A 57671-nucleotide genomic window follows, 5' to 3' on the forward strand; every position below is an offset into this window, starting at 1 on the left:
ACTTCACCTCGTTGACCGAGAAGGGCTCGCGCTGCTGTCCGCTGGCGGCGAAGGTCGCATACGCGCCGGCCATGCGGATCGCGCTGGGCGAGGACGTACCGATGGAGAACGACGGCACATTCGAGTCGGCCATGTTGTTGTCGTCCTTGAGCCCCGCGGCTATGGCTATGTCCTTCACCTTGTCGGTGCCGACATCCATGCCGAGCTGCACGTACGGGGAGTTGGCGGACCACTGCATCGCCTCACGAAGGGTGATGTTGCCCTTCGACTCATGGCCGTCGTTGGCCTGCAGCCACTCTTTTCCGTTCTCGTCGGTCCAGATCTGGCCGTTGTACTTCTTGATCTTCAGCCTGTCGTTGGCGTTGTAGACACTCAGCGGCGAGACCTGTTCACGCTGCGACACGTCCTGGTCCGGTCCGAGCGAGGGGTCGCGCTTGCCGTACTCCATCGCCGCCGCGAGCACGAACGGCTTGAAGGTCGACCCGACCTGCGCGCCTGTGGGGTCGGCGTTGTTGGTGTAGTGCTTGGTCGCGTCCTGGCCGCCGTAGATCGCCACGATGGCGCCGGTCTTGGGATCCACCGACCCGCCGCCGAACTGGACATGGGTGTCCGTCTGCGGGCGCTTCTTCGGATCGATCTTGTCGTCGTAGACCTTCTGGACCGCGGCGTCGAGCTCCTTGACCTTCTTCTTGTTGAAGGTGGTGTGAATCTCGTAGCCGCCCTGGGCGAGCTTCTCCGCCGTGACGCCCTTGTCGTTGTTGTTGAGGAAGTACGACTTGGCGAGGTCGACCAGATAGCCGGTCTGACCGCCCAGCTGGGCGTTCTTCTTCGGCGGGACGGGCATCGGGAACTCGGTGTACTTGGCGCGCTTCTCGGGCGAAAGGCGCTTGTCCTTCACCTCTTCGTCGAGGATCCACTTCCACCGCTTCTTGGCCCGTTCGGTGTTCTTCGCCTCGGTGGCCTGCGTGGCATCGATCTCGGGGGCGCCCGCCGGGTCGTAGTAGGTGGCCCCCTTGAGCAGCGTGGCCAGGAACGCGCACTGGCTGGCGTCCAGTTCGGTGGCGTCCTTGTTGTAGTACGTGCGGGCCGCCGCCTGGATCCCCGACGCACCCCGCCCGTAGTACGAGATGTTGAGGTAGTCGGTGATGACGACCTTCTTGTCCATCTTGTTGGCGACCTTGAGCGTGATGAAGAGTTCCTGGAACTTCCGGCTCAGGGTCTGGTCCTGGGACAGGTAGGAGTTCTTCACGTACTGCTGGGTGATCGTCGATCCGCCCTGGGTCTGTCCGCCCGACGCCATGTTGTACAGGGCGCGGGCGATACCCATGGGGTCGATGCCCCTGTCGTGGTCGAACGACTTGTTCTCGGCCGAGATGACCGCGTTCCGCATGGCTTCGGGGATCTGCTCGTACCCGACGATCTGACGGTTGACCTCACCGCCCGTGGCGACCATCTGCGTGCCGTCGTCCCAGAAATAGACGTTGTTCTGCGCTTTCGCGGTGTCCTTCACCTGGGGCGTGGTGACCATCGCGTACGCGAGGCCGGCCAGGCCCATCAGCAGGCCGAGGAAGCCGACGCAGAGGCTGGAGACGAGCTTCCACGACGGCACCCAGCGCCGCGCGCCGTACTTCCCGGCACGCGGGTAGTCGATGAAGCGCTTCTTGACAGGGCGCTGACCGCCGCGGCCGCGCCCCCGGCCCGGCCCCTCGTGTCCGTCGCCGCCGCTGCCTCCGCGTCGGCGGCCACCACCGCCACCACCGCCACCGCCGCCCCCGCGGCCGCCGCCTCGCTGGGCGGCCCGTCTGGCCGCTGCACGCCCGCCGTACGGGCTTTCCCCGTCCTGCGAATCGGCCGGTGATTCAGAAGTTACTCCGCGTGACGGAGCGGCGCGGCGTCCTGAGGACTGCTGGGCGGCTCGTCTGGCCGCTGCACGCCCACCACCTTGCGGTTGCGGCGTTTTGCGACGGTGCTCGCTCATGGAACGACTACTCCTCGGGCAGGCGAGAGCGCCTGGAAGCGGCAGTTGAGATCCGGTCCCCCCGAATGACGGACCAGCCCTGCGACAGGCTCATCCGCAGCGCATCCGGCTGGCCCGCGAAGACTGACGCGCGCGGCCGTCTCACGGTTCCCGGTGGTCTGCATGCCGCACAGACTACGCACGGTCAAAACCCTCCTAGGGCCGAACTTCACCCCAAACAACGCAAGTCGGTGCCTACGAATTCACGATGTGACGCCGTTCACGATGACCCCCCTTGTCGCAACGCGGCGACCGATCTATCGTCGTGATGTATCGAGTCGATACATCAGTTCGGTACATCAGCTCGGCACAGGGCTCCGCAAGGGCACTCGGACAGGAAGGAGGCGAAGGTGAGCAGACGCTCCGGCATCCTCGAATTCGCCGTCCTCGGTCTGCTCCGCGAATCCCCGATGCACGGGTACGAGCTGCGCAAGCGCCTCAACACTTCGCTGGGCATCTTCCGCGCCTTCAGCTACGGCACCCTCTACCCCTGCCTCAAGACGCTGGTCGCCAACGGCTGGTTGATCGAGGAACCGGGAACCACTCCGGCCGCCCTTCCACCCGCCGCCGGCCGTGCGGTCGCCCCCGCGTCCTCACTCGCCGGGCGCCGCGCCAAGATCGTCTACCGGCTGACGGCGGAAGGTAAGGAGCGCTTCGAGGAGCTGCTTTCGCACACCGGCCCCGACTCCTGGGAGGACGAGCACTTCGCAGCCCGTTTCGCCTTCTTCGGGCAGACGGAGCACGAAGTGCGGATGCGGGTGCTGGAAGGCCGACGGAGCCGGCTGGAGGAGCGCCTGGAGAAGATGCGGGCCTCTCTGGCCCGCACCCGCGAGCGCCTCGACGACTACACACTTGAGCTGCAGCGACACGGCATGGAGTCCGTGGAGCGCGAAGTGCGCTGGCTGAACGAGCTCATCGAGAGCGAGCGGTCGGGACGGGATCAGCGACGATCCTCGCCCGGGAGCGAAGCTCAGCAGAACACAGCAGGAGCGACGGACGGCCTGCCCCGGCATCGGGGGGACACCCCGCCGGATCCGTCCGACGACACCTCAAAGTGAGGTCCCCGCAGATCCGCGGGGCTTCATCGGGAACATCCATTACACACAGGGAGCAACCGGAATGGGTTCGGTTCGCGTAGCCATCGTCGGCGTGGGCAACTGCGCCGCCTCGCTGGTCCAGGGCGTCGAGTTCTACAAGGACGCCGATCCGGCCGGCAAGGTGCCCGGTCTGATGCACGTCCAGTTCGGCGACTACCACGTGCGGGACGTCGAGTTCGTCGCCGCCTTCGACGTCGACGCGAAGAAGGTCGGCCTCGACCTCGCGGACGCCATCGGCGCGAGCGAGAACAACACCATCAAGATCGCCGACGTTCCCAGCACCGGCGTGACCGTCCAGCGCGGCCACACCCACGACGGCCTGGGCAAGTACTACCGCGAGACCATCGAGGAGTCGGCCGAGGCCCCGGTCGACATCGTCGAGATCCTCAAGGACCGCAAGGTCGATGTCCTCGTCTGCTACCTGCCCGTCGGGTCCGAGGTCGCTGCGAAGTTCTACGCGCAGTGCGCCATCGACGCCAAGGTCGCGTTCGTCAACGCTCTCCCGGTCTTCATCGCCGGCACCAAGGAGTGGGCGGACAAGTTCACCGAGGCCGGTGTCCCGATCGTCGGCGACGACATCAAGTCGCAGGTCGGCGCCACCATCACCCACCGCGTGATGGCGAAGCTCTTCGAGGACCGGGGCGTCGTCCTGGACCGCACGATGCAGCTGAACGTCGGCGGCAACATGGACTTCAAGAACATGCTCGAGCGTGAGCGCCTGGAGTCCAAGAAGATCTCCAAGACGCAGGCCGTCACCTCCCAGATCCGCGACCGCGAGCTCGGTGAGGACAACGTCCACATCGGTCCGTCGGACTACGTGGCCTGGCTGGACGACCGCAAGTGGGCCTACGTGCGCCTTGAGGGCCGCGCCTTCGGTGACGTTCCACTGAACCTGGAGTACAAGCTGGAGGTCTGGGACTCCCCGAACTCCGCCGGTGTCATCATCGACGCCGTCCGCGCCGCGAAGATCGCCAAGGACCGCGGCATCGGCGGCCCGATCCTCTCCGCGTCCTCGTACTTCATGAAGTCCCCGCCGGTTCAGTACTTCGACGACGAGGCCCGCGAGAACGTCGAGAAGTTCATCAAGGGCGAGGTCGCCAACTGACGCGACCGGACACGGCATGTCGACGCGGTTCGGTACTGAGCGGCAACGCTCTTTCCCTTCCGCACCGTTGAGGGTCCCCGGGTTCATCCGCCCGGGGACCCTCAACGTATGTGACTCTTGATCACATGCCCGTCGTCGGTGATCTGCGCGTACTGCTGCGCCTTCGGAACTTCCGTCGCCTGCTCGCCGTGCGACTTCTCTCCCAGTCCGCCGACGGCGTCTACCAGGTCGCGCTGGCGGCGCACGTCGTCTTCTCCCCGGAGAAGCAGGCATCGGCAGGGGCCATCGCCTCCGCCATGGCCGTGCTCCTGCTGCCGTACTCGCTCATCGGCCCCTTCGCCGGCGTCCTGCTGGACCGCTGGCCTCGCCGTCAGGTCTTTCTGTACGGCAATCTGCTGCGTGCCGCACTCGCCTGCTGCACCGCATTCCTGATTCTGGGTTCCGCACCCGATTGGCTCTTCTACGTCTCGGCGCTGTGCGTCACCGCGGTCAACCGCTTCGTGCTGGCCGGGCTCTCGGCCGCCCTGCCGCGTGTCGTCGACAAGGACCGGCTGGTGCTGGCCAACTCGCTCTCACCGACCGCGGGCACACTCGCCGCCACGGCCGGCGGCGGCCTCGCCTTCGTCGTACGGCTGGTGCTCGCCGACTCCGACGCGGCGGTGGTGCTGCTGGGCGCGGCGCTCTACCTCGCTTCGGCACTGGCCTCCCTGAGCCTCGCCACAGGGCTCCTCGGACCGGACCGGGACGGACGCCGCATCCGGCTCCGGAAGGCTCTGGCCATCACGGCACGCGGACTCGCCGACGGGCTGCGCCATCTGGCGGAGCGGAAGCAGGCCACCCGCGCGCTGGCCGCCATGACCGTGATCCGCTTCTGCTACGGGGCGCTGACCGTGATGGTGCTGATGCTGTGCCGGTACGCCTGGTCCGACAGCGAATCCGAGGGCCTGGCCCTCCTCGGGCTGGCGGTGGGCATATCCGGTGCGGGATTCTTCGCCGCGGCCGTGATGACACCGTGGGCGGTGGGACGGCTCGGGCGGTTCCGCTGGATGGCCGTGTGCGCGGCGGCGGCCGCCGTCCTCGAACCCGCGCTGGGGCTGTGGTTCGTCCCCGCGCCGATACTCGTCGCGGCGTTCGTCCTCGGACTCGTCACCCAGGGGGCGAAGATCGCGACCGACACAGTGGTGCAGACCTCGGTGGACGACGCCTTCCGCGGCCGGGCCTTCTCCCTCTACGACGTGCTGTTCAACGTCGCGTTCGTGGGCGCTGCCGCGGTCTCCGCCCTGATGCTGCCTCCTGATGGGCGGTCGTTCGTGGTGGTGATCGGGGTGGCGGTGCTCTATGCGGCCGTCGCCGCACCGCTGTTCCGGTGGGGCCGCGCCGAAAGGGCGATCTGACATGTGCGCGAGGGGGGCTGTTTCACGTGAAACAGCCCCCCTCGCCGCAACGGGGGCGGTCATGTTTCACGTGAAACATGACCGCCCCCGTTCCCGGTGCGCGCCGATCGAGCCTTCAGCGGTCTCAGTTCTGCGCGGCCCACCACTTCTTGAGCTTCTCGACCGCCACGTCATGCCCCATCGGCCCATGCTCCAGTCGCAGCTCCAGAAGGAACGCGTAGGCCTTGCCGATCACCGGCCCCGGGCCGACACCCAGGGTCTTCATGATCTCGTTGCCGTCCAGGTCGGGCCGGATGGCATCCAGCTCCTCCTGCTCCTGCAGCTGCGCGATGCGCTCCTCGAGCCCGTCATAGGTCCGCGAGAGGGCGGCGGCCTTGCGCTTGTTCCGCGTGGTGCAGTCCGAGCGGGTCAGCTTGTGCAGCCGCTCCAGCAGCGGGCCCGCATCACGCACATACCGGCGCACTGCGGAGTCGGTCCACTCGCCTTCGCCGTAACCATGGAAGCGCAGATGAAGCTCCACGAGCTTCGAGACGTCCTTGACCATGTCGTTGGAGTACTTGAGCGCGGCCATCCGCTTCTTGGTCATCTTGGCGCCCACCACCTCGTGGTGATGGAACGAGACGCGCCCGTCCTTCTCGAAACGCCGCGTCCTCGGCTTGCCGATGTCATGGAGGAGAGCGGCAAGACGCAGAACCAGATCGGGGCCGTCCTCCTCCAAGTCGATCGCCTGCTCAAGGACGGTCAGCGAGTGCTCGTAGACATCCTTGTGACGGTGATGCTCGTCACTTTCCAGACGCAGGGCCGGGAGCTCCGGCAGCACCTGCTGCGCCAGACCCGTGTCGACGAGCAGCGCCAGACCCCTGCGGGGGTTGGCGGAGAGCAGCAGTTTGTTGAGCTCCTCCCTGACCCGCTCAGCGGAGACGATCTCGATGCGCGCGGCCATTTCCGTCATCGCCGCGACCACATCGGGAGCGACGTCGAAGTCCAGCTGAGCGGCGAAGCGAGCGGCACGCAGCATGCGCAGCGGATCGTCGGAGAAGGATTCCTCAGGTGTGCCGGGGGTGCGCAGCACCCGCTGGGCCAGGTCCTCAAGGCCGCCGTGGGGGTCGACGAAGTCTTTCCGAGGAAGCGCGACGGCCATCGCGTTGACCGTGAAGTCACGACGGACGAGGTCTTCCTCGATGGATTCGCCGTAGGACACCTCGGGCTTGCGCGAGGTCCTGTCGTACGCCTCCGACCGGTATGTGGTGACTTCGATCTGGTAGCCGTCCTTCTGGACACCCACGGTGCCGAAGGCGATCCCGACCTCCCACACCGAGTCGGCCCACGGCCTGACGATCTTCAGTACGGCCTCGGGGCGGGCGTCGGTCGTGAAGTCCAGGTCGTTCCCGAGCCTGCCGAGCAGCGCGTCCCGGACCGAGCCGCCGACCAGAGCGAGACTGAATCCGGCATCCTGGAAACGGCGGGCGAGATCGTCGGCGACCGGTGACACCCGCAGCAGTTCGCTGACTGCACGGTGCTGCACCTGGGTCAGGGCACGGGAGCTGTCTTCATTGGCGTTCGACACAACTGAAAAGGGTACGTGCCCGGACCGGCCCGGTCGTCCTGGTTTCGTCCCGTCCTGCGAGACTCTTCCGATCATGTAGCGGACTCCCCAGCACTTGATGCCCGCGCACATCGTTACCATGCGGGGACGCAGCAACCGACAACCATCGACACCAGCTGACGACGACGAGGGACGGGTAGGCGCGTGGCCGAGGCGGCACACATTCAGGGGATCGGTCCCTCTCCTGCCCGCCGGTGGCTGCGGCGCACAGCCGCCCTGATCATCGGGACACCGCTCGTCGCAACTCTGCTGGCCGGGCCGACCGCGTCCGCCGCGCAGGCCGGCGGGACGGCCAAGGCCCCCGCCGCCTCCGAAACGGTCGACGTGTCCCTGAACACCGTCTCACCGAGCGCACCGGTCAAGGGGGACACACTGACCGTCTCCGGCACCGTGACCAACCGGGGCAAGGAGACGATCACACAGGCGGAGGTCGACCTGCGGGTGGGCCCGAGGCTCTACGGCAGAACGGCGGTCGACACCGCCGCCAAGCGCACCGGGTACATCCCCGGCAGCGACCCCGCCCCGCTCGGCGGCAAGTACACGGTCAAACTCGCGAAGCTCCCGACCGGGATCAGCCAGGACTTCACGCTGTCCGTCCCGGTCGGCAAGCTGGGGCTCGGCGACGACGGCGTCTACCAGCTCGGGGTCTCACTGTCGGGGCAGACCTCCCGCGCCCGTTACGACCAGGTGCTGGGGATCCAGCGCACCTTCCTGCCCTGGCAGGAGGAGCAGCGCGACTCCAGGACGAAGGTCACCTACCTCTGGCCACTCATCGCATCGCCCCACGTCACCGCCGAAACCGGCTCCGACGATCAGCAGACACCCGTGTTCGCGGACGACGACCTGGCCGCCGAGCTCGCCCCAGGAGGGCGCCTCGAACAGCTGGTCTCGCTGGGCAGCCAGCTGCCCGTGACGTGGGTCATCGACCCGGATCTGCTGGCCAGCGTCGACGCGATGGCACGGAGCTACCGCGTGAAATCCGGCGACACCACGGTCGCCGGGACGAACCAGGCCGTCGCCAAGGAGTGGCTCACCTCGCTGGAGGCCGCGGTATCCGACGGCAAGGTCGTCGCGCTGCCGTTCGCCGACCCCGATCTGGCGTCCCTCGCCCACCGCGGCAAGAACGTGTCGGGCACCCTCAGCCACCTCCAGACCGCCACGGATGTGGCCGGGACGACGGTGCAGACCATCCTGCATGTGAAGCCGTCGACCGACTTCGCCTGGCCCGTAGACGGGGCGGTCGACCCGTCGATCGTCGACGTCGCCACTTCGGCCGGCGCGCACAACGTGATCGCTCGCAGCGACAGCCTCCAGGAGACCGACAGGCTGCCGTACACGCCGACCTCGGCCCGTCCCATCGGCGGCGGCACCACCGCCGTGGTCGCCGACGCCCGGCTCTCCACGGCCTTCCAGGGCGATATGTCGAAGGCGGGGAAATCCACCCTGGCCGTACAGAAGTTCCTCGCACTGACCCTCGCCCTGGCCGATCAGGACACGGACGAGGAGCGGAGCATCGTCGTCGCGCCGCAGCGTATGCCGACGGTCGCCCAGGCCCAGTCGATGGCCCACGCCCTGCACGCCCTCGACGACGAACGCTGGACCCAGCCCCTCGGGCTCGTGGACGCGGCCGAGGCGAAGCCCGACGCGGACGCGACGACCAGCGTCCCCGGGTCCTCCCAGTACCCGAAGAAGCTCCGCAGCCAGGAGCTCCCCACCCAGGCCTTCCAGGACATCAAGTCCACCCAGGCCTCGCTCAACAACTTCCAGGTCATCCTCACCCACCCCGAGCGGGTGGTGACCCCCTTCGGCAATGCGGTCAACCGGTCCATGTCGACGTCGTGGCGTGGCAGGCCGCTGGAGGCTCAGCAGTACCGGGACTCGGTACGCACCTATCTGCAGGGCCTCATCAACGAGGTCCAGCTCATCTCGAAGTCGGACGTCACCCTGTCCGGCCGCAGCGCCACGATCCCCGTGACCGTGCAGAACAGGCTGTTGCAGGGCGTGGACCACCTGGTCCTCCGGCTGAAGTCGGAGAACGCGACCCGGCTCAAGCTGAACGACGGCGGAGCCGTGGCGGAACAGCCGATCCGTATCGCCGGCGGCCACAGCCAGTCCGTGAAGTTCGACGCCGCGGCCAACGTCAACGGCCAGGTCCAGATGACCGCACAGCTCTACACCGAGGACGGCACTCCCTACGGCGGGGAGATGACCTTCACCGTGAAGGTCTCCGAGCTCACCCCGACCGTGCTGCTGGTGATCGCCGGCGGGCTGCTGCTCCTGGTCCTCGCAGGCATCAGGATGTACACCCAGCGCAAGCGGGCCAACGCCGACGGCACGAACGGGGGCGACGGCAGCGATCCCGAGCAGCCGAGTGACCCGACACCGGACACCGGTCCGGAAAGCGGGGCGCCGTCGGGCCCGGGTGAGAAAGTGGAACGTTGAGCGATGTCTGTCGTGGCCGGTCGGCCGGGGACGATGAGGTGGGGTTTCGATGAACGCGCCGTACGACGGTGACCGCGGTCGGGGTGCGGGCGGAGCCGGGTCTTCCGGTGGCCCCCCGGTCCCTCCCGGACCGGACCAGTTTCCGCCGACGCCCGATCCGTACCTTCAGTCCGCGTACGACTACGACCCCTACCGGGCTCAGGATCTGTCCGTCCAGGACCCGGTGACCGAGGCGCTGTACGACCGCGCCGCGCACCCGCCGCCGCCCCCCGGCACCTACCAGCAGCCCCAGCCGCTCTACCAACAGCCGCCCGCGGCGCAGTACGCACCCGACCCGCGCGTCTGGGCCCAGACCCCACCGCCCGAGCCCGACGGTCCGTCGCGGCACCTGCCGTACGGCGACAACCCGGCGACCACCCAGTTCGTCGGGGTCGACGATCTTGTCAGCCAGGCGTCCGACGACCGTGAGCAGCCGGACGCCTTCGCGCACCTGTTCCGGGACCAGGAGGGCCCGGCGGGTCCCTCGCCCGTCCCGGCCGCCCCCGAGCCCGCCCCGGCGCCCACCCCGCCCAAGTCCGGTGGACGCGCCTCCGGCGTGCTGAAGTCCAGCGCATTGATGGCGGCCGGCACGCTGGTGTCCCGGCTCACCGGATTCGTCCGCACGCTTGTGATGACCGCCGCGCTCGGTGCGGCACTGCTCGGCGACAGCTTCACCATCGCGTACACGCTGCCGACGATGATCTACATCCTCACCGTCGGTGGCGGGCTGAACTCGGTCTTCGTTCCCCAGCTCGTCCGTTCCATGAAGGACGACGAGGACGGCGGCGAGGCCTACGCCAACCGGCTGCTGACCCTCGTGATGGTCGCGCTCGGAGTGATCGTCACGATCGCCGTCTTCGCCGCGCCGTGGCTGATCCACATGATGTCGCCGACGATCGCCAGGGACACGGCCGCCAACAGCGTCGCGGTGACGTTCGCCCGGTACTGCCTGCCGACCATCTTCTTCATGGGCGTGCATGTCGTGATGGGCCAGATCCTCAATGCCCGCGGCAGGTTCGGCGCGATGATGTGGACCCCGGTCCTCAACAACATCGTCATGATCTTCACGTTCGGCATGTTCATCTGGGTCTACGGCACCTCCGCCGAATCCCAGATGGGGGTCCAGACGATCCCGCCGGAGGGCGTGCGGCTCCTCGGCATCGGCACACTGCTCGGTCTGGTCGTCCAGGCCCTGGCCATGGTCCCGTATCTGCGGGAGGCCGGTTTCCGCTTCCGTCCGCGCTTCGACTGGAAGGGGCACGGGCTCGGCAAGACGGTCAAGCTGGCCAAGTGGACCGTCCTGTTCGTGCTGGCCAATCAGGCAGGCGTGCTCGTCGTCACCCAGCTCGCGACGTCGGCCGGCAAGCTGTCCGGCAAGGACGGCGCCGGTTTCCTCGCGTACTCCAACGCCCAGCTCATCTGGGGCATGCCGCAGGCGATCATCACCGTGTCGGTCATGGCCGCCCTGCTGCCCCGCATCTCCCGCGCCGCCCACGACGACGACCCGGGCGCCGTACGCGACGACATCTCTCAGGGGCTGCGGAACTCGGCTGTGGCGATCGTGCCGGTGGCCTTCATGTTCCTCGCCCTCGGCCTGCCGATGTGCACCCTGCTGTACGCCTCCGCGGGCACCGAAGCGGCCCGGTCCATGGGCTTCATCCTCATGGCCTTCGGTCTCGGTCTGATCCCGTATTCCGTGCAGTACGTGGTGCTGCGAGGCTTCTACGCCTACGAGGACACCCGCACGCCCTTCTACAACACGGTCATCGTCGCCGCGGTCAACGCGGCCGCCTCGATCCTCTGCTACATGATCCTGCCGGCCCAATGGGCCGTGGTCGGCATGGCTGCCTCGTACGGACTCGCCTACGCCGTCGGCGTGGGCATCGCCTGGCGACGGCTCCGCAACCGGCTGGGCGGCGATCTGGACGGCTCCCACGTCGTGCGCACCTATGCCCGTCTGTGCCTGGCCGCCATCCCGGCGGCGGCGCTCGGCGGTGGCGTCGGCTTCGCTGTTCTCATGGGACTCGGCGAAGGCGCCTTCGGGTCACTCGTCGCGCTGATCTGCGGTGGCGCCGTTCTGCTGGGAGTCTTCTTCCTCGCTGCCAAGCGGATGCGAATCGAAGAGATCAACGGCATGGTCGGCATGGTCCGAGGACGGCTCGGGCGCTGAGGAACACAGCCGCACAACCATCACCGCCCCTTGCGTGTCGTGCATAGCGCCGGAGTGTGGGCACAATTGGCATGACTGTGCAGAGCTGGCTGGCATCGCGCAACGGATGGGGAGGCAGGAACGACGGTGGCGGAACGTAGCACGGCTGCCGTCGACGTGGCCGACAACAGCGGTGATGAACCGCTGGCCGCCAAGGCGGACGAGGCCACGACCGACGGGACAGCGGAAGCTCAGGACACAACGGGCACAGATCAGCAGGAAACGGACGGTGAGCACATCAGCTCCGAGACCGCCCTGCCGAGCCCCGATCTGCACAGCGGACACAAACTTGCCAGACGCTACCGACTCGAAGAGTGCGTCACCCGTCTGGACGGGTTCAGCAGCTGGCGTGCGGTCGATGAGAAGCTGCGCCGCGCGGTAGGCGTGCATCTGCTTCCCGCAGACCACCCCCGAGCCCGCTCGGTGCTGGCCGCGGCCCGCTCCTCCGCACTGCTCGGCGACCCGCGCTTCGTGCAGGTACTCGACGCGGTGGAGGAGAACGACCTTGTCTACGTCGTCCATGAATGGCTCCCCGACGCCACTGAGCTCACCTCTCTGCTGGCCGCAGGACCGATGGACGCACACGACGCGTACCAGCTCGTCGGCCAGGTCTCCCAGGCCATGGCGGCCGCACACCGCGAGGGGCTCGCACATCTGAGGCTGACCCCGGGCGCGGTGCTGCGAAGCTCGACCGGGCAGTACCGGATCCGCGGCCTCGCGGTGAACGCGGCGCTGCGGGGTATCACCTCCGACAGCCCGCAGCGCGCGGACACCGAGGCGATCGGCGCCCTGCTCTACGCCGCGCTGACCCAGCGCTGGCCGTACGAGGCCGACGCCTACGGCCTGTCCGGGCTGCCCAAGGGAGTGGGGCTGATCGCCCCCGACCAGGTGCGGGCCGGTGTCCACCGCGGCCTGTCCGAGATCGCCATGCGCGCACTCGCCAACGACGGCGCCACTGCCTCCCGGCAGGAGCAGCCGTGCACCACCCCGGACGAGCTGGCCAAGGCCGTTGCCGCGATGCCCCGCATCCGTCCTCCGGAGCCCACCTTCACGGCGCCCCCGGACTACCAGCGCACGACCTACCAGCAAGGCACCTACGGGCGCCCTCCCGCGGTCCCCGGTGTCACCACGCAGCCCGTGATCGCCGTGCCGCCGGCCCCGCTCCAGAGCCGCACCGGCAAGGTCCTCAAGTGGGCGGTGTCCGCACTGCTCATCGCCGCGCTGGGCCTCGGCAGCTGGCAGCTCGCCGAGACGCTCCTCGACCACGGCAACGACTCGGGGAGCGACGACACCACGCAGACGACCCCGAAGAACGAGGACAACAAGGCTCCGGCCCCGCTCAAGCCGCTGCGGATAGCCGCTGCGACGGAGTTCATGCCCAGCGGTTCGGGGATGAAGCCGGAGGACGCACCGAAGGCCGTCGACGGCGATGCGAGTACCGCCTGGATCACGTATCGCTACCGGGGCTACGCCAACTTCGGCAACATCCCGGACCGCCGGGACGGCAGCGGCATAATCGTCGATCTGGGCAGCGTTCAGGACGTCAACGGCATCAAGGTCGAGATGTTCCGCAGTGGGCAGAAGGCCGAAGTGCTCGCGGCCGACGCGAACGCCACCGCCCCGTCGTCGCTCTCGGACTTCTCTCACCGCCTCACCAAGCTCGGAATGGTGGGGGGCGAACTGAAGGAGTCCCTCGCCAAGCCCGTACGGACCCGCTACGTGCTGATCCACATCACGGAGTTGCCGTCGGACGGGACGTCCGACGGCTACCGCGGCGGAATCTCGGAGATCTCAGTACTCGGCGGCTGATGCGAAAGGCCGGTGGGGAGCCCCCACCGGCCTTTCGCATGCCGGCCGCCGACCGGGACGATCCTCTACGGTGCGGCTGCCGCCCACTGCCCCTGCTCACTCGAATCGTGATAGACAGACGCACCTTGACGCAGAGAGGGAGGGAGGGGGAGGTGGCCGCCGAGCCGTCGGAACCACTCAGCGACTCAGACCTCCTCGCTCGCCATGTGGCTGGTGAACCCGACGCCTTCGGCGAGCTCGTACGACGCCACCGCGACCGGCTGTGGGCCGTGGCCCTGCGGACCCTGGGCGACCGCGAGGAAGCCGCCGACGCCGTCCAGGACGCGCTGGTCTCCGCCTTCCGAGCCGCCCACACCTTCCGCGGCCAGTCCGCCGTCACCACCTGGCTGCACCGCATCACCGTCAATGCCTGCCTCGACCGGGTCCGCAAGGCAGCCACCCGCAAGACCTCGCCGGTCGATGACACCGAACGGTTCGACCAGCTCCTCGAACCGCACGAGTCCGCGGAAGCCCCGGCGGAGCGCCGGGACCTGCACCGCGAGCTCCTGGCGGCACTCGCCACTCTCCCCGCCGAGCAGCGTGCCGCCCTGGTCCTCGTGGACATGCAGGGATACCCCGTGGCCGAAGCAGCTCGCATCCTCGACGTTCCGACAGGCACCGTGAAGAGCCGCTGCGCGCGGGGCAGGGCTCGGCTGGCCCCTCTGCTCACTCACCTCCGCAGTGAGGGCGCAGGAGCCGAGGAATCCGATGGGGGAAGGAACCGGACGCCTCGCGCATCCGTCCCACCCGCGTCGGGGCCGAGGAACGCCGGTACAAGCGATCCTGCTGCAGTGAAGGGCGGAGGTGGACGCGCATGACATCAACGACCGACACGAACCGGCACCCGGACGTCTCGGAGATCTCCGATCTCACGGAGGAGCTGCTCCCGCCGTCACGTGCGGCAGAGGTACGCGGCCATGTGGACGGCTGTGAACTCTGCGGCGATGTCCACGCCTCACTCATGGAGATCCGCGAGCTGCTCGGCACCGTGCCCGTGCCCCAGCACATGCCCGACGATGTCGCGGACCGCCTTGACGCCGCGCTTGCCGCCGAGGCTCTCAGCACCGCCGCGCCTGTCGGCACGTCGCATGTTTCACGTGAAACAGAACCTTCTGTGGCGCAGAAGCCGGAAACGGAGCTCGGTCTCCCGGACCGCCCTGCCGGACGCCCCCGGGTCACCACCACCGGTCCCGGCCGCCGGCCGGCCCGTCGCCGCCGCACAGCCGTGCTCGGCACCGCGCTCGGGGCAGCCGTGGTCGGTGTGGGCGTCTTCATGCTGCAGAACGTCCAGCCGTCCCAGGAGGATGCCGGCCTCAAGGCTGCGGACCGGGGCTCCAGCTCCGCGGCGAAGGGTGCAGGAACCTTCTCGGCCTCCAGACTCGAAGACCGGGTCCAGATGCTCCTCCTGGGCTCGGGCACGGAGCCGTCGAGTCCGAAGGGCACCGTCACCGAGAAAAAGGCACCGCCGTCCGTCGGCATTCAGTCGACGCCCAAGAGCGACGCTCCCGGGGCCGAGTCGCCTCGAAAGCCGTTGCGCACACCCGTCGTGTCCGTTCCGCTCTGCGTGGAGCAGGGCATTGGGCGGAAGACCGCGGCCCTCGCCGTGGAGGAAGGCACCTACGAGGGCGCGGATGCCTTCCTCGTCGTCCTGCCGCACCCCTCCGACGCGACCCGCGTCCAGGCATATGTCGTCGACGCGGCCTGCGTTCGGGAAAAGCCCGGCGCCAAGGGGAAGCTGCTACTCACCCGCGCCTACGCACGCCCCTGAAAATCGCGCCGGACGCGGCCCCGGCACGTCGGGAATGCATCCCCCGTAGGATCCGTTGGGTGGGGTGAGAGTCGTTGAGTCGGCCCCAGTAGGCGTGGACAGTAGGCAGTCTGCAGAGACGAGGAAGAAACCCGTGAGCGACGTCCGTAATGTGATCATCATCGGCTCCGGCCCCGCGGGCTACACCGCAGCCCTTTACACCGCACGCGCCTCACTGAAGCCGCTGGTGTTCGAGGGCGCCGTCACGGCCGGCGGTGCGCTGATGAACACCACCGACGTGGAGAACTTCCCGGGCTTCCAGGACGGGATCATGGGCCCCGAGCTCATGGACAACATGCGCGCCCAGGCCGAACGCTTCGGCGCCGAGCTCGTCCCCGACGATGTCGTCTCCGTGGATCTCACCGGCGACATCAAGACGGTCACCGACACAGCCGGCACGGTGCACCGCGCCAAGGCCGTCATCGTGACGACCGGCTCGCAGCACCGCAAGCTCGGCCTGCCCAACGAGGACGCCCTCTCCGGTCGCGGCGTCTCCTGGTGCGCGACCTGTGACGGCTTCTTCTTCAAGGACCAGGACATCGCAGTAGTCGGTGGCGGCGACACCGCGATGGAGGAGGCAACCTTCCTCTCCCGCTTCGCCAAGTCCGTCACCATCGTCCACCGCCGTGACTCGCTGCGTGCCTCCAAGGCCATGCAGGACCGCGCCTTCGCCGACCCGAAGATCAAGTTCGCCTGGGACAGCGAGGTCGCCGGAGTGCACGGCGAGCAGAAGCTGTCCGGGCTGACCCTCCGGAACACCAAGACCGGCGAGACGTCCGAGCTCGCGGTGACCGGCCTGTTCATCGCGGTGGGCCACGACCCGCGCACCGAGCTCTTCAAGGGCCAGCTCGAACTCGACGACGAGGGCTACCTCAAGGTCGACGCTCCCTCGACGCGCACCAACCTGACCGGTGTCTTCGGCGCCGGCGATGTCGTCGACCACACCTACCGGCAGGCCATCACAGCTGCCGGCACGGGCTGCTCGGCCGCTCTCGACGCCGAGCGCTTCCTCGCTGCGCTCGCCGACGACGAGAAGGCCGCCGCGGCCACCGTCTGATCCCCACCCCCACACCCCAAGAAGTTAAGGAGGCCGCCGTGGCCGGCGACCTGAAGAAAGTGACCGACGACTCCTTCGACGAGGTCGTCCTGAAGAGCGAGAAGCCTGTGCTGGTGGACTTCTGGGCCGCCTGGTGCGGTCCGTGCCGCCAGATCGCGCCCTCCCTGGAGGCCATCGCCGCCGAGCACGGCGACGAGATCGAGGTCGTCAAGCTCAACATCGACGAGAACCCGGCCACGGCCGCCAAGTACGGCGTCATGTCCATCCCGACCCTGAACGTCTACAAGGACGGCGAGGTCGCCAAGACCATCGTGGGCGCCAAGCCGAAGGCCGCGCTCCTCCGGGATCTCGAAGGCTTCATCAGCGCGTAGGACCATGGTCCGTTGTTTCACGTGAAACGGGTCCATCCCCTCGGGGGATGGACCCGTTTCGCATAGCCTCTGGGCCCTGGAGTCACAGGGGCCGCAACGCCGGCTCCTTCTGAACGGCACCCAGCAACCGGTCCAGCGCAAGCTCGACGTCCTCCTTCCAGGAGAGCGTCGTCCGCAGTTCCAGTCTCAGCCGCGGATGGACGGGATGCGGCCGTACGGTCTTGAATCCCACCGCAAGAAGGTGATCCGCGGGAAGCACGCAGGCAGGCTCCTTCCACCGGGCATCGCCGAAAGCCTCGATCGCCTTGAATCCCCGACGCAGCAGGTCCTTGGCGACGGTCTGCACCATGACCCGGCCCAGCCCCTGCCCCTGGTACCCCGGCATGATCCAGGCAGTCGTCAACTGCACGGCATCGGGGGAGACGGGACTGGTGGGAAAAGCCGTCGAGCGCGGCACATAGGCCGGTGGTGCATAGAGAACGAAGCCCACCGGTACATCGTCGACGTAGACGACGCGGCCGCACGAACCCCACTCCAACAGAACGGCCGAGATCCATGCCTCTTTTTCCAGCCCGGGGGTTCCTGCCTTGATGGCGGCCTCTCCGCTGACCGGATCAAGCTCCCAGAAGACACACGAGCGGCAGCGCTTCGGGAGATCGGAAAGGTTGTCCAGGGTGAGTGGTACGAGCCGGCGCCCCATGAAGGCTGTTCCTCGCTTCCTTCGCCTGCCGCATCGCGTGCGGCAGTCAAGTGCACTCCGTTCCAGGAGCAGACCGCCGGCAAACCCTCCGGCAGCAGCCCCCACAAGCCCAGTCCCACTGTCGCCAGTCGGCTGCGGCTCACCGATCGCACAGCCCTCCCTCACCGAAGTGGCTCACAACGGATGCGCCATACCAGAACGCATCGTATCCACCCAGGGATAAAGCCGACACCGAGAGAGAGCAAAGGGCGGGCCGTGTTCCGGCATCCATCGGAACACGGCCCGCCCTACAGCTCATCCGGCAGACGTCAGCCCTCGTCGCCCTCAGCAGGATCCTCAGACGGTGCCTGGTCCAGCACGCGCCCCTCGCCCGGTGCCAGACTGCCGAGAATGCGGTCAAGATCCTCCATCGATGCAAACTCGACGACGATCTTTCCCTTCTTCTGTCCGAGGTCGACCTTCACCCTGGTCTCGAAACGGTCCGAGAGCCGGGAAGCGAGATCGGACAACGCCGGCGACACCCGCCCGCCGGCCCGCGGCCCCTTGGCCTTGCCAGGGTTCGTGGGCCTGGACCCCATGAGGGTCACGATCTCCTCGACCGCACGCACCGAAAGCCCTTCGGCCACAATGCGGTGCGCCAGCCTGTCCTGCTCCTCCGAGTCGTCCACGGACAACAGTGCCCGCGCATGACCGGCCGACAGCACCCCGGCCGCGACCCTGCGCTGCACAGGAGGCGAAAGCCTCAGCAGGCGCAAGGTGTTGGACACCTGTGGGCGGGAACGCCCGATCCGGTCGGCCAACTGGTCATGCGTGCACTTGAAGTCCTTGAGCAGCTGGTCGTACGCGGCCGCCTCCTCCAACGGATTCAGCTGAGCCCGGTGAAGGTTCTCCAGGAGTGCGTCCAGAAGCAACTTCTCGTCGTCCGTGGCCCGGACGATCGCCGGGATCCGCTCCAGACCCGCCTCACGGCACGCCCTCCAGCGCCGCTCACCCATGATGAGCTCGTAGCGCTCCGGCCCCGTCTTCCGCACGACCACGGGCTGGAGAAGACCGACCTCGTTGATGGAGGTCACCAACTCGGCAAGCGCGTCCTCGTCGAACACCTCACGGGGCTGACGCGGATTGGGCGTGATGGAGCCGAGAGGAACCTCGGCGAAGTACGCCCCGGTGGCTCCCACCGACGCTGCTGCCGCCTCCGGCTCCGAAACCGGCGCACTCGGCTCCGGCACAACCGGAGCGGACGCGAGACCGGCCACCTTCGCAGCGGCCACCCCACGGTCTGCCGTCATCACAGAACCCGCCCCGGAAGAGACCGAGCCCACCCCCGGGGACGGCACCTGCTTCTCCTGCGGAGCGGCGGGGATCAGGGCACCTAGCCCACGCCCCAACCCTCTTCGACGCTCACTCACTGAATCCCCTCCGAAATGCTCTGCTGGCTGTTCCCGCTGCCCGTGTGGGCATGCTGGGCCTCGTACTGCACCCCAACACCTCTCAGCGCGATCTCACGCGCCGCTTCGAGGTACGACAGCGACCCACTCGAACCCGGGTCGTAGGTCAGCACGGTCTGCCCGTAGCTCGGTGCCTCCGAAATTCGCACCGACCGCGGAATGTTCGTCCGCAGCACCTCCTTACCGAAGTGGCTGCGCACCTCCTCCGCGACCTGCGAAGCGAGTCTGGTCCTGCCGTCGTACATGGTGAGCAGAATCGTCGACACGTGGAGGTCGGGGTTGAGATGCCCCCGCACCAGGTCCACATTGCGCAGCAGCTGCCCCAGCCCCTCCAGCGCGTAGTACTCGCACTGAATAGGGATCAGGACCTCGGCACCGGCGACCAGAGCATTGACCGTCAGCAGACCGAGCGAAGGCGGGCAGTCGATCAGGATGTAGTCCAACGGCTGCTCATACGCCTGGATCGCCCGCTGCAGCCGGCTCTCCCGCGCCACCAGCGACACCAGCTCGATCTCCGCACCGGCGAGATCGATGGTGGCGGGGGCACAGAAGAGACCTTCGACATCCGGAACAGGCTGGACCACCTCGGAGAGCGGCCTGCCCTCCACCAGGACGTCATAGATGGAGGGGACTTCGGCATGGTGATCGATGCCCAGAGCCGTAGAGGCGTTCCCCTGCGGGTCGAGGTCGACCACCAGCACACGTGCACCGTGAAGCGCGAGCGAGGCGGCAAGGTTGACCGTCGTGGTCGTCTTGCCCACCCCACCCTTCTGATTGGCCACCACCATGACGCGCGTCCGGTGAGGACGGGGCAGGCCCTCGCCGGCGCGGCCGAGGGCCTCAACCGCCAGCTGGGCCGCACGACCGATGGGTGTGTCATCCATCGGCGGCGGTGTTTCACGTGAAACACCCTCCCCCGCCGATTCGGTTCGGGGACCGGGGACCGGATCGGTCATCGGTCCCGCGATGTTGGCGTCGGACCGCAAGGATTCACTCTCCTCGACTTCAGGCTCGCAATGAACAGAGCCTGCCATGCTTTCGGGGTCGTGAACCAGCGAGGCCCGCTCTTCTGTGGATGAATCCACTTCTGTGGACAACTCCGTAGCCCCAACGGGGCTGCGATGCCGCGGCGCGGCAGCCACACGACCGCGGCTGATGATCCCATGCAGCAGAGAGCGACGTTTCACGTGAAACACGATGCCCCCGCAGCGTAGCTACGGGGGCACGACACTCCGCACGGGGCACGTATGACTGCTGCCGGGATCACCACCGAAAGACAGCACCAACCGCAGGCAACGGCCGATTCCACAGCGTGATCGGACGTGTCAGCGACGGCGCCTCGTGCGACTCGTCCTCGCAGCCTTGGCCCTCTTTGCGGCGAACCTCACACCGCCCGGACTCTCTCCGACCACCACACGCACCACCGTGGACATCGGATCGACAATGCCCTCTCCGACATGCAGCACCTCGGTCTCCACCACACCGAGCTTACTCAAGGCCGCCCGCGCACCGACGATCTCCTCCTCGGCGGTGTCCCCCTTGAGCGCCAGCATCTCTCCATACGGACGCAACAGCGGAACGCCCCAGCCCGCCAGCCGGTCGAGCGGAGCCACAGCCCGGGCCGTAACGACGTGAACCGGCTGAAGCGTCCCCAGGACCTCCTCGGCCCGGCCCCGCACGACCGTCACATGGTCCAGCCCCAACAGCTCGACGACCTCCTGAAGGAAATTCGTCCGCCGGAGCAGGGGCTCCAACAAAGTGATCTTGAGATCCGGACGCACCAGCGCCAGCGGAATACCCGGAAGGCCCGCGCCGGAGCCCACATCACAGACCGAGACGCCCTCGGGCACCACCTCGGAGAGCACCGCGCAGTTCAGCAGATGCCGCTCCCACAGCCGCGGCACCTCACGCGGACCGATCAGCCCCCGCTTCACACCGGCATCCGCCAGCAGTTCCGCGTACCGGACAGCCTCCGGGAAGAACTCGCCGAAAACCGCCCGCGCCCCTTCGGGCGCCTGGGGAAGCTCTACTTCCGCCGTCACGGGAACCGTCCTTCCATACCGCACTGTGCGTGGCTGACTATCAGGCTGACAAAGATCGGCCCCGCCTGCGAACAGACGGGGCCGACAGAACAAGGGTCCGGTCAGGCCGGGAGAACGACGACGAAGCGCTGCGGCTCCTCGCCCTCTGACTCGCTGCGCAGACCAGCGGCCGCGACCGCATCGTGCACAACCTTGCGTTCGAACGGCGTCATCGGGTCCAGCTTCACCGGCTCACCAGTGCTCTTGACCTCGTTCGCGGCCTTGGCACCCAGCTCGGCCAGCTCGGCCCGCTTCTTGGCCCGGAACCCCGCGATATCCAGCATCAGACGGCTGCGGTCACCGGTCTCCCGGTGCACAGCAAGCCGCGTCAGCTCCTGGAGCGCCTCCAGCACCTCACCGTCGCGGCCCACGAGCTTCTGCAGATCACGCGCCGAGTCACTGATGATCGAAACTGCGGCCCGGTCCGCCTCGACATCCATGTCGATGTCACCGTCGAGGTCGGCGATGTCGAGCAGGCCCTCAAGGTAGTCCGCTGCGATCTCGCCTTCCTGCTCAAGGCGGGTCAAGGTGTCGCTGCCCTCAGCGGCCGTGGAGGTGGTGCCTTCCGTCACGGATGGACTCCTTCTTACTTCTTGGACGGGTGCTTGGGCCGCTGCGGACCCTTGCGCTGTCCGGACTTGGCTTGGCGTGAGGAGCCGGACGCGGGCTTGCCCGCCGGCTTGAGCTTTTCGTCCTGCGTTGCGTCCTGCTTGTGCAGGGATGCCTTGGAACCCGACTCGGTGGAATCGGCGTCCTTGGCCCCCGCCTGCTGTACAGCGCCGGTCTGACGCTGAGCCTTGGTCTGGCGCTTGGGCTGCTGACGCCGCTGCGCGGCTCCGCCCTCGGCCTCGGTGACAGCGGCCTCGCCCTTGATCACCATGCCGTCCTCCTGGGCGGCGAGGCCCAGCTTGGCCAGCCCGGTGATGAACTTCCGCTCGATGTCATTGCGGTCCGGGCCCTTGGACACGATCCGCTTGACCATATTGCGCCGGGTCCTGCCGCGGACCTCGCCGTGCGCGGTGACGCTCTTCAGCAGACGTGCCAGGTACTGGTCCTGCGCCTTGCTGCCCGGGGTCGGGTTCTGGTTGATCACGTACATCTGCTGACCCATGGTCCAGACGTTGGTGGTCAGCCAGTAGACAAGGACACCGACGGGGAAGTTGATGCCCATGACGGCGAAGATCACCGGGAAGATGTACATCAGCATCTTCTGCTGCTGCATGTACGGCGTCTTGACCGTCAGGTCGACGTTCTTCGTCATCAGCTGGCGCTGGGTGAAGAACTGCGACGCCGACATCATCACGATCATGACCGCGGTGACGATCCGGACGTCGGTCAGAGAAGCACCGAGAGCGCTGACCTCAGCCGGGCTGTTCATGAACTTGGCGGCGAGCGGGGCACCGAAGATGTGCGCCTGACGGGCGCTGTCGAGCAGCGACTGGTCGATGACGCCGATCTTCTTGTTCGAGGCAATGGCCGACAGCACGTGGTACAGGGCGAAGAAGAACGGTGACTGCGCCAGGATGGGAAGGCACGAGGAGAGCGGGTTGGTACCCGTCTCCTTGTACAGCTTCATCATCTCTTCGGACTGACGCTGCTTGTCGCTCTTGTAGCGCTCCTGGATCGCCTTCATCTTCGGCTGGAGCACCTGCATGTTGCGGGTCGACTTGATCTGCTTGACGAAAAGCGGGATCAGGCAGATCCGGATCAGCACCACCAGGGACACGATGGACAGGCCCCAGGCCCAGCCCGTGTTGTCTCCGAAGATCGCCCCGTACAACGAGTGGAACTGGACGATGACCCATGAGACGGGCCAGGTGATAAAGCTGAACAGACTGGCAATCGTGTCCACTAATCAGGCTCCTTGAGCATTGGGCGAAGTCTCTGCGGCCTGACTCGGGGCTTCGGAATCCGATCCCCGGACAGGCGCATCAGCGGCGGAGTCCCCGCCCTTGCCACCGCGCATGGCATTACGCAGGAGTTCATGCCAACGCGGACGTTTGCGTGGTGGAACATGGTCCACGCCACCGGGTGACCACGGATTGCACCTCAGGATGCGCCAAGCCGTCAGCGCGGTTCCCTTGATCGCTCCGTGCCGGTCGATCGCCGTATATCCGTAGTGGGAACACGACGGGTAGTAACGGCAGACAGGCCCGAGAAGTGGGCTGATCGTCCACTGATAGAGCTTGATGAGAGCCAGCAGCGGGTACTTCATCGCGCGCCCCCTCCCAGCAGCCGCTGCAGAGCGGCGTCCAGGTCTCGGGCCAGCTGTTCATGGTCGGCGTCGCCCGCTCCGGGCAACGCTCGTACGACAACCAGGCTACCGGGGGGCAGCAGGGCAAGCCGTTCGCGGACCAAATGGCGAAGCCTGCGCTTCACCGCTGTGCGTACGACCGCTCCACCCACGGCTTTGCTGACAACGAAACCCGCACGCGGCGGGGGAGCATTCTCCCCAGTCACGTGCGGGTCCGTTGCACCGCTGCGTAGATGAACGACGAGTAGCGGGCGGCCGGCCCGGCGTCCTCGACGTACTGCGGTCGCGAAGTCCTCGCGCCGCCTCAGCCGATTCTCGGTAGGCAGCACGTCATGACCTGTAAGCGATCAGGCGGACAGGTTGGCGCGACCCTTGCCACGGCGGGACGCGAGAATCGCGCGGCCGGCACGGGTGCGCATCCGCAGCCGGAAGCCGTGGGTCTTCGCGCGACGACGGTTGTTCGGCTGGAAGGTGCGCTTGCTCACTCGGGGGCTCCAGAAATGACTCGTGTGTTGGCGGGACATCGCCTGGCTGTCACCGTGCGCCCACGAGAGACTCGCGTAAACGCTCTAGTGCACCGCTTCACAATCACAGATCGTGATCTTTGCCCATCGGAGGCAGGCGGCAGCAGCCATCGACAACTCGACCTGGCCACGGTACGCGCGGCCACGCCATCCGGTCAAACCAGCCCTACCGCACCCCCCGCTGTGCACAGGCTGTGGACAACAACTTGAACCACGCGGGTCGGCCTGACTACCGTGGCTGAACTCCGGCTCTTTTTCTTCCTGCCTGCCGGTCCTCACCCATCCCGAACCATCCCGTCCCGAGAACCACACATTCGTGGGACCAGCGAGAGAGCGTGCCTTGTGGCTGACGTACCTGCCGATCTTGCCGCAGTGTGGCCACGCGTGCTGGAGCAACTCCTCGGCGAGGGCCAGCAGGGCATCGAGCCGAAGGACAAGCAGTGGATCGAGCGCTGCCAGCCCCTCGCACTGGTCGCCGACACTGCGCTGCTGGCCGTCCCCAATGAATGGGGCAAGCGCGTACTGGAAGGCCGGCTCGCGCCGCTCATCAGCGAGACACTGAGCCGCGAATGCGGCCGCCCGATCCGCATCGCGATCACCGTCGACGACTCCGCGGGCGAACCTCCGAGCCCGCCCGCCCCCCCGATGCACCAGTCCCCGCAACCCCCGCAGCACCGCTATCAGGGACCGCAGCACGACGAGCGCCAGCACAACGACGCGTACGACGGATACGGGCACCGGCCCTCGGACGACGGCATGCCGACCGCCCGGCCCGCCTACCCCGACTACCAGCAGCAGCGCCCCGACCCCGGTGCGTGGCCGCGCACCCAGGAGGACCTCTCCTGGCAGCAGCCCCGGCTCGGCGGATTCCAGGACCGCGACACCTCCGCGGAGCAGTGGCGCGAGCCGTACGCCGGCGGGCGTCCCCAGCAGCCGCAGCACGACTACCGGCCGCAGCCGCCCGAGCGCCAGAGTTACGAGCAGCAGCGCCCCGAGCGCCACGACATGCAGGATTCGCAGGCCCAGCACCGGCCCGGTGGTGCCGGCACCGGGCGGCCCGGCGGCGCCTCCGGGCCGATGGGCGCACAGCCCGCCCCCACGCCCGGCCCCGGCGAGCCGGCGGCCCGGCTGAATCCGAAGTACCTCTTCGACACCTTCGTCATCGGTGCCTCCAACCGTTTCGCGCACGCCGCGGCGGTCGCGGTCGCCGAAGCACCCGCCAAGGCGTACAACCCCCTCTTCATCTACGGGGAGTCCGGACTCGGCAAGACCCACCTGCTGCACGCCATCGGGCACTACGCGCGCAGCCTCTACCCGGGCACCCGGGTGCGGTACGTGAGCTCCGAGGAGTTCACCAACGAGTTCATCAACTCGATCCGCGACGGCAAGGGCGACACCTTCCGCAAGCGCTACCGCGACGTGGACATCCTGCTGGTCGACGACATCCAGTTCCTGGCGAGCAAGGAGTCGACGCAGGAGGAGTTCTTCCACACCTTCAATACGCTCCACAACGCCAACAAGCAGATCGTGCTGTCCTCGGACCGGCCGCCCAAGCAGCTGGTGACTCTGGAGGACCGGCTGCGGAACCGCTTCGAGTGGGGTCTGACCACCGATGTGCAGCCGCCGGAGCTGGAGACGCGGATCGCGATCCTCCGCAAGAAGGCGGTCCAGGAGCAGCTCAACGCCCCGCCGGAGGTGCTGGAGTTCATCGCCTCCCGTATCTCCCGGAACATCAGGGAGCTGGAAGGGGCGCTGATCCGGGTCACGGCCTTCGCGAGCCTCAACCGCCAGCCGGTGGACCTCGGGCTGACCGAGCATGTGCTGAAGGACCTGATCCCGGGAGGCGAGGACTCGGCTCCCGAGATCACGGCGACGGCCATCATGGCGGCGACCGCGGACTACTTCGGGCTGACGGTGGACGATCTCTGCGGAACCTCGCGCAGCCGCGTCCTGGTGACGGCCCGCCAGATCGCCATGTACCTCTGCCGGGAGCTGACCGATCTCTCACTGCCCAAGATCGGGGCGCAGTTCGGCGGCCGCGACCATACGACGGTGATGCACGCGGACCGGAAGATCCGCGCGCTGATGGCGGAGCGGCGCTCCATCTACAACCAGGTCACCGAGCTCACCAACCGCATCAAGAACGGCTGACGGGACGCCCCGACGGGGCGCCCACGCTCTGTACCGCGCCGGAAGGGCGCCCGAGGAACCTCCACCGGAGACCTCGGGCGCCCTTCTTCGTTCCCCCAGGCCCCTTCGTTCCCCCAGGCCCCTTGGGTGCCGCGAAATCCGTTCCGGTTCCCGCCCTGGGCCGCTGAAAGACGCTCCGAGATCCGTCCGGGGCCGCCGAAAGACGCCCCGGCTTCCGGTCCCCCAACGGCCGGAGCCCGCTCCGGAACACGCTCAGTGCCCCCTCCGAGGCCCGCTCCGCAACCTGCTCCGCGCCCCTCCGGAGCCCGCTCCGGAGCCCTGGCGACCCCTCCGAGAACCGCTCCGACGCTCCCGGAGCCCGCTCCGGCGGCCCTCAGGGGCCCGTTCCGACGTCGCTCCGGAGTCCGTCTTCGGCCTGCGGAGCGGTCGCGGTGTTCGAATACCTGCCGCTGGCCGTCCGTTCTCCACAGATCTGGGGAGATTTTCCCCTCCACAGCCTGGGGATTGGGAAGTTGTCCATATTGCTTCCACAGGGGCGACTGCCGATACTCCATCAGGCCAGGTCAAGGGCCTGGGGATTTGTGGTCAACAATGATCCACAGCCTGTGGATAAAATATTCGTCCACAGGCGGCCGATGATGTTGTCCACCGACGGCCCACAGCCTGGGCCGTGTTGTCCCCAGCTTCCTCGTGCTTCTCCACACCTCTGTCCACTGTTCGGCAACGCGACGCCGCCTTTCACTGCGCCGAGTGAAAGGCGTCACACCGAGAGGGTCGGTTGAGCTGTGGGGAACCCGGGTAAAGCTGGGGACAGCCCTGGGGAGAAACCCCCCTGTCCTGTGTATCGGGTGTGCAGAACTTTCGTGTGTCCACAGAAGCGCCGGGTTGTCCACCGGCGCCACCCACAGGGTCGGTGGACAAAAAACGAGGCCTGACCTGCGAAAACGACGTTATCCACGGTTTCCACAGGCCCTACTACTACTGCCACCTAGAGTTAGCCCGGAATCCGCTTCGAAGTGGGGCCTGTGCACAACTCGGCGCCGGAGCCCTCCGAGCCTCTTGTCGCGACTTGACCCCGAGCAGCACCGAGTGTCGGTGCCGTACGTCAGACTGGACCCCGGCGTCCTCCCCCTGTCATCGGTGGGAGACCCGATCAGACGACGAAGGCCAGCAGGGCGAGCGAGCAACAGCAGGAGGCGGTTCCGGTGAAGATCCGGGTGGAGCGCGATGTACTCGCGGAGGCTGTGGCCTGGGTGGCCCGTAGCCTCCCGGCCCGTCCGCCGGCGCCCGTTCTTGCGGGCCTTCTGCTGAAGGCTGAGGACGGCGCCCTCAGCTTCTCCAGCTTCGACTACGAGGTCTCGGCCCGGGTCTCGGTGGACGCGGAGGTCGAGGAGGACGGCACGGTGCTGGTCTCCGGCCGTCTGCTCGCCGACATCTGCCGCGCCCTCCCCAACCGTCCGGTGGAGATTTCCACAGACGGTGTACGGGCGACCGTGGTCTGCGGCTCCTCGCGGTTCACACTCCACACCCTTCCTGTGGAGGAGTACCCGGCACTGCCGGAGATGCCGACCGCGACCGGCACGGTCCCCGGTGAGGTCTTCGCCTCGGCCGCCGCCCAGGTCGCCATCGCCGCAGGCCGTGACGACACGCTGCCGGTCCTGACCGGTGTCCGCATCGAGATCGAGGGCGAGACCGTCACCCTCGCCTCCACCGACCGCTACCGCTTCGCGGTCCGCGAGTTCCTCTGGAAGCCGGAGAACCCGGATGCCTCGGCCGTCGCCCTGGTGCCCGCCAAGACCCTGCTGGACACCGCCAAGGCCCTGACCAGTGGTGACACGGTGACGCTGGCGCTGTCCGGATCGGGTGCCGGTGAGGGGCTGATCGGTTTCGAGGGCGCGGGCCGACGTACGACCACGCGACTGCTCGAAGGCGATCTGCCGAAGTACCGCACGCTGTTCCCCACCGAGTTCAACTCGGTGGCCGTCATCGAGACAGCTCCGTTCGTCGAGGCCGTCAAGCGTGTGGCCCTCGTCGCCGAGCGCAACACTCCGGTGCGGCTCAGCTTCGAGCAGGGTGTGCTGATCCTGGAGGCGGGTTCCAGCGACGACGCACAGGCTGTGGAGCGGGTCGACGCGGTGCTGGAGGGCGACGACATCTCGATCGCCTTCAACCCGACCTTCCTGCTGGACGGCCTGAGCGCGATCGACTCCCCGGTCGCCCAGCTGTCCTTCACAACGTCCACCAAGCCCGCGCTGCTCAGCGGTCGTCCGGCCGTGGATGCCGAGGCGGACGAGGCGTACAAGTACCTGATCATGCCGGTCCGCCTCTCCGGCTGACCGGCCCTTCGGTCCCGCGTCGGCAGCTCCCGACGGGCACGCTCGGCGCCGAGCATGCCCGTCGGTCTGTCCCCGGCCGGGCGTAGGCTCGGCCTTGGGTACGAATCGGCACAACGCTTAAGGAATCTCTGATGGAGCTCGGTCTCGTCGGCCTCGGCAAGATGGGCGGCAACATGCGCGAGCGCATCCGCCGCGCAGGCCACACCGTCATCGGTTACGACCGCAATCCGGATGTCTCCGATGTCCACAGCCTCGAAGAGCTCGTGGGCAAGCTGAAGGGACCCCGGGTCGTCTGGGTGATGGTGCCGGCCGGTGCCCCGACCCAGGCCACCATCGACGAGCTGGCCGGGCTGCTGTCGCCCGGCGACATCGTCGTGGACGGCGGGAATTCCCGCTGGACGGATGACGAGAAGCACGCGGTCGAGCTGGGCATCAAGGGCATCGGCTTCGTGGACTGCGGCGTCTCCGGCGGTGTCTGGGGCCTGGAGAACGGCTACGCGCTGATGTACGGCGGCGACGCCGAGAACGTGGCGAAGGTCCAGCCGGTCTTCGACGCGCTGAAGCCCGAGGGCGACTTCGGTTCGGTCCACGCGGGCAAGGTCGGTGCCGGCCACTTCGCGAAGATGGTCCACAACGGCATCGAGTACGCCATGATGCAGGCCTACGCCGAGGGCTGGGAGCTCTTGGAGAAGGTCGACTCCGTCACCGATGTGCGCGAGGTCTTCCGCTCCTGGCAGGAGGGCACGGTCATCCGTTCCTGGCTGCTCGACCTGGCGGTCAACGCGCTCGACGACGACGAGCACCTCGACAAGCTCCGCGGCTTCGCCGCCGACTCCGGCGAGGGCCGCTGGACGGTGGAGGCCGCGATCGACAACGCGGTGCCGCTGCCCGCGATCACGGCGTCGCTCTTCGCGCGTTTCGCCTCGCGGCAGGACGACTCCCCGCAGATGAAGATGATCGCCGCACTGCGCAACCAGTTCGGTGGCCACGCGGTCGAGAACAAGAAGTAGAACGAGAAGTAACCGCGACGAGGAGCGGGCCGGGCCGGGGCGTCCGACCCGCACCACGGAGCAGGAAGCCGGGAAGGTCGGCGCACACCCATGCACGTCACGCATCTCTCGCTGGCCGACTTCCGCTCGTACGCCCGGGTCGAGGTACCTCTCGACCCGGGCGTCACCGCTTTTGTGGGGGCCAACGGCCAGGGCAAGACGAATCTGGTGGAGGCCGTCGGCTATCTCGCGACGCTCGGCAGCCACCGGGTCTCCTCGGATGCGCCGCTGGTGCGGATGGGTGCGGACCGTGCTGTCGTCCGGGCCGCTGTCACGCAGGGCGAGCGTTCGCAGCTGGTCGAGCTGGAGCTCAATCCGGGCAGGGCGAATCGGGCCCGGATCAATAGGTCGTCGCAGGTCAGACCGCGCGACGTGCTGGGGATCGTGCGTACGGTGCTGTTCGCGCCGGAGGATCTGGCGCTGGTCAAGGGGGATCCGGGAGAGCGTCGGCGTTTCCTCGACGAGCTGATCACGGCGCGTTCACCGCGGATGGCGGGGGTGCGTTCGGACTACGAGCGGGTGCTGAAGCAGCGCAACACCCTGCTGAAGTCGGCGGCGATGGCGCGTAGGCACGGCGGCCGGTCGATGGATCTGTCCACACTCGATGTGTGGGACCAGCATCTGGGCCGGGTCGGTGCGGAGCTGCTGGCGCAGCGGCTGGATCTGATCGCCGCGTTGCAGCCGCTGGCCGACAAGGCGTACGGGGACGTGGCGCCGGGTGGTGGTCCGGTGGCGTTGGAGTACCGGAGTTCGGTCGGCGCGGGTGTGGGTGCGGCACACGGCCGTGAGGAGCTGTACGAGCAGCTGATCGCGGCTCTGGCGGATGTCCGCAAGCAGGAGATCGAGCGGGGGGTGACGCTGGTCGGTCCGCACCGTGACGATCTGCTGCTGGGGCTGCGGGGCATGCCGGCCAAGGGGTACGCGAGCCATGGTGAGTCCTGGTCGTACGCGTTGGCGCTGCGGCTGGCTTCGTACGATCTGCTGCGCAGCGAGGGCAATGAGCCGGTGCTGGTGCTGGACGATGTCTTCGCGGAGCTGGATGCGCGTCGTCGTGAGCGGTTGGCGGAGTTGGTGGCTCCGGGTGAGCAGGTGCTGGTGACGGCGGCGGTGGGCGACGATGTCCCGGGGGTTCTGGCGGGGGCTCGGTACGCGGTGTCCGCGGGTGAGGTGGAGCGGCTGTGAGTGGCCGTGGTGAGGTGTCCGGGGTTTCCGGGGAGTCGGCTCAGGGGTCTTCGGGGGAAGGGAACCGGCCGGAGCCGTCGGGTGTGGACCTGGCGAGGGTGGCGTTGCGTGCGGCGAAGGAGCAGGCGCGTGCGCGTGGTGCTGCGGCGCAGCAGAAGAAGCAGGCCAGGCGGGGTGGTGGGCTGCGTTCGGGGGCGCGGGCGGACGGGCGGGATCCGTTGCCGCTGGGTGCTGCGATCAATCGTCTGATCACTGAGCGTGGTTGGGAGACGCCTGCCGCGGTGGGTGGGGTGATGGGGCGTTGGCCGCAGATCGTGGGTGAGGATCTGGCGAATCACTGTGTTCCGCTGCGGTACGACGAGGATCCGGACGAGCGGGTACTGACGGTGCAGTGCGATTCGACGGCGTGGGCGACGCAGTTGCGGTTGCTGGCGCCTCAGCTGGTGGCCCGGCTGAATGCGGATCTGGGGCACGGCACGGTGAGGTTGATCAAGGTGTTGGGGCCGGGGGGGCCGCAGCGCAGATTCGGTCCGCTGCGGGCGCCGGGGAGCACCGGGCCTGGCGATACGTATGGCTGACGCTCCTGAGCTGGGCTTTTTCTCTTCTTGAGCGGCTGGGGCCGGGTTTTGGACGGGGTCGGGGCTCCGTGCTGTCTTCTTGACGGCGCTGTCCGTCGCATCCGTGTTGCGCGGATATGTGGTGGTTGCAACCGGGCGGGTGGATTGGGGCGTCCCTCACGGTAGCGAGAGGTTGACAGGTCGAAGCGCTCAATGCCGGTGTGAGCCCCTTGGGGGCCCTTCCTGAATATGGGGAGTCGTCAGGCGCTCATCCAGGGCGGCACATGCGTACTCAGGTACCGGCAAACCCCCATTCATGTCGGCGCTACCGGTAGACTGGTGAACAATCCCGCATCCTTGCGGGAGTCGTCGATACAAGCCGAACGACGCAGCCGCTCCCGACTGACCGGAGAACGGCCTGTGCTGTGCCAGAAAGGGCGCTTCGTGGCCGATTCCGGCAACCCCAACGAGAACATTCCGTCCACACCCGGTGAGAGCGGCGAGGTGATCGCCTCGGGCGGGGCACTCGTCTCCGGCGAGGCACCCGCTTCGGGCGAGACAGCCGCTTCGGGCGAGGTCACGGCCTCGTACGACGCCAGCGCGATCACCGTCCTCGAGGGTCTGGACGCGGTCCGCAAGCGACCTGGCATGTACATCGGCTCGACCGGTGAGCGAGGCCTTCACCACCTCGTACAAGAGGTTGTCGACAACTCGGTCGACGAGGCGATGGCCGGGCACGCGGACACGATCGACGTCACGATCCTCGCCGACGGCGCGGTCCGTGTGATCGACAACGGCCGGGGTATCCCGGTCGGCATCGTGCCGTCGGAGAAGAAGCCGGCGGTCGAGGTCGTGCTGACGGTCCTGCACGCCGGCGGTAAGTTCGGCGGCGGCGGTTATGCCGTCTCCGGTGGTCTGCACGGTGTCGGTGTCTCCGTGGTGAACGCGCTGTCGTCGCGTCTCTCCGTCGAGGTCCGGACGGACGGATACCGCTGGACCCAGGACTACAAGCTCGGTGTGCCCACCGCTCCGCTGGCCCGCAACGAGGCCACCGACGAGACGGGGACGTCCGTCACCTTCTGGGCCGACGGGGACATCTTCGAGACGACCGAGTACTCCTTCGAGACCCTGTCGCGCCGCTTCCAGGAGATGGCGTTCCTCAACAAGGGCCTGACGATCAAGCTCACCGACGAGCGCGAGTCGGCCAAGGCGACGCTGGGCGCGGATGTCGCCGAGGTGGCCGAGGCCGCCGAGGAGCAGCAGGTCCGCACGGTGACGTACCACTACGAGGGCGGCATCGTCGACTTCGTGAAGTACCTCAACTCCCGCAAGGGCGACGTCATTCACGAGTCGGTGATCGACATCGAGGCCGAGGACAAGGAGCGCCTCCTCTCGGCCGAGATCGCCATGCAGTGGAACACGCAGTACAGCGAGGGTGTGTACTCCTTCGCGAATACGATCCACACGCATGAGGGCGGCACGCACGAGGAAGGTTTCCGTGCGGCGCTGACGACGCTGGTCAACAAGTACGCGCGGGACAAGAAGCTGCTGCGCGAGAAGGACGACAACCTCACCGGTGACGACATCCGTGAGGGTCTGACGGCGATCATCTCGGTGAAGCTGGGCGAGCCGCAGTTCGAGGGGCAGACGAAGACCAAGCTGGGCAACACGGAGGCGAAGACCTTCGTCCAGAAGGTGGTCCACGAGCACCTCACGGACTGGTTCGACCGCAATCCGAACGAGGCGGCCGACATCATCCGCAAGGGCATCGCGGCGGCCACGGCCCGCGTCGCGGCCCGCAAGGCGCGTGATCTGACCCGTCGCAAGGGGCTCCTGGAGAGCGCCTCGCTGCCGGGCAAGCTGAGCGACTGCCAGTCCAACGACCCGACGAAGTGCGAGATCTTCATCGTCGAGGGTGACTCCGCCGGTGGTTCGGCGAAGTCCGGCCGCAACCCGATGTACCAGGCGATCCTGCCGATCCGCGGCAAGATCCTGAATGTCGAGAAGGCCCGGGTCGACAAGATCCTGCAGAACACCGAGGTCCAGGCGTTGATCTCGGCCTTCGGTACCGGGGTCCACGAGGACTTCGACATCGAGAAGCTCCGCTATCACAAGATCATCTTGATGGCGGACGCCGATGTCGACGGCCAGCACATCAACACCCTGCTGCTGACGTTCCTCTTCCGCTTCATGCGTCCGCTGGTCGAGGCCGGGCACGTGTACCTCTCCCGCCCGCCGCTCTTCAAGATCAAGTGGGGCCGGGACGACTTCGAGTACGCGTACTCGGACCGGGAGCGCGACGCCCTGGTCGAGCTGGGCAAGCAGAACGGCAAGCGGATCAAGGACGACTCGATCCAGCGCTTCAAGGGCCTCGGCGAGATGAACGCCGAGGAGCTGCGCGTCACCACGATGGACATCGACCACCGTGTCCTCGGCCAGGTCACGCTGGACGACGCGGCGCAGGCCGACGACCTCTTCTCGGTGCTCATGGGCGAGGACGTCGAGGCGCGGCGCTCGTTCATCCAGCGCAACGCCAAGGACGTCCGCTTCCTCGACATCTGAGTCGGCCGTACCAGCAAGCCGCCGCTCGAAAGGACTTTGACCAGCAATGGCCGACGAGAACACCCCTGTGACACCTGAAGAGGAGCCCGCCGCCGGTGTGGGCATGCGTGTCGAGCCCGTGGGGCTCGAAACGGAGATGCAGCGCTCCTACCTCGACTACGCGATGTCCGTGATCGTCTCGCGTGCGCTGCCGGACGTACGGGACGGTCTCAAGCCCGTCCACCGCCGGGTGCTGTACGCGATGTACGACGGCGGCTACCGGCCCGAGAAGGGCTTCTACAAGTGCGCCCGTGTCGTCGGTGACGTCATGGGTACGTACCACCCGCACGGTGACTCGTCGATCTACGACGCGCTGGTGCGACTGGCGCAGCCGTGGTCGATGCGGATGCCGCTGGTGGACTCCAACGGCAACTTCGGTTCTCCGGGCAACGACCCGGCCGCCGCCATGCGGTACACCGAGTGCAAGATGATGCCGCTGTCCATGGAGATGGTCCGGGACATCGACGAGGAGACCGTCGACTTCCAGGACAACTACGACGGCCGCAACCAGGAGCCGACGGTTCTGCCGGCGCGTTTCCCGAACCTGCTGGTCAACGGCTCGGCGGGGATCGCGGTCGGTATGGCGACCAACATTCCGCCGCACAACCTGCGCGAGGTCGCGGACGGTGCGCAGTGGTACCTGGAGCACCCGGAGGCCTCGCAGGAGGAGCTCCTGGAGGCGCTGATCGAGCGGATCAAGGGCCCGGACTTCCCAACGGGTGCGCTCGTCGTGGGCCGCAAGGGCATCGAGGAGGCGTACCGCACCGGCCGTGGCTCGATCACGATGCGTGCGGTCGTCGCGGTCGAGGAGATCCAGAACCGGCAGTGCCTGGTCGTGACGGAGCTGCCGTACCAGACCAACCCGGACAACCTGGCGCAGAAGATCGCCGACCTGGTGAAGGACGGCAAGATCGGCGGGATCGCGGACGTCCGTGACGAGACGTCGTCGCGTACGGGGCAGCGTCTGGTCGTCGTGCTGAAGCGGGACGCGGTCGCCAAGGTCGTGCTGAACAACCTGTACAAGCACACCGATCTGCAGACCAACTTCGGCGCCAACATGCTGGCGCTCGTCGACGGTGTGCCGCGCACCCTGTCGATCGACGCGTTCATCCGCCACTGGGTGACGCATCAGATCGAGGTCATCGTCCGGCGTACGAAGTTCCGTCTGCGCAAGGCGGAGGAGCGGGCGCACATTCTGCGTGGTCTCCTCAAGGCGCTCAACGCGATCGACGAGGTCATCGCCCTCATCCGGCGCAGCCAGACGGTCGAGGTGGCGCGTGAGGGCCTGATGGGCCTGCTGGAGATCGACGAGATCCAGGCGAACGCGATCCTGGAGATGCAGCTGCGCCGGCTGGCCGCGCTGGAGCACCAGAAGATCACGGCCGAGCACGACGAACTCCAGGCGAAGATCAACGAGTACAACGCGATCCTGGTGTCGCCGGAGCGGCAGCGGCAGATCGTCAGCGAGGAACTGGCCGCGATCGTCGAGAAGTTCGGCGACGACCGGCGTTCCAAGCTGGTGCCCTTCGACGGTGACATGTCCATCGAGGACCTGATCGCCGAGGAGGACATCGTCGTCACGATCTCGCGCGGCGGCTATGTGAAGCGTACGAAGACGGACGACTACCGCTCGCAGAAGCGCGGCGGCAAGGGCGTGCGTGGCACGAAGCTGAAGGAGGACGACATCGTCGACCACTTCTTCGTGTCGACGACGCACCACTGGCTGCTGTTCTTCACGAACAAGGGCCGGGTGTACCGGGCGAAGGCGTACGAGCTGCCGGACGCCGGCCGTGACGCCCGCGGTCAGCATGTCGCCAACCTGCTGGCCTTCCAGCCGGACGAGCGGATCGCGCAGATCCTGGCCATCCGCGACTACGAGGCCGCGCCGTATCTGATCCTGGCCACGAAGGGCGGTCTCGTGAAGAAGACCGCGCTGAAGGACTACGACTCGCCTCGTTCCGGTGGGGTCATCGCCATCAACCTCCGGGAGACGGCGGACGGTGCCGACGGCACGGCCGACGAGCTGATCGGTGCGGAGCTGGTGTCGGCCGAGGACGACCTGCTGCTCATCAGCAAGAAGGCCCAGTCGATCAGGTTCACCGCGACGGACGATGCGCTGCGCCCGATGGGCCGTGCCACTTCGGGTGTCAAGGGCATGAGTTTCCGCGAAGGCGACGAACTGCTCTCGATGAATGTTGTCCGGCCGGGTACGTTCGTGTTCACTGCCACCGACGGTGGGTACGCGAAGCGGACTCCCGTCGACGAGTACCGCGTTCAGGGTCGTGGCGGCCTGGGCATCAAGGCTGCGAAGATCGTGGAGGACCGGGGTTCGCTGGTCGGTGCGCTGGTGGTCGAGGAGACGGATGAGATCCTCGCCATCACGCTCGGCGGTGGTGTGATTCGTACGCGAGTCAATGAAGTCAGGGAGACGGGCCGTGACACCATGGGCGTCCAACTGATCAATCTGGGCAAGCGCGATGCCGTCGTCGGCATCGCCCGCAACGCCGAAGCCGGTCGTGAGGCCGAAGAGGTCGAGGGGTCCGATGACGCCGAGACCGCGACGGCGGAGGCTGCCGAGAGCCCAGTCGAGGGCAATGCCGAGGGTATGTCGCCTTCGGCAGGGGAGCACGAGGAGTAGAGCGTGAGTGGAGCCACGGGCGCCGGTTCGGCCGCTTCCGGAGCAGGAGCGAACGGTGCCCGTGGCCCTGCCACGGACTCCCAAGGGGGCACTGTGACGGACACCCGGGGGCCACAGCCCCAGTACGAGGGTTACGCGACCGGGCCGTTGCCCGGTGAGCGCGAGCCCGCAGCGGGGCAGGCGAGCGGGCCGTACCACCCGCCGCAGGCATACCCCTCGCCCGCGGGCGGGACCCAGGGCGGCCGGCCGGACGGCACGCAGGGTGGTGCACAGGGCGCCGGCGCCGCGCAGGCGGCCCGGCGGCCGCGGACAGGGGCGCGGACGACTCCGCGTACCCGCAAGGCGCGGCTGCGGGTGGCCAAGGCCGACCCGTGGTCGGTGATGAAGGTGAGCTTCCTGCTCTCCATCGCGCTCGGCATCTGCACGGTGGTGGCGGCGGCGGTGCTGTGGATGGTGATGGACGCGATGGGCGTCTTCACCACCGTCGGCGGCACGATCAGCGAGGCCACCGGCTCGAACGACAGCAACGGCTTCGATGTCCAGTCGTTCCTGTCGCTTCCGCGGGTCCTCATCTTCACCTCGGTCATCGCGGTGATCGACGTGGTGCTGGCGACCGCGCTGGCGACGCTGGGCTCCTTCATCTACAACCTCTCGGCGGGCTTCGTGGGCGGCATCGAGCTCACGCTGGCCGAGGACGAGTAGGGCTCGGAGTATCGATTTTGGGACTGGCCCCGACGTGCGCTAATCTTCAGAAGTCAGCGCAGAGCGCGGCGGGGCTATAGCTCAGTTGGTTAGAGCGCATCCCTGATAAGGATGAGGCCACAGGTTCAAATCCTGTTAGCCCCACAGTGACAACAGAAGGCCCGGTTCCTCTTCGGAGGCACCGGGCCTTCTGCGTGGGGTCGTTGCGACGTGTTCTTCGTGTGGGGGCGGGTAGTTCGGGCCGGGTCGGGGCCGGGTTCCGGTTGGGCCTGGTCCTGCGTGCGGTTCCGTGCAGGGGCGCGTGTGTCGGACCGGGGGCCTCTGCCGCCCTCCTCTGCCCTCCCCTCTGTCGTCCGCCTCCGTGGTCTTCGCGGCTGTCCTCCTCCACCTGCCCTCTGCCCTCGTACCGGGCCCTCGCACCGCGCCCCTCGTGCCGGAAGGGGGCAGGGCGGGGCTGGAGCGCACGGAGAAGCCCCCGTCCGGTGTGAACCGGCCCGGGGGCTCTGTACGTCAGTTGCGCGGCTCTCACGGCGGGAGGAGGGACGCGTCCCCCGCCGGGGCTCCGTGGGTGGCGCGGGCGGTGCTCCTGGTTTCCGTGGCGTCCGTCGTGTCTGCGGACAGATGCCGGGTGGCGGGTGAGGAGCCGTGCGCCTCGGCGTGGATGCGCTGCTTCATCGTGGGCGGCAGTGCCCGGTCACGCGGAAGGGTCCACCGCACCGACGGGGTGGTCGCGGTTGCCGCGGTCGCACCCGTGTGCTCCTGGTTCGTGGTGGCCGCCTCCGGGGCGCTCGGCTCCGTGGCCGCCGCGGGGGTGCTCATGAGCCCCAGGGCGGCGAGGAGTGCGAAGAAGGCGGTGACGAAGGTGGTCCAGATGTTCCTGGCCTTGAAGGTGCGCATGGCCCCTCGCTTTCGGGTGATCCGGTTTGCTTACCTTTCTGATGATGTGGATGTGGCCCGTGAATTCGTGGACCGACGCCGCAGATCCGCCGATCTTCAGATGAACACCACTCGTCTGGTGCAACCGGGCTTGACGGGCTTGCGCGGGACGATCGGTGCGGGCGCGGCGCCCGGTCGGAGCGATTCCCGGGTGGCCGCTTTTCCCTGGCGCCAGTTGGGCCGCAGGTAGGTCACCGATCGATATCGGCCGGTGTGTATAGTCGGGCGGCAGAAGTCCCCTACGTCAAGGAAAGACGAGGTCGCGCGGTGAAGAAGCTTCTCCTGGTCGCACTGGCCGCCATCGGCGGGCTCCTCGTGTACCGCCAGATCCAGGCGGATCGCGCCGAGCAGGATCTGTGGACGGAGGCGACTGACTCCGTGCCCGCAGGTTCGGGTGTGTGAGACAGAACAGCCTGATTGCGGGCCCCGGTCGCTGAGCGGCCGGGGCTTCGTGCTGTTGCGGGACCGTGACGTCCGCACCCTTGAGTTCACCTAAGCAAATCAATAGGTTGCGAGAGCAAAAGGTCCGGGTTCTCGGCCGGGGGTACGCGTGGCGGCGCAGGACCGAGGCCGCCGTACTGCGGCAGGGGCGGAAGGCCGCTGAGATCGCGTCGGCAAGGCCGCCGGGATCGCGGAGAACGCGCGGGCCGGCGTGGTGCCGCGGGAGCCGGCGCTCGATGACGGGCCGGCCGGCCCCGGGTTGGCCGGCCCGGAGCACCGTGCCGCCCGCCATGGCCAAGAAGGCGGACAAGAAGGGTAATCCGAGCAGCGTCGCAGACAGCGGTGGTACGGGCGGGGCAGGATGGACCGGCATTGCGGCCGCTGCCGGGGCGGGCGCTGTGGTGGTCGTGATCGCGGGGCTCGTGTTCGTGCGCGGGCGTCGCAGGCGCGCCACACAGATGACGAGGGGAAGCGCGTGATGAGGCAGCGCAACAGGGGCCGGGTGGCGCTGGCCGCCGTCGCGGCGATGTGCGCGGCGGTGGCGCTGCCGGGACAGGCGTACGCGGCCGGGGAGGATGCCGCGTACACCTTCGATCCCGGGGCGAAGAAGGTCAGCGGCGCGGAGGTCAGCACCGAGGCGTCGGCGCTCTCGTCCGGATCGGTCTACAAGAGCTCGATCAAGCGCGGCGAGAAGCTCTACTACCGCCTGAACCTCGACGCGAAGACGAATGCGTACGTCTCGGCGGTGGCCGTGCCCGGGGACGGCGGCCAGGTCGCCTACGGGGACGGCATCACGGTCAGCATCAGGGACAGCGCGGACCTGCAGTGCAGTTCGGAGGACGCCCGGTTCGAGTCGGCGGAATACCCGCGTCCGATCGCGGCGTACGCCTACCGGATCACCGGGAAGGACAGCAGCACCTGTCAGGAAGCCGGAACGTACAACGTCCTGATCGAGCGGGAGAGCAAGGCCACGTCCTCGTCCGGCGCATGGGACCTGGAGCTGCGCTACGAGTCGGAACCGCAGCTGAAATCAGCCGGTTCGATGCCGAACGAGGCGCCGGAGAACTGGCCGTCGGCCTCCCCGGTGCCACTCACCGCCGCTCCGCAGAAGCGGTCGGGCGGCACCAGCTACTACGACGCGACCAGCCTGGAAACCGGCGAGTGGCACGACGACATCGCGCCGGGGCAGACCCGCTTCTACCGGGTGCCGGTGGACTGGGGCCAGCAGATCTTCGCCACCGCCGATCTGAGCAACAACAACGCCTCCGACGAATTCATCGGCAGCGCGCTCGCGGTGTCCCTCGACAATCCGGCCCATGGCCATGTCGACGACGCGACGCCGCTGTCGTACTCCGGCAAGCCCGCGTCCGTATCGCTGGATCCGCTGCCTCCGGTGGCGTACGAGAACCGCTACGACTCCACCAGCAGCGTCAGTGCCATGCGGTTCGCCGGCTGGTACTACCTGTCGGTGACGCTCAGCCCGAAGGTCGCGAAATCGTACGGCGACAAGGCCATTCCGCTGAACCTCAGGATCAAGGTCGAGGGGACGGCGCGGAAGTCGCCGTACGCGGGGGGCGCCGGGATCTTCTCGGTCACGCAGGACGACAGGGACATGGCCAAGAGCGGCAAGAGCGACCCCGAGGCGGCCAGGAGCGCCACCATGAGGACGGTCGGCGTGGCCGGGATAAGCGCGGGTGCGGTGCTGGTGCTCGGGCTCGGCGTGTGGACGCTGCTGGCACGGCGCCGCGCGGTGACCACCCCGGCGGGTCCGGCGAGTCCGGCAGCGTTGGCGGGGCAGGCAGCCCCGCCTGGTGCGAACGGTCCCGCCGCCGGGGGCCCGGCCGGGGGCGGGCAACCGCCCTATGGCGGCCCGCCGCAGACCTGGTAGCGGGCCGGAACCGCTGCGCGTACGGCGGCGGTTCCGGCCGGCGTGCTCAGCTCTGGGTCAGCGCCCAGACACCCACGGCGAAACAGATCAGCGCCACCAGCAGGACCGGGACCGCCACCTTCAGGGGCGGTCCCGGACGCTTCCGCGGTGCGTGCGCGGGAGGTGCGTATCCGGTGGCGGGATCCTGCGGCTGCCCGGTGGTGTAGGCGCGGGTGAGAGCCGGCTCGTGGTGCCCCCCGGCCGTGGGAGCCTGCGAAGGATCCGGTGCGGGCGTGGCGAACGGGGCGGACGTGTATGCCGGGGGCGGAGTGGGAGGCGTGGCAGTCTCCGCCTGCTGGAGCTGCGGCGCGGGCTGCTGCGGGGGCGGCGGGAGGTGGAAGCTGCCCGTTTCCGACATCGGGACCGGCGGCTGGGCGTAGGGCTGCTGCACGGGCTGCGGGGCCGCCTGGACCTGCTGTGCGGGCGGTACGGGCGGTGTGGGCTGCGCGTCCTGCGCGGCCGCTCTGGGGGGCGTGATCGGTCCGTCGGGCCCGAAGCCGGCGGGTAGCGGCCCGAGTTGGTCGAACACCTCCACCGGCTCGTCGTCGATGCCGGGCTCGGGCAGCATGTCGACCGCGGCCGTCAGCGCCTTGCGCGCACCCGTGGCCGTACGGAACCTGGCCTGGGGATCCGGCTGCAGCAGCCCCGCGAGGACCTGCCACAGCGGCTCGGGAATCCCCTCCGGGGCGCCGGGAGTTCCGTACGTGGCGAAGTGCTCGACGATCGCCTGCGCGTCCGGCTTCTTCCCCTGGAGCAGATACAGCGACACGAGACCGACCGCGAACAGGTCCGCGGGGAAATCGGGTTCCGCGCCCATCATCTGCTCCGGCGCGAAGTAACCCGGCGTTCCCACCACGTAGTTGGTCTCGGTGAGACGCGGCTCGCCCTTGCGCATGGAGATACCGAAGTCGGACAGCCGCAGATGCGGCCGTCCGGTGCCGGTGGCCTCCATCAGGATGTTGGCGGGTTTGATGTCCCGGTGGACGACACCCTCCGCATGCACCGTCGACAGCCCGGACAGCAGCTGGTCGAGCAGTGTGCAGACGAAACGAGGAGGCAACGGCCCGTAGTCGCCGATGACATGGGCCAGCGAACCGCCGCTCACCAGGTCCATGGTGAACAGGACCTTGTCGTCGTCCGCGGCCCAGCTGGCCGGGGCCAGCACATGCGGATGCTCGATCCGCAGCGCCTGCTCGCGGACGAAGCGCAGCAGCGTGTGTGCGTCGCTCTGCTGGAGGACCTTGGCCGCCACATAGCGGCGGCGCCGGTGGTCCCAGGCGCGCCATACGGCGCCGACCCCACCACGCCCGATCGGATCGATCAGTTCGTACCGACCGGCGAAGACCTCACCCATTGCGCTGCGCCCGCTCCCAGTTCCTGTTTCGGCTCGTGCCCGGCTCTCGGGGGTAGTGCCCTAGGACATGTCGGACAGGTCCTAGCTCTGGTGTCCCTCGTAGTGCGCCACCGCGTCCGCGGTACGTCCTGCGCCGTACACCTTGAGGAACTCTGCCAGCTCGGGGTGGGTCGGGGCGAGGGAGTCGGCGGCATCGATGATGTCACCGGCGGCCGCGACCGACCGCAGCAGCGACTGGATCTCACGCACCACGCGCCGGACCGTCGGGGCGCCGCCGGTGTGGGAGGTCTGGCCGGTTCCGGTGAGGACGGAGCCGCCCTGGGACTTCTTGATCTCTTCCATGCGGTTGGTGGCCTCTCCCGCGCTGGCACTGCCGTCGGCGACCTGACCGGCCAGTTCCTGGAGCGCCTGGACGCGCTGGACGACCGCGGGGTTTCCGATCTTGGCCCGCTGGCCGCTCATCAACTGGGAGAGCATGGGGGCGGACAGCCCGAGGACCGCAGCGAGCCGGGCCTGGTTCAGACCGAGATCATCGATCAACCGGCGAAAGAGCGCCCCCAGAGGTTCTCCGTACCAACTGCGCTGAAGCTCCCTGGCTCTTGCTGTTGCCTCTTGCTGAGCGGCATCCATGGCGTCTCCCCATCGCTGCGACTTCGCTGCTGCGAACCTCGTCGAGCATCTTACGGAGAGTGGTCGCCGACCGGGAGTCCCCATCTTTTTGCAAGATTCCGGGGGGTACCCGGTACTCTGGTCTGCGGCGGTCGCCGAGACGTTGAAACGTCCGGTGCTGTCCGTCTTTTCGGGGCCTTAGCTCAGTTGGTAGAGCGCTGCCTTTGCAAGGCAGATGTCAGGAGTTCGAATCTCCTAGGCTCCACTTGTCAAATGCCCTCTGACCTGCGGAAACGTGGTTTCAGGGGGCATTTTCTGTGCCCATCAACAGGCACCTCAGTGCCCACCGGGCGTGGGGGAGCCCTTGTGCCCCAAGGAGTTTCCTCGTTCTTGTCTCCCCTGTGGACCTCCTAGGCTCAGCCGGGCTCGTCGGGTGGGGGTGAACCGATCCGGGTTCGGTAGAGGCTTCAGATTGCGGCCTTGACCTGTGGTTCTCGTGTGTTTTGGTCCTGGGTGGTTTTGCGCAGATCTGGGCCCGCGAACTGGACGAGGGCCGCTGCTGGCGCTCCGAGCGGACCATGTATCGGATTTTGGCCGCCGCCGGGCAAGGCGGGGAACGCCGCCGCCAGGCCACCCACCCGCCCAAGACTGTGCCGCACCTGGTGGCGACCGCCCCGTGTCAGGTGCTGACCCGGGATATCACCAAGCTGTGCGGCCCGGGCAAGGGCGTGTGGTACCACCTCTACGGGATCACCGACATCTTCAGCCGCTACATCTGCGGCTGGGCTGTCGAACGTGCTGAATCTGCCGACCGGGCCGGGGAGTTGATCCGCGAGGGCATCGTGCGCAACGGCGTCGTCCCCGAGACCGTGCGTGCCGACCGCAGTACCTCGATGACCAGCAAGAAGGTTTCCCAGCTGCTGCTCGACCTCGGGGTTACCCGGTCGCACTCGCGGCCAAAGGTGAGCAACGGCAACCCCTGCAGCGAGGCGAACTTCAAAACGATCAAGTAATGCGGCGAGCACCCCCGACTCGCTCGACTCCCTCGCCCAGGCCCGCGGCACCGCAGACCCGGTCCGCGAGCAGCACGCCGTCACCCCGAACGCTTCGCCCGCCGCTCTGTGCCGCCCGCGACACCCGAACAGGCTTGGACAAACAAACCGAAACCAAAAAAAGAACCCGTATAGCAGTCTAAATACCGGCAAATAGTTTTATTTGACTTGGCAACTTCCGTGGCGGGGGCATTCCAGTCACTTGCGGCTTCCGACCCGGACAATGCGGGACTTAAAGGCGCTTCACGATGTGAACTTTTTTTGCACAAACTTTCACAACATCTGGCAAGTGCGTGACCGGATTCTGGACAAGATCTCGAATCTGCGACCTCGGAACCCTGTGTGCGGCATACAGTCATTCCGACGCCGGGAACAGACCGGTGTTCAGCCCTTCTCAGAGGCTTTCTGCATGGTTAGGGGAGGAATTCTGAGCGTAAGAGAGCCGCAACCATAGGTGCCGTGCTGGCCAGTGCGACCCTGCTGCTCGGCGCAACACCCGCTTCGGCCGGTGAGGTCGGTGCCCTGGCTCTGTCCTGCAAGACCAGCGCCGGCAGCACGGGTGGCTGGGCCGAGTGCACCGGCTCCGGCAAGTGGCGCGCCAAGGCCGTGTGCGACTTCGAGTCGGACAAGTACGCGGACTGTGTCGACCAGAAGAGTGGCACGGTCCGGGTCTATGTGCCGGACTGCACCTTCAACATCGAGAAGGTTGTCGTCGAGCTCCTCTGACGCTGCCTGAGTGACTGCGCTGGGGCGTAGTGCAAGTACGCCCCAGCGCTAACTCTAGGATCACACATGCCATTGATCGAAGTGAATGCCCTCCACCAGGGGTACAGGCGTAAACCAGTCGTTCGTGGGCTCAACCTCGAACTCGATGTCGGTGCCTTCGGCCTTCTTGGCCCCAACGGCGCGGGGAAGAGTACGCTACTGCGGACTCTGGCCACAATGGACCGGCCTACCTCGGGGAGCATTCGCGTGTTCGGCCATGAGGTCACCACGGCGAAGCAGCTCCGGGCAGTCCGGCGTGAAATCGGGTTTCTTCCGCAGAGTTTCGCCTACCCCGCAGACTTCACAGTGACCGACTTCGTGAGGCATTGTGCCTGGTTGCGCGAGATCCCCCGGAATCGTATTCCGAAAGAGGCTGCGGAAGCGATCGAGCGGGTAGAGCTTGGCGACCAGGCCGGCACAGCGCTACGGAGACTGTCCGGTGGCATGTTGCGTCGAGCGGGCATCGCCCAAGCGATCGCCGGACGGCCACGACTGGTAATCCTCGACGAGCCGACTACGGGGCTTGACCCGCACCAGAGAGTCAGGTTCAGGGAGCTCATCCGGGACTTGGCTCAGGAGAGCTGCGTCCTGCTCAGCACCCACCTTGTCGAAGATGTTGCCCACACCTGCTCACAGATCGGCGTTCTGTACGAGGGCACTCTGCGCTTCGTAGGTGCGCCCGCCGAATTGGAAGGATTGGCTACCGCCGACGCTCCTGGGGACACTGCATTGGAAAAGGGCTATGCATCGGCTCTGAGCGGCCCAGCTTCACAGGGGGCCAGTACGCCATGACCGGGCTCTCTGTTGAACTCCGCCGCACTCCCATGCGTTGGGCGGCGTTGCCTTTGCTCATCGCGGCCGCTGCCATGGTCTTTTTCGTCGGTGGGGACTGGCGGGGCTCCTGGCCGGAGACCTCCGCCGCAGCCACCCGCGCGGCGATCCCTCTGATGGTGGCCGCCGTCGGTTTGGCGGCGCACCGGGCCTCCCAGCTCCGCCGCAGCGGCTCAGACGTACTTCTCGCTGCGCGCCCCCTGCATCAGGTGGAACTGACACGTCTGACCGCTGATGCCGTGTGGCTTAGCTCTGTGTATCTCCTCTGTACTGCATTCACCTGGATTGCCACAGTTGGGGCACCGGGTCGCCCCTGGCCGGAGTATGCCCTTTTTGGGGTCTCTGGAGTGGTATTCGCGCTGGCACTTGGATACTTCATCGGGCAACTGCTGCCCAGCCGTTTCACCGGCGCGATTGCGGCTGTCGGGGGGTTCATGCTCTTCAGCCTCGTGTTCAGCTCGCAGTCCTCCCCGCTCGCCAATGTCGTCTTCTACCACTCCATCGATGTGCGCCTGTCGGCCACGCATCTGGCATGGCGGCTCGCGGTCACGGTGTTGGCTGTTGCCGCTATGTGCACCGTGAGCTCGCTTATGAGCCGGGACCGGGCCATGAAAGGGGCGGCGAGTGCCAGTGGGGTCTTCTCAGTTGTCACGCTGATCTGCATCGCTGCTATGCCCGGCAACGGCAGTGACCTCCTGGAGGCCCGTCAGGTGGAGGAACCTGTGTGCGCACCAGGTGGGGGAAGCAGTGTGTGCGTGTGGCCCGAACACGCGAAACGACTTCCTGATGCCGTCGATGAGGCGGAGAGAGTAGCTGCGGCTGCGAAGGGTGTTCTGCCCGCCCCGAAGCGCTACGCGGAGCAGGGGTTGGAGCGGAACGGCTCTGGTGGCTTCACACTGGACCATGGTCAGAAAGACCTTCTGCACACCGCTCTTCTGGAGCTGACATCCCCGCACAAGGTCTGGTGCGAAGGTGAATCAGAAGCCGGGACGGAACGAAAGATGTACGCAGGACTGCAACTGGAAGCGTGGCTGGAGGCACGAGCCGTGGGCTCCCGCAGGTTGCCCGCGTACGAGTACTCGGGGGACACGGGGTGGCAGTCCGACGTCCGGCGCGTCCTGAGCCTGCCAAGCGCTGATCAAGTAGCTCCGGCGAAGCAGTGGGCTCGTGAGATGCAGGCGCCATGCTGACCGGCGATCGCGGATTCTCGCCGCTGAACACCTACTTCCGGTCGCACCGAAGCGCGCGCACCCTGGCCTTCATGGTGGGGTGCACTGCGGCGCTCACATGGTGGGGCGGTCAGGCTGTCCTCTTTCCGAACGTGAGCGGGGACCGGCCCATCCCCGCATCTGGCGCTGCGTTCATGCCGCTGCTGCTGGCGATTGGAGTGCTCGTTTCGACCATCGACGGCATGGCCGACTTCTCCCAGGCCGCGGCCCTGCCCCGCCGTCGTGTGCTTGCGTCTCACCTGACTGTCGCGTTCGGAATCGCCGTGCTCTTGGCGTGTGTCGCACTCATCCTGTCCGGCGATCTGGAGGCCTTCCCGCTAGCCTTCAGGAACATGCTGGGTTTCACCGGGTTGGCAGCTTTCTCCGCTGCTCTGTTGGGTTTCAGGCTCTCCTGGCTGCTTCCCGTCGTGCAGACAGTCCCAGCATTCCTTCTGGGCGCACCAGGGGCCAAGGGAACTAGGGCACAGTGGTGGGAATGGCCGCGGGCCGGCACCGAGAACGGAACCGCGTGGGTGGTGGCGGTGGGGCTGATGACACTAGGAATGTTGCTTGTGCTCCTGCGAGCTGACCGCAGAAACTGACGTGCTCTGAGTTGAACGGTGGACCACCGCAGCACGGAGGTCTGTTCCCGGTCCTCCCGTACAGCTGGCTGCGGCTGGTCGTCGGAGATCAGGACGCCATCGCAGCTTTCACACAGTGGCTCGCAAAACGTCCTTTGCAGGGGCAGACCGCAGGGTGGTCGACCTCACCGAGCCGGGCACGCTCCAACCGCTTCGCGAGCCAACCAAGTGGTGGTCAGACTCCGTCAATTGCCCTACGGCCCTGCCGCGCAGGTTGATGAGCAAGCTGAGTGCGTGCGCGGAGTTTCCACGGGATGACGTGCGGCGTTTGCCTGATAGCGATGCTTCGATTTGCGCAAAGCAGGGAATTTCTCCCCGAAGGCCCGGGATTTGCAAGGGACTTGAGTGTCAGGAAGTTACTATTGCAACCGAGGGTTGGAGTGTGCCCACCAGTGGGCACATCGAACTGGGGTGGAAGGATCGAGCGGAATGGAGCCGGACGGAAACGGGTGGGAAAGCCCGGTTCTTTCGCAAAGGATTGCCAAAGTTGCAGGTAGATGCGGTCCTCGATTCGGGTTCGAATCTCCTAGGCTCCACGTACCAAATGCCATCCGACCTGCGGAAACGTAGCGGCGGAGGGCATTTTTCGTCTCAGCGGGGGCGGGGTACGCGCGGTGAGCGTTCCGGCTGCTGAGCAGGACGAGCGCGCCGATCGACGCCGGGGACGGTTGCGCCGGGGGCGGGCCGGCCAGTGACCGCCAGGCGGCGGTCCGCGTGCTCCCGCCCGTCCACCTGCGAGTTCTCCCGCTCGATCGGCAACCTCCTGGGCCAGGCCGATCTCTACCGCTGGTGTTTCTCCGGCTCCAGACCGGTCGCGAAGGACACGCTCGATACGGGGGCGGAGCAGTCCCCGCGGTTTTGCGGGGCGGGTGTGCGAGCGGATTCCGGGAGGGCGCCGTCATCTGGGGCCGAAGCTCTCCCCCGCGATGAGCAGGCGGTACCCGTAGTCCACGCTTTCCTTGTCGAGCAGGTCGGCATGGCGGCGCCGCCATGCACCGGAGTCGAGGTCGGCGCGGAGTTTCTCCATCGCCGGTTCAACGACGGAGGGCGGAAGCTGCGCGAAGGTGGAGCTGGCCTGCCGGACGGCCGGATCGAGGTAGAGCTCGGGCCTGCGCCAGTAGGCGATCTGGAAGCCGTCGGTGAAGTCGTGCGGGATGGGGAAGGGCAGCACCGTATGCGCGTCGAGCGCCTCGGCGACCTCGGACAGAGGGGTGAAGCGGGCGTTCTCCAGCTCACGGATCTCCGGCAGGTACTCCTGGAGCAGCCACAGCTCCGGCCGGTGGACCGGATCCCAGGTGAACACCACCTGACCGCGCGAGACGCGGCGCAGTTCCCTCAGCCCGCGGCGCACATCCGGCCAGTGGTGGACGGTCATGACCGCCATCGCCGCGTCGAAGGAGCCGTCCGGGAACGGCAGGCGCTCGGCGCAGCCCTTCACCTTCCTGAGCCTCGGGTGCTGGTCGAGCATGACGTGCGAGGGGTCGACCGCGGTGACGTCGGCGCCCTCGGGCTCGTACGAACCGGCGCCGGCCCCGACGTTGACGACGGTGCGCGCGCCTGCCAAGGCCTGGCCGATCAGGGAGTGCAGTCGGGGATCGGGGCGGCGGACGAGCCGGTAGCCGGTCCCGATGCGGTCGTAGGTCGCCGGCCCGGAGCCGGTTCCGATGCGGTCGTAGGTTGCCGGCCGGGAGCCGGTGGCAGCGGATTCCATGCGGCCAAGACCAGCAGGTCGACCGGTCGGCGGCCATAGATTTAGTCTGGGCCGAATGTTGTCGTTCCATCTCGGAATGCGGGACCTGGCCGCGGTCCGGTTCGCCGGCTCACCGCTCCAGGAGACGGTCCTGAGCCTGTGGGCCTGGCACAACCCCATCCGACACGCGGTGCATCAAGCCTTCCTACGCCAATCCGCACCCCTGCTGGACCAGTTGGACTGGCCCCTCCTCCAGGCGCTCGTCGGTCCCCGCCGCCTGCTCCCCGATTTCCTCACCCCCCACCCGCCGGTGCCGGAACCCGACATCGACGACGAGTTCCGAGCGCTGCGCGCCACCGCACCCGAGCGCGTGACCCGTGAACTGCGCCAAGCGGCCGACGGCCGGCCAGTGCACCCGCTGCTGGACCAGGCCCACCACGACCCGCACGCCCTGCTGCACCGCATCGCCGACGCCCTGCACGCCTACTGGGTTCTCGTGGTCGCCCCCCACTGGCCGCGTATCCATGCCGTCCTGCGCGCCGACGTTCTCCACCGCGCACGCCGACTGACCGACGACGGGGCCGCAGCCTTGTTCCGCGGCATCGATCCCGGCCTGCAATGGAGCGACGGCACCCTCGTCATGGACGCCTGGCCCGGGGAACACCACGACATCGACGTCGACGGCCGCGGGGTGACCTTCACCCCTTCTCTCTTCTGCGACCACGCAGTCACCCTCGTCGACCCGGCCCTCCCACCCCGGATCTGGTACCCGGCCCGCGGCCGCGGCACCGTGTGGCACACCAGCGACACCACCCCACCCAGCGCCCTGACCGACCTCCTCGGCCGCACACGCGCACGCGTACTCCTCCACCTCGACGAACCACGCAGCACGACCGACCTCGCCCGCCGCCTCGCACTCAGTCCGGGCACCGTCAGCCAACACCTGGGCGTCCTCAACCGCGCCGGCCTGGTCAGCAGGGCCCGCTGCGGACACACGGTCCTGTATCTGCGCAGCCGACTGGGCGATCAACTGGTCGCCCAGCGGCGGGTCCGCCGACAGGGCCGCCCACAGCCGCATCCCGTGGGTGAAAGTCCGCTTCGCCGACAGAACCGCAGGTGAAGAGGGTCTCGGTGTCGGGTTTGAATCCCCTGGGCGCCACATAAGAAAGGCAGAACGGGCGTCGGAAGACCTCAAGGTCCTCCGACGCCCGCTCCGTCGTGCGGGGACTGCTCAGCGGCGGTCGTCGAGATCGGTGCCGTCCACACCCTCGGGACCGTCCGTCCCCTTGTTCTCCGCATCGGCCTGCTTGGCCTGGACCTCCGGGTCGAGCGAAGTCGGACCGCTGCCGTCGACAGAGCTCAGCGGTGCGCGGTCGGACACCTCCGTGGGAGCGGGAGGCTCGACCAGCCAGTCCGGGTTGGCCTGCCTGTCCCACCACCTCCAGGCGGCGTAGGCGCCGCCCGCCACGACGCCGACCACGGCGAACACCTTGAAGAACCGGCCGGCCCTCGCCCGCCGCTCGTGCTTCCTGGCCAGCTGCCTGATCTCCTTCGCGGTGACCTGCCCGCGGAGCGCGGCCAAAGCGGCGGCGCTGCGGGCCGAGGCCTCCTCGGCGACGGGCTGGGCGACCGCCATCGCGTGCTCGACGCGCGGCACTGTGTAGTCAGCGGCGGTACGGGCGGCCCGGCGGGTGCGGTGTGCGGCGCGCTGGGCCACCTCGTCGACCTTGGGCGGCACATGGGCACGGGCCAGTTCGATACGTGGGGCGAGACGCGCGTCGTACTGGACGCGGGCCTGCTGGGCTGCCTTCGACACCTTGGGCGCGAGCCGCGTGCGGGCTTCGCACGCGAGATGTGCGGCCTGGTCCTTGGCCGAGCCGGCATAGGGCGCCACCACTTCCGCGGCGTGCTGCACGCTGTCCTTGGCCGAGTCGGTTGCGGCGCGCACGCTGTCGATGCGGGTCACGGGAATCCTCCTCCTTGGTGGCGGGTAGGTACTCCGCCTTTCCACCCATTTCGAGATCATGCCTGCCCTGGGCCTGTATGGCATGCGGGGCAGGCATCCGGGTCATTCAGGTCATGTCTGACGCTTTCAGGCAATGCGGTGCAAGGGGAGCTTGCCGACGACAATGCCACGGTTCGGTTCAGCCCGCGCCGGTTGGTCACGCACTTGGCCGCATTTGTTCCTGCGGGGAGCGGCAAGGACGCGGTTTCGGGGAAGCCGCAGGCGAACGGGGCGGAGGCGACGCCGTCGCACCGGGCGCCCGATCGGGCAAGAAGGTGAGTGGAGCGCGTTCGGGGTGGCGGCCGGGCGCCGGAGCGGAAGCTCCGTGCGAGGATCGGTGGAACGTCAGCGCAGACCTGACGCCATCCCTCGCGGACGTGGCGTCACCGAAGACTCACCGAAGACTCACGGAAGGCAGATCGTGGCTGAGCAGCTTTACGCCACCTTGAAGACCAATCAGGGCGACATCGAGATCCGGCTTCTGCCGAACCACGCACCCAAGACGGTCAAGAACTTCGTCGAGCTCGCCAAGGGCGAGCGTGAGTGGACGCATCCCGAGACCGGCAAGAAGTCCACGGACCGGCTGTACGACGGCACCGTCTTCCACCGCGTCATCGGCGGCTTCATGATCCAGGGCGGCGACCCGCTGGGCAACGGCACCGGCGGCCCGGGATACGAGTTCGGTGACGAGTTCCACCCCGACCTCAGCTTCAACAAGCCGTACCTGCTGGCCATGGCCAACGCCGGTCCGGGCACCAACGGATCGCAGTTCTTCGTGACCGTCTCGCCGACCGCCTGGCTGACCGGCAAGCACACCATCTTCGGCGAGGTCGTCGACCCCGCCAGCCAGAAGGTCGTGGACGCCATCGCGGCCACCCAGACCAACGCCCGTACCGACCGTCCGCTGCAGGACGTCGTGATCGAATCGGTCGTCATCGAGAACCGATGACAACCGGTGGTCATCGGATGATCACTCGCTGATCGTCCTCCCGGGAACCAACCGCCCTGCTCGTCCGTACTTGTTACATAGCGGACGAGCAGGGCGGCGTTGTGCGCCCTGCCGCTACGACAAGGACCGAGGGGACCGGGAAGCCATGGGACCGATGGACCAGCAGCCGCCGGAAGAGCAGGACCGGTCCGCCGCCGCGGACGGCTCGATGGGCTGCTACCGCCACCCCGGCCGCGGGACGCACATCCGCTGTGTCCGCTGCGACCGCCCGATCTGCCCCGAGTGCATGGTCAACGCCTCGGTCGGCTTCCAGTGTCCGGACTGCGTCCGCCAGGGATCCGGTACGGGACACGGCCCGGCCGCCAATCAGCCGCGGACCGTCGCCGGCGGCAGCATCGCGGCCGACCCCCGCCTCGTCACCAAGATCCTCCTCGGCATCAACGTCGCCGTGTACATCGCCGTGCTGGCGAAGGGCGAGCTGGTCAACGAGCTGCTGCTGCTCGGCCGCGCCACGACCCACTTCGGCGGTCCGCTGGAAGGCGTCGCCGAAGGACAGTGGTACCGGCTGGTCACGTCGATGTTCCTGCACCAGGAGATGTGGCACATCGTCTTCAACATGCTGGGGCTGTGGTGGCTCGGCGGACCGCTGGAAGCCGCGCTCGGCCGCGCCCGCTACCTCACGCTCTACATGCTCTCCGGCCTGGCGGGCGGCGCTCTCACCTACTGGCTCTCCGCGCCCGTACAGGGCTCGCTCGGTGCCTCCGGAGCGATCTTCGGTCTGCTGGGCGCCACCGCCGTGCTCATGCGTCGGCTCAACTACGACATGCGCCCGGTCTTCGTGCTGCTCGCGGTGAACCTGGTCATCACCTTCAACCCCTGGGGCGGAATCGCCTGGCAGGCGCATGTCGGCGGCCTGATCGCGGGCACGCTGATCGCGATCGCCATGGTGCACGCACCCCGCGAGCGGCGCGCACTCGTGCAGTACGGCACCTGTGCGCTGGTCCTGGTGGCTGTGGTCGCCATCGTCGTCGCCAGAACAGCCGCGCTCACCTGAGAACGCCTGGACCGCCGAACGCCTACTTGAGAACAGCCTCCGCTTACCTGGGACCAGTACCGGGGGCCAGCCTCCGGTTGCCCGGCCACACCTGTGGCACCTGCCCCGGTTGCCCGGCCACACCTGTGGGACCTGCCCCGCTTGCCTGGGATCCGCCCCCGTTGCCTGGAACCAGCCACCGGTCACTGAGCGGACACCACACCTCCGCGGGCCCGGTTCTCCCAGGGGGCTCCCTCAGCCGCCTGTCCACAGCGTCAGTTGTCCACAGCACGTGTCGGATCTTGTGCATTCTGTGGGAACAGCTGTGCCCCTTGTCGCTGAGCTGGGTTTTTCCAGCAGGGACAAGGGGCGTGCCATCCCTCGACGAGGGAGACTGCAGTCACATCGGCGTCAACAGTCAGGGAGTTATCCACAGATCGTCTGACCTTTTCCCCTGCCTGTGGATAACGCTGTGGGTAACTCGGGGCAAGGGTTGCGGGACCGGGCCCCGCTGTGGGGTCAGGTGTCCTGCGGCACTACTTCCACTGCGTGGAGACGCCGAAGCCGCCGGCGATGAAGCCGAAGCCGACGACGATGTTCCAGTTCCCCAGTGAATCGATCGGCAGATCGCCGTCGGTCACATAGAAAACGACGATCCAGGCCAGACCGATGAGGAAGAGCGCCAGCATCACCGGCGCCACCCAGCTACGGCTGGTCAGCTTTATGTTGGTTGCCTGCTTCGCCGGAGGGGGCGTGAAGTCGGCCTTCTTGCGGATACGTGACTTCGGCACGAGGAACTCTCCTGTCGATGCGCTGCGTGACCGCGCAGGGAACTGTGGCTGGCGCCGGGGCGGGGCGCGAGGGGGAATGCTGCCTCCCCCAGGCGTCCGTTAGCGTAGTGCTTCCGTGGCGCCGAAGGAGATAAGGGTACGTTGAGCAATTCTGCCGACTCCCCCCAAGGACCGGTCCGGCGCACCTTCCGGCATCCGGTCCGGGTGCTCACCGCTGCCGTCTTCGCCCTTGCCGGACTCATCTTCGTCACCAGCGCCAACACGGCCAAGGGCACCAACATCCGCACCGACTCCTCGCTGCTGAAGCTCTCCGACCTCATCCAGCAGCGCAGCGGCAAGAACGCTCAGTTGGACGAGACCAACGCGTCGGCACGCGAGGACATCGACACGCTCGTACGCCGCGACGACGGCAGCACCGAGGCGGAGGACGCCCGGCTCAAGGGGCTGGAGCGGGCCGCGGGCACCACAAAGCTCTCCGGCCGGTCCGTGTCCGTCACTCTCGACGACGCCCCGCCCAACGCCACCGCCAACCCCGGCTACCCCGACCCGCAACCCAACGACCTGGTCATCCACCAGCAGGACCTGCAGGCGGTGGTCAACGCCCTCTGGCAGGGCGGAGCCCAGGGCATCCAGGTCATGGACCAGCGGCTGATCTCCACGAGCGCGGTGCGCTGCGTCGGCAACACCCTGATCCTCCAGGGCCGGGTCTACTCCCCGCCGTACAAGATCACCGCGGTCGGCGACCCGGCCGGCCTCAAGCGGGCACTCGACAACTCCCCGGCGATCAACAACTACCTGCTGTACGTGAAGGCCTATGGTCTCGGCTGGAAAGTCGACGAGCACGAGGCGGTGACTCTTCCCGGCTATTCGGGCACAGTGGACCTCCACTATGCGGAGCCGGTGAAGTAGCGAGCGTCTGTGGGGAGGCCGACAGGGTGTCGGTGCGACTGATCGTGAGGACGTTCAGCGAACTCTGCATCACCGTCGGCGCCCTGATCGTGCTCTTCGTGGCGTACGTGCTGTTCTGGACCGGGGTGAAGGCCGCAGGCGCGACCGAGGGGCAGATCGACACCCTGCGCGACCAGTGGGCGCGGGGCACGGTGTCCGCCCCGGCACCGGAGACGTCCCCGACGCCGCCGCCCGCCCCCGCGGCGTACCGGGACGGAAAGCCGTTCGCGATGCTGTACATCCCCCGCTTCGGCAAGGGCTGGGAATGGCCCGTCCTGGAGAACACCGAGGTCAGGACCTTGCAGAAAGGGCTCGGCCACTACAGGGGGACCGCCCGCCTCGGCGCGACGGGCAACTTCGCGGTGGCCGGACACCGCCGCACGTACGGCGACCCGTTCAAGGACTTCCCGAAGCTGCGCCCGGGCGACGCGGTACTGCTGAGGGACGGGACGACGTGGTTCACGTACCGCATCGACAAGAAGCCCTACCGGACGGTACCGAGCGACGTCGGGGTCATCGACCCCGTACCCCGCACGTCGGGCTTCGACGGGCCGGGCCGCTATCTGACGCTGACCACGTGCGACCCCGAATGGGGCAGCAGCCACCGGCTGATCGCCTGGGCGCACCTCGATGCGACCCAGCCTGTGACCGACGGCAGGCCGGCAGCTTTCCACAGCTGACCCACGCTCCTGCCCCGGCCCTTTAGTCTGGTCCCGTACCGAATGGAGGGGACAGCATGTACGGCTGGATCTGGCGGCATCTGCCGGGCAACGCATGGGTGCGTGCGCTCATCTCGCTCGTGCTGGTGCTGGCTGTCGTCTACGCGCTTTTCCAGTACGTCTTCCCCTGGGCGGAGCCGCTGCTTCCGTTCGGCGACGTGACGGTCGACGGCTCGACCGGGACGGGGGCCGGACAGTGAGCGCCCGCATCCTCGTCGTGGACAACTACGACAGCTTCGTCTTCAACCTCGTCCAGTACCTCTACCAGCTCGGCGCCGAGTGCGAAGTGCTGCGCAACGACGAGGTGACCACGGCGCACGCCCAGGACGGCTTCGACGGGGTCCTCCTGTCACCCGGTCCCGGCACCCCGGAGCAGGCGGGAGTCTGCGTCGACATGGTCCGCCACTGCGCGGACACAGGCGTCCCGGTCTTCGGTGTCTGCCTCGGGATGCAGTCGATGGCGGTGGCGTACGGCGGTGTGGTGGACCGCGCCCCGGAGCTGCTGCACGGCAAGACCTCGCTGGTGACCCATGAGGGCACCGGGGTCTTCACCGGCCTGCCGTCCCCCTTCACCGCGACCCGCTACCACTCGCTCGCCGCCGAACCCGACACGGTTCCGTTGGAGCTGGAGGTGACGGCGCGCACCGCCGACGGCATCATCATGGGGCTGCGGCACCGCGAACTGGCGGTGGAGGGCGTGCAGTTCCATCCGGAGTCGGTGCTGACCGAGCACGGCCACCTGATGCTGGCCAACTGGCTGGCCCAGTGCGGCGACACAGCGGCCGTCGCGCGGTCGGCGGGGCTCGCGCCGGTGGTGGGCAAGGCCGTCGCGTGACCGCACTCCGCCCCGAACACGACGCCGGACAGGACGGCCCGTACGAGCAAGAAGCGTCCGAGGCCACAGGCGCGTTCGAGGCGGCGGTCGACCGGCTGGCGGATCCGCTGAACGATCCCCTGCCGGGGCAGCATGCCTCGCCGTGGTTCCGGTCCGGCAACCTCCCGTCGGAGGAGCCGAAGGAGCCGGGCGCGGGGCAGGGGCGAGGGCGGGGGCTGCACCGGGCACCGGATCCCGGGACGCGGGAACCGCAGGCGCGGACGCCGGCACAGGAGCCTGGGCAGGCGCCGGGACCGGCGCCGCAGGGGGCACAGGGGGCGGCGGGGACCCCACGGGAGTGGTACGACCCCGAGGGGTTCGAACGCGACTGGTACGGGCAGCAGACGCCCGCGCCGACGCCACGGGCACGGTCCGTGCCCGTTCCCCTCCCCGTGGACGACCAGACGGTCGGGCTGCGGACAGCAAACACCCGCCGCCCGGTCGACCAGGCGGTGCCGAACCGGCAGCCGAATCCCGGGCCGGAGCGGGGGCCGGGACAGGTGTCGGAGCCGGTGCCGGCGAGCGATGCGGAGAGCCTCGCGGATCCGAGGGCGGAGCCAGGACCGGATGCGGGACGGGGCCAGGACCGGGAGCCCGAGAAGGCCGATCCCGAACCGCCCACCGGAGGCCGCGCCGAGCGCCGACGCGCGGCGAAGGGACGCGGCCGCCGACGTACCGGAACACGGCCGGAGGCCACGGCATCGGCTGCGAAGCCGATGTCGCGCGTCGAGGCCCGGCGCGCGGCGCGCGCGGCCAAGGACAGCCCGGCCGTTGTCGCCAGCCGGGTCGTCGGAGAGCTGTTCATCACGCTCGGTGTGCTGATGCTGCTGTTCGTCACCTACCAGCTGTGGTGGACGAATGTGCGCGCCGACCAGTACGCCGGCAAGGAGACGCACAAGATCCAGGACGACTGGGCGAAGGGCGACCGCAACCCGGGAGTGTTCGAGGCAGGGCAAGGCTTCGCCATCATCCACATCCCGAAACTGGACGTCGTCGCTCCGGTCGCCGAGGGCATCAGCAAGGAGAAGGTCCTCGACCGGGGCATGGTCGGCCACTACAGCGAGGGCACGCTGCGCACCGCGATGCCCTCCGCCAAGCAGGGCAACTTCGCGCTGGCAGGCCACCGCAACACGCACGGCGAACCATTCCGCTACATCAACAGGCTGCGCCCCGGTGACCTGATCGTGGTCGAGACGCAGGATGCCTACTACACGTACGAGGCGACGAAGACCCTTCCGCAGACTTCGCCGTCGAATGTCTCGGTGATCGGTGCGGTGCCGCCGGGTTCGGGATTCACCGGGCCGGGCCGGTACATCACGCTGACGACCTGTACGCCGGAATTCACGAGTACGTACCGTTTGATCGTCTGGGGCAAGATGGTCGACGAACGACCGCGCAGCAAGGGGAAGCCCGACGCGCTCGTGGGCTGAAACATCATCACGACAGGGACGGGTGCGGTGACAGCGAGGACCGAGCACGACGAGCGAATCGGTGAGTCCGCGCCCCCGCCGCGGCGCGGAGGCCGTCATCCCGTCGCGACCGCGATCAGCCTCTTCGGTGAACTGCTCATCACCGCAGGCCTGGTGCTGGGGCTCTTCGTCGTCTACTCCCTCTGGTGGACGAACGTGCTCGCCGACCGCGAGGCCACCAAGCAGGGCCACACCGTCCGTGACCGGTGGGCGG

Annotated in this window: 52 protein-coding genes and 2 tRNA genes (2 of these 54 running past the window's edge); 37 read left to right on the plus strand and 17 right to left on the minus strand. The window is 67.8% G+C overall.

Features of this window, described 5'->3' with window-relative positions:
- Positions 1-1978 carry the 5' portion of a transglycosylase domain-containing protein gene (locus tag ACFVT1_RS04760; RefSeq protein ID WP_389792560.1) on the minus strand. It extends 752 nt beyond the left edge of the window, so 1978 of the gene's 2730 nt are visible here — the first part of the coding sequence; the start codon lies at positions 1976-1978; the stop codon falls past the left edge of the window.
- A gap of 389 nt (positions 1979-2367) precedes the next feature.
- Between ACFVT1_RS04760 and ACFVT1_RS04765 the strand changes: the two genes are divergently transcribed.
- From ACFVT1_RS04765 to ACFVT1_RS04775, 3 genes are all read left to right on the plus strand, one after another.
- A complete protein-coding gene (locus ACFVT1_RS04765) occupies positions 2368-3075 on the plus strand; it encodes a helix-turn-helix transcriptional regulator (RefSeq protein ID WP_389792562.1) in 708 nt (235 codons plus the stop codon).
- A gap of 61 nt (positions 3076-3136) precedes the next feature.
- Positions 3137-4219, plus strand: coding sequence for an inositol-3-phosphate synthase (locus ACFVT1_RS04770; protein ID WP_389792563.1), 1083 nt, complete (start codon positions 3137-3139; stop codon positions 4217-4219).
- A gap of 125 nt (positions 4220-4344) precedes the next feature.
- On the plus strand, positions 4345-5613 hold the full coding sequence (locus ACFVT1_RS04775; RefSeq protein ID WP_389792565.1) for an MFS transporter: 1269 nt from the start codon (positions 4345-4347) through the stop codon (positions 5611-5613).
- A 124-nt stretch (positions 5614-5737) separates the two neighbouring features.
- Here ACFVT1_RS04775 and ACFVT1_RS04780 read toward each other — a convergent pair whose 3' ends face one another.
- The gene (locus ACFVT1_RS04780) at positions 5738-7180 is read right to left on the minus strand and encodes a CCA tRNA nucleotidyltransferase (protein WP_389792566.1); all 1443 of its coding nucleotides are present in this window, start codon (positions 7178-7180) and stop codon (positions 5738-5740) included.
- A gap of 183 nt (positions 7181-7363) precedes the next feature.
- Between ACFVT1_RS04780 and ACFVT1_RS04785 the strand changes: the two genes are divergently transcribed.
- The 7 genes from ACFVT1_RS04785 to trxA all read left to right on the plus strand — a co-directional run bounded on the left by ACFVT1_RS04785 (position 7364) and on the right by trxA (position 16992).
- Entirely contained in the window at positions 7364-9661 is a 2298-nt protein-coding gene (locus ACFVT1_RS04785; protein ID WP_389792568.1) for a DUF6049 family protein, read from the plus strand.
- A gap of 49 nt (positions 9662-9710) precedes the next feature.
- Positions 9711-11870: a murein biosynthesis integral membrane protein MurJ gene (gene murJ, locus ACFVT1_RS04790; RefSeq protein WP_389792570.1), complete on the plus strand. Its 2160-nt coding sequence runs from the start codon at positions 9711-9713 to the stop codon at positions 11868-11870.
- Positions 11871-11996: 126 nt separating this feature from the next.
- Positions 11997-13718 carry a protein kinase family protein gene (locus ACFVT1_RS04795; protein WP_389792571.1) on the plus strand — a complete coding sequence of 574 codons (1722 nt, stop codon included), beginning with the start codon at positions 11997-11999 and terminating at the stop codon, positions 13716-13718.
- Between the two features lie 152 nt (positions 13719-13870).
- A complete protein-coding gene (gene sigM / locus ACFVT1_RS04800) occupies positions 13871-14575 on the plus strand; it encodes an RNA polymerase sigma factor SigM (protein WP_389792573.1) in 705 nt (234 codons plus the stop codon).
- On the plus strand, positions 14572-15525 hold the full coding sequence (locus tag ACFVT1_RS04805) for a hypothetical protein (RefSeq protein WP_389792575.1): 954 nt from the start codon (positions 14572-14574) through the stop codon (positions 15523-15525). The genes sigM and ACFVT1_RS04805 overlap by 4 nt, the downstream gene beginning before the upstream one ends.
- A gap of 133 nt (positions 15526-15658) precedes the next feature.
- On the plus strand, positions 15659-16621 hold the full coding sequence (gene trxB / locus ACFVT1_RS04810; protein ID WP_389792577.1) for a thioredoxin-disulfide reductase: 963 nt from the start codon (positions 15659-15661) through the stop codon (positions 16619-16621).
- A gap of 38 nt (positions 16622-16659) precedes the next feature.
- Entirely contained in the window at positions 16660-16992 is a 333-nt protein-coding gene (gene trxA, locus ACFVT1_RS04815; protein WP_389792580.1) for a thioredoxin, read from the plus strand.
- Between the two features lie 82 nt (positions 16993-17074).
- Here the strand turns inward: trxA and ACFVT1_RS04820 are convergent, their stop codons facing one another.
- From ACFVT1_RS04820 to rpmH, 9 genes are all read right to left on the minus strand, one after another.
- Positions 17075-17692, minus strand: a complete 618-nt coding sequence (locus ACFVT1_RS04820) for a GNAT family N-acetyltransferase (RefSeq protein ID WP_389792582.1) — start codon at positions 17690-17692, stop codon at positions 17075-17077.
- 308 nt (positions 17693-18000) lie between these two features.
- Positions 18001-19101, minus strand: a complete 1101-nt coding sequence (locus tag ACFVT1_RS04825; RefSeq protein ID WP_389792585.1) for a ParB/RepB/Spo0J family partition protein — start codon at positions 19099-19101, stop codon at positions 18001-18003.
- Complete coding sequence (locus ACFVT1_RS04830) at positions 19098-20174, minus strand: ParA family protein (protein WP_389793337.1); 1077 nt, start codon at positions 20172-20174, stop codon at positions 19098-19100. Before ACFVT1_RS04830 ends, ACFVT1_RS04825 begins: the two co-directional genes overlap by 4 nt.
- A gap of 291 nt (positions 20175-20465) precedes the next feature.
- The gene (gene rsmG, locus ACFVT1_RS04835) at positions 20466-21182 is read right to left on the minus strand and encodes a 16S rRNA (guanine(527)-N(7))-methyltransferase RsmG (RefSeq protein WP_362192468.1); all 717 of its coding nucleotides are present in this window, start codon (positions 21180-21182) and stop codon (positions 20466-20468) included.
- Between the two features lie 101 nt (positions 21183-21283).
- Positions 21284-21793, minus strand: coding sequence for a R3H domain-containing nucleic acid-binding protein (locus ACFVT1_RS04840; RefSeq protein ID WP_351783406.1), 510 nt, complete (start codon positions 21791-21793; stop codon positions 21284-21286).
- A 14-nt stretch (positions 21794-21807) separates the two neighbouring features.
- Entirely contained in the window at positions 21808-23073 is a 1266-nt protein-coding gene (yidC, locus tag ACFVT1_RS04845) for a membrane protein insertase YidC (protein WP_389792587.1), read from the minus strand.
- Positions 23074-23076: 3 nt separating this feature from the next.
- Positions 23077-23436: a membrane protein insertion efficiency factor YidD gene (yidD, locus tag ACFVT1_RS04850; RefSeq protein WP_389792589.1), complete on the minus strand. Its 360-nt coding sequence runs from the start codon at positions 23434-23436 to the stop codon at positions 23077-23079.
- A complete protein-coding gene (gene rnpA, locus ACFVT1_RS04855) occupies positions 23433-23804 on the minus strand; it encodes a ribonuclease P protein component (protein ID WP_093895046.1) in 372 nt (123 codons plus the stop codon). The genes yidD and rnpA overlap by 4 nt, the downstream gene beginning before the upstream one ends.
- Before the next feature lie 18 nt (positions 23805-23822).
- On the minus strand, positions 23823-23960 hold the full coding sequence (rpmH, locus tag ACFVT1_RS04860) for a 50S ribosomal protein L34 (RefSeq protein WP_030930485.1): 138 nt from the start codon (positions 23958-23960) through the stop codon (positions 23823-23825).
- 381 nt (positions 23961-24341) lie between these two features.
- Here rpmH and dnaA point away from each other — a divergent pair, with 381 nt between their 5' ends.
- The 9 genes from dnaA (at position 24342) to ACFVT1_RS04905 (ending at position 37359) form a co-directional block, all read left to right on the plus strand.
- On the plus strand, positions 24342-26150 hold the full coding sequence (gene dnaA, locus ACFVT1_RS04865; protein ID WP_389792591.1) for a chromosomal replication initiator protein DnaA: 1809 nt from the start codon (positions 24342-24344) through the stop codon (positions 26148-26150).
- 1205 nt (positions 26151-27355) lie between these two features.
- Entirely contained in the window at positions 27356-28486 is a 1131-nt protein-coding gene (dnaN, locus tag ACFVT1_RS04870) for a DNA polymerase III subunit beta (protein WP_362192482.1), read from the plus strand.
- A gap of 131 nt (positions 28487-28617) precedes the next feature.
- Positions 28618-29496: a phosphogluconate dehydrogenase (NAD(+)-dependent, decarboxylating) gene (gene gnd / locus ACFVT1_RS04875; RefSeq protein WP_093895043.1), complete on the plus strand. Its 879-nt coding sequence runs from the start codon at positions 28618-28620 to the stop codon at positions 29494-29496.
- Positions 29497-29586: 90 nt separating this feature from the next.
- Positions 29587-30717: a DNA replication/repair protein RecF gene (gene recF, locus ACFVT1_RS04880; RefSeq protein WP_389792594.1), complete on the plus strand. Its 1131-nt coding sequence runs from the start codon at positions 29587-29589 to the stop codon at positions 30715-30717.
- Positions 30718-30731: 14 nt separating this feature from the next.
- Complete coding sequence (locus tag ACFVT1_RS04885; protein WP_389793338.1) at positions 30732-31295, plus strand: DUF721 domain-containing protein; 564 nt, start codon at positions 30732-30734, stop codon at positions 31293-31295.
- 399 nt (positions 31296-31694) lie between these two features.
- The gene (gene gyrB, locus ACFVT1_RS04890; protein ID WP_389792596.1) at positions 31695-33836 is read left to right on the plus strand and encodes a DNA topoisomerase (ATP-hydrolyzing) subunit B; all 2142 of its coding nucleotides are present in this window, start codon (positions 31695-31697) and stop codon (positions 33834-33836) included.
- 46 nt (positions 33837-33882) lie between these two features.
- The gene (gyrA, locus tag ACFVT1_RS04895; protein WP_389792598.1) at positions 33883-36513 is read left to right on the plus strand and encodes a DNA gyrase subunit A; all 2631 of its coding nucleotides are present in this window, start codon (positions 33883-33885) and stop codon (positions 36511-36513) included.
- Between the two features lie 93 nt (positions 36514-36606).
- Complete coding sequence (locus ACFVT1_RS04900) at positions 36607-37215, plus strand: DUF3566 domain-containing protein (RefSeq protein ID WP_389792600.1); 609 nt, start codon at positions 36607-36609, stop codon at positions 37213-37215.
- A gap of 70 nt (positions 37216-37285) precedes the next feature.
- Positions 37286-37359 (plus strand) — tRNA-Ile (locus ACFVT1_RS04905).
- Between the two features lie 381 nt (positions 37360-37740).
- Here the strand turns inward: ACFVT1_RS04905 and ACFVT1_RS04910 are convergent.
- A complete protein-coding gene (locus tag ACFVT1_RS04910) occupies positions 37741-38112 on the minus strand; it encodes a DUF6344 domain-containing protein (protein ID WP_389792602.1) in 372 nt (123 codons plus the stop codon).
- A 306-nt stretch (positions 38113-38418) separates the two neighbouring features.
- Between ACFVT1_RS04910 and ACFVT1_RS04915 the strand changes: the two genes are divergently transcribed.
- The 3 genes from ACFVT1_RS04915 (at position 38419) to ACFVT1_RS04925 (ending at position 40480) form a co-directional block, all read left to right on the plus strand.
- Positions 38419-38553 (plus strand): DLW-39 family protein, encoded by a 135-nt coding sequence (locus tag ACFVT1_RS04915; protein ID WP_003958712.1) that lies wholly within the window; start codon positions 38419-38421, stop codon positions 38551-38553.
- Between the two features lie 329 nt (positions 38554-38882).
- Positions 38883-39071, plus strand: a complete 189-nt coding sequence (locus ACFVT1_RS04920) for a hypothetical protein (protein WP_389792604.1) — start codon at positions 38883-38885, stop codon at positions 39069-39071.
- Positions 39071-40480 (plus strand): hypothetical protein, encoded by a 1410-nt coding sequence (locus tag ACFVT1_RS04925; protein ID WP_389792606.1) that lies wholly within the window; start codon positions 39071-39073, stop codon positions 40478-40480. Before ACFVT1_RS04920 ends, ACFVT1_RS04925 begins: the two co-directional genes overlap by 1 nt.
- 46 nt (positions 40481-40526) lie before the next feature.
- On the opposite strand, the gene ACFVT1_RS04930 is transcribed toward ACFVT1_RS04925, so the two are convergent.
- The gene (locus ACFVT1_RS04930) at positions 40527-41873 is read right to left on the minus strand and encodes a serine/threonine protein kinase (protein WP_389792607.1); all 1347 of its coding nucleotides are present in this window, start codon (positions 41871-41873) and stop codon (positions 40527-40529) included.
- A gap of 81 nt (positions 41874-41954) precedes the next feature.
- Positions 41955-42503: a DNA-binding protein gene (locus tag ACFVT1_RS04935; RefSeq protein ID WP_362192516.1), complete on the minus strand. Its 549-nt coding sequence runs from the start codon at positions 42501-42503 to the stop codon at positions 41955-41957.
- Positions 42504-42674: 171 nt separating this feature from the next.
- Between ACFVT1_RS04935 and ACFVT1_RS04940 the strand changes: the two genes are divergently transcribed.
- The 6 genes from ACFVT1_RS04940 (at position 42675) to ACFVT1_RS04965 (ending at position 46940) form a co-directional block, all read left to right on the plus strand.
- Positions 42675-42747: transfer RNA gene (locus ACFVT1_RS04940), tRNA-Ala, on the plus strand.
- Between the two features lie 238 nt (positions 42748-42985).
- A complete protein-coding gene (locus ACFVT1_RS04945; RefSeq protein WP_389792609.1) occupies positions 42986-43495 on the plus strand; it encodes a transposase in 510 nt (169 codons plus the stop codon).
- A 498-nt stretch (positions 43496-43993) separates the two neighbouring features.
- Positions 43994-44260 (plus strand): hypothetical protein, encoded by a 267-nt coding sequence (locus ACFVT1_RS04950; RefSeq protein ID WP_389792612.1) that lies wholly within the window; start codon positions 43994-43996, stop codon positions 44258-44260.
- 66 nt (positions 44261-44326) lie between these two features.
- Positions 44327-45091 carry an ATP-binding cassette domain-containing protein gene (locus ACFVT1_RS04955; protein WP_389792614.1) on the plus strand — a complete coding sequence of 255 codons (765 nt, stop codon included), beginning with the start codon at positions 44327-44329 and terminating at the stop codon, positions 45089-45091.
- Positions 45088-46320, plus strand: a complete 1233-nt coding sequence (locus ACFVT1_RS04960; RefSeq protein WP_389792616.1) for a hypothetical protein — start codon at positions 45088-45090, stop codon at positions 46318-46320. The genes ACFVT1_RS04955 and ACFVT1_RS04960 overlap by 4 nt, the downstream gene beginning before the upstream one ends.
- Positions 46314-46940, plus strand: a complete 627-nt coding sequence (locus tag ACFVT1_RS04965; protein ID WP_389792618.1) for a hypothetical protein — start codon at positions 46314-46316, stop codon at positions 46938-46940. Before ACFVT1_RS04960 ends, ACFVT1_RS04965 begins: the two co-directional genes overlap by 7 nt.
- Before the next feature lie 937 nt (positions 46941-47877).
- Here ACFVT1_RS04965 and ACFVT1_RS04970 read toward each other — a convergent pair.
- Complete coding sequence (locus ACFVT1_RS04970; protein ID WP_389792620.1) at positions 47878-48690, minus strand: class I SAM-dependent methyltransferase; 813 nt, start codon at positions 48688-48690, stop codon at positions 47878-47880.
- A gap of 55 nt (positions 48691-48745) precedes the next feature.
- On the opposite strand from ACFVT1_RS04970, the gene ACFVT1_RS04975 reads away from it, so the two are divergent.
- On the plus strand, positions 48746-49789 hold the full coding sequence (locus tag ACFVT1_RS04975) for a winged helix-turn-helix domain-containing protein (protein ID WP_389792622.1): 1044 nt from the start codon (positions 48746-48748) through the stop codon (positions 49787-49789).
- Between the two features lie 111 nt (positions 49790-49900).
- Here ACFVT1_RS04975 and ACFVT1_RS04980 read toward each other — a convergent pair whose 3' ends face one another.
- Complete coding sequence (locus ACFVT1_RS04980) at positions 49901-50635, minus strand: DUF5324 family protein (RefSeq protein WP_389792624.1); 735 nt, start codon at positions 50633-50635, stop codon at positions 49901-49903.
- Positions 50636-51095: 460 nt separating this feature from the next.
- On the opposite strand from ACFVT1_RS04980, the gene ACFVT1_RS04985 reads away from it, so the two are divergent.
- Together ACFVT1_RS04985 and ACFVT1_RS04990 are read left to right on the plus strand one after the other, a co-directional pair.
- A complete protein-coding gene (locus ACFVT1_RS04985) occupies positions 51096-51623 on the plus strand; it encodes a peptidylprolyl isomerase (RefSeq protein WP_389792626.1) in 528 nt (175 codons plus the stop codon).
- Positions 51624-51777: 154 nt separating this feature from the next.
- Positions 51778-52677 carry a rhomboid family intramembrane serine protease gene (locus ACFVT1_RS04990; protein ID WP_389793339.1) on the plus strand — a complete coding sequence of 300 codons (900 nt, stop codon included), beginning with the start codon at positions 51778-51780 and terminating at the stop codon, positions 52675-52677.
- 515 nt (positions 52678-53192) lie between these two features.
- On the opposite strand, the gene crgA is transcribed toward ACFVT1_RS04990, so the two are convergent.
- Positions 53193-53447, minus strand: a complete 255-nt coding sequence (crgA, locus tag ACFVT1_RS04995; protein WP_148836940.1) for a cell division protein CrgA — start codon at positions 53445-53447, stop codon at positions 53193-53195.
- Between the two features lie 141 nt (positions 53448-53588).
- Between crgA and ACFVT1_RS05000 the strand changes: the two genes are divergently transcribed.
- The 6 genes in view from ACFVT1_RS05000 to ACFVT1_RS05025 are tightly spaced (at most 56 nt apart) and all read left to right on the plus strand, a layout consistent with a single transcriptional unit that may run on beyond the window.
- Positions 53589-54356 carry a DUF881 domain-containing protein gene (locus ACFVT1_RS05000; protein ID WP_389792628.1) on the plus strand — a complete coding sequence of 256 codons (768 nt, stop codon included), beginning with the start codon at positions 53589-53591 and terminating at the stop codon, positions 54354-54356.
- Positions 54357-54382: 26 nt separating this feature from the next.
- Positions 54383-55075, plus strand: a complete 693-nt coding sequence (locus ACFVT1_RS05005) for a class E sortase (protein ID WP_389792630.1) — start codon at positions 54383-54385, stop codon at positions 55073-55075.
- Between the two features lie 56 nt (positions 55076-55131).
- Entirely contained in the window at positions 55132-55314 is a 183-nt protein-coding gene (locus tag ACFVT1_RS05010; RefSeq protein ID WP_351072028.1) for a hypothetical protein, read from the plus strand.
- On the plus strand, positions 55311-55949 hold the full coding sequence (locus ACFVT1_RS05015; protein ID WP_389792632.1) for an aminodeoxychorismate/anthranilate synthase component II: 639 nt from the start codon (positions 55311-55313) through the stop codon (positions 55947-55949). The genes ACFVT1_RS05010 and ACFVT1_RS05015 overlap by 4 nt, the downstream gene beginning before the upstream one ends.
- Positions 55946-57418, plus strand: a complete 1473-nt coding sequence (locus ACFVT1_RS05020) for a class E sortase (RefSeq protein WP_389792634.1) — start codon at positions 55946-55948, stop codon at positions 57416-57418. The genes ACFVT1_RS05015 and ACFVT1_RS05020 overlap by 4 nt, the downstream gene beginning before the upstream one ends.
- 27 nt (positions 57419-57445) lie before the next feature.
- Positions 57446-57671, plus strand: the start of a protein-coding gene (locus ACFVT1_RS05025; protein WP_362192557.1) for a class E sortase. 503 nt of this gene lie beyond the right edge of the window; only the first 226 of its 729 coding nucleotides appear in the window; its start codon is at positions 57446-57448; the stop codon falls past the right edge of the window.

Source organism: Streptomyces sp. NPDC057963, assembly GCF_042887155.1.
Classification (GTDB): domain Bacteria; phylum Actinomycetota; class Actinomycetes; order Streptomycetales; family Streptomycetaceae; genus Streptomyces.

Coding starts and splice junctions, on each gene's coding strand:
- ACFVT1_RS05010 (WP_351072028.1), top strand. CDS start 55,132: ATGTACGGCTGGATCTGGCGGCATCTGCCGGGCAACGCATGGGTGCGT.
- gyrA (WP_389792598.1), top strand. CDS start 33,883: ATGGCCGACGAGAACACCCCTGTGACACCTGAAGAGGAGCCCGCCGCC.
- ACFVT1_RS04990 (WP_389793339.1), top strand. CDS start 51,778: ATGGACCAGCAGCCGCCGGAAGAGCAGGACCGGTCCGCCGCCGCGGAC.
- ACFVT1_RS04805 (WP_389792575.1), top strand. CDS start 14,572: ATGACATCAACGACCGACACGAACCGGCACCCGGACGTCTCGGAGATC.
- murJ (WP_389792570.1), top strand. CDS start 9,711: ATGAACGCGCCGTACGACGGTGACCGCGGTCGGGGTGCGGGCGGAGCC.
- ACFVT1_RS04935 (WP_362192516.1), bottom strand. CDS start 42,503: ATGGATGCCGCTCAGCAAGAGGCAACAGCAAGAGCCAGGGAGCTTCAG.
- ACFVT1_RS04975 (WP_389792622.1), top strand. CDS start 48,746: ATGTTGTCGTTCCATCTCGGAATGCGGGACCTGGCCGCGGTCCGGTTC.
- ACFVT1_RS04970 (WP_389792620.1), bottom strand. CDS start 48,690: ATGGAATCCGCTGCCACCGGCTCCCGGCCGGCAACCTACGACCGCATC.
- yidD (WP_389792589.1), bottom strand. CDS start 23,436: ATGAAGTACCCGCTGCTGGCTCTCATCAAGCTCTATCAGTGGACGATC.
- ACFVT1_RS04830 (WP_389793337.1), bottom strand. CDS start 20,174: ATGGCAGGCTCTGTTCATTGCGAGCCTGAAGTCGAGGAGAGTGAATCC.
- ACFVT1_RS04775 (WP_389792565.1), top strand. CDS start 4,345: ATGCCCGTCGTCGGTGATCTGCGCGTACTGCTGCGCCTTCGGAACTTC.
- gnd (WP_093895043.1), top strand. CDS start 28,618: ATGGAGCTCGGTCTCGTCGGCCTCGGCAAGATGGGCGGCAACATGCGC.
- ACFVT1_RS04820 (WP_389792582.1), bottom strand. CDS start 17,692: ATGGGGCGCCGGCTCGTACCACTCACCCTGGACAACCTTTCCGATCTC.
- ACFVT1_RS04960 (WP_389792616.1), top strand. CDS start 45,088: ATGACCGGGCTCTCTGTTGAACTCCGCCGCACTCCCATGCGTTGGGCG.
- ACFVT1_RS04930 (WP_389792607.1), bottom strand. CDS start 41,873: ATGGGTGAGGTCTTCGCCGGTCGGTACGAACTGATCGATCCGATCGGG.
- ACFVT1_RS04910 (WP_389792602.1), bottom strand. CDS start 38,112: ATGCGCACCTTCAAGGCCAGGAACATCTGGACCACCTTCGTCACCGCC.
- recF (WP_389792594.1), top strand. CDS start 29,587: ATGCACGTCACGCATCTCTCGCTGGCCGACTTCCGCTCGTACGCCCGG.
- ACFVT1_RS04920 (WP_389792604.1), top strand. CDS start 38,883: ATGGCCAAGAAGGCGGACAAGAAGGGTAATCCGAGCAGCGTCGCAGAC.
- ACFVT1_RS04925 (WP_389792606.1), top strand. CDS start 39,071: ATGAGGCAGCGCAACAGGGGCCGGGTGGCGCTGGCCGCCGTCGCGGCG.
- ACFVT1_RS04955 (WP_389792614.1), top strand. CDS start 44,327: ATGCCATTGATCGAAGTGAATGCCCTCCACCAGGGGTACAGGCGTAAA.
- ACFVT1_RS04770 (WP_389792563.1), top strand. CDS start 3,137: ATGGGTTCGGTTCGCGTAGCCATCGTCGGCGTGGGCAACTGCGCCGCC.
- ACFVT1_RS04965 (WP_389792618.1), top strand. CDS start 46,314: ATGCTGACCGGCGATCGCGGATTCTCGCCGCTGAACACCTACTTCCGG.